37 protein-coding genes are annotated in these 43604 nt (G+C 71.9%); 18 read left to right on the top strand and 19 right to left on the bottom strand.

Going from position 1 to position 43604, the window contains the following annotated elements; genetic code table 11:
- The first annotated feature begins 49 nt into the window (after window positions 1–49).
- Window positions 50–2032: a DNA methyltransferase gene (locus tag ACFY2A_RS26425; protein ID WP_387175467.1), complete on the top strand. Its 1983-nt coding sequence runs from the start codon at window positions 50–52 to the stop codon at window positions 2030–2032.
- Here the strand turns inward: ACFY2A_RS26425 and ACFY2A_RS26420 are convergent.
- Window positions 2020–3174 carry a caspase domain-containing protein gene (locus tag ACFY2A_RS26420; protein ID WP_387175452.1) on the bottom strand — a complete coding sequence of 385 codons (1155 nt, stop codon included), beginning with the start codon at window positions 3172–3174 and terminating at the stop codon, window positions 2020–2022. The two genes, ACFY2A_RS26425 and ACFY2A_RS26420, sit on opposite strands and share 13 nt — an antisense overlap.
- Window positions 3171–3533: a hypothetical protein gene (locus tag ACFY2A_RS26415; protein WP_387175450.1), complete on the bottom strand. Its 363-nt coding sequence runs from the start codon at window positions 3531–3533 to the stop codon at window positions 3171–3173. Before ACFY2A_RS26415 ends, ACFY2A_RS26420 begins: the two co-directional genes overlap by 4 nt.
- A gap of 234 nt (window positions 3534–3767) precedes the next feature.
- Here ACFY2A_RS26415 and ACFY2A_RS26410 point away from each other — a divergent pair, with 234 nt between their 5' ends.
- The 3 genes from ACFY2A_RS26410 (at window position 3768) to ACFY2A_RS26400 (ending at window position 6486) form a co-directional block, all read left to right on the top strand.
- The gene (locus ACFY2A_RS26410; protein ID WP_387175465.1) at window positions 3768–4937 is read left to right on the top strand and encodes a helix-turn-helix domain-containing protein; all 1170 of its coding nucleotides are present in this window, start codon (window positions 3768–3770) and stop codon (window positions 4935–4937) included.
- Between the two features lie 189 nt (window positions 4938–5126).
- Entirely contained in the window at window positions 5127–5288 is a 162-nt protein-coding gene (locus ACFY2A_RS26405; protein WP_387175448.1) for a hypothetical protein, read from the top strand.
- A gap of 52 nt (window positions 5289–5340) precedes the next feature.
- Window positions 5341–6486, top strand: coding sequence for a helix-turn-helix domain-containing protein (locus ACFY2A_RS26400; RefSeq protein ID WP_387175446.1), 1146 nt, complete (start codon window positions 5341–5343; stop codon window positions 6484–6486).
- 313 nt (window positions 6487–6799) lie between these two features.
- Here ACFY2A_RS26400 and ACFY2A_RS26395 read toward each other — a convergent pair whose 3' ends face one another.
- Together ACFY2A_RS26395 and ACFY2A_RS26390 are read right to left on the bottom strand one after the other, a co-directional pair.
- Window positions 6800–8425 carry an ABC transporter permease gene (locus ACFY2A_RS26395; RefSeq protein WP_387175444.1) on the bottom strand — a complete coding sequence of 542 codons (1626 nt, stop codon included), beginning with the start codon at window positions 8423–8425 and terminating at the stop codon, window positions 6800–6802.
- Complete coding sequence (locus ACFY2A_RS26390; protein ID WP_363922244.1) at window positions 8422–9342, bottom strand: ABC transporter ATP-binding protein; 921 nt, start codon at window positions 9340–9342, stop codon at window positions 8422–8424. The genes ACFY2A_RS26395 and ACFY2A_RS26390 overlap by 4 nt, the downstream gene beginning before the upstream one ends.
- Window positions 9343–9449: 107 nt before the next feature.
- Between ACFY2A_RS26390 and ACFY2A_RS26385 the strand changes: the two genes are divergently transcribed.
- On the top strand, window positions 9450–10349 hold the full coding sequence (locus ACFY2A_RS26385) for a TetR family transcriptional regulator (protein WP_387175442.1): 900 nt from the start codon (window positions 9450–9452) through the stop codon (window positions 10347–10349).
- A gap of 57 nt (window positions 10350–10406) precedes the next feature.
- Here ACFY2A_RS26385 and ACFY2A_RS26380 read toward each other — a convergent pair whose 3' ends face one another.
- Window positions 10407–11732, bottom strand: a complete 1326-nt coding sequence (locus tag ACFY2A_RS26380; protein WP_387175440.1) for a carbohydrate-binding domain-containing protein — start codon at window positions 11730–11732, stop codon at window positions 10407–10409.
- Window positions 11733–11873: 141 nt separating this feature from the next.
- Window positions 11874–13391, bottom strand: coding sequence for a glycerol kinase GlpK (gene glpK / locus ACFY2A_RS26375; protein ID WP_363922238.1), 1518 nt, complete (start codon window positions 13389–13391; stop codon window positions 11874–11876).
- 218 nt (window positions 13392–13609) lie between these two features.
- Here glpK and ACFY2A_RS26370 point away from each other — a divergent pair, with 218 nt between their 5' ends.
- Window positions 13610–14482: an SDR family oxidoreductase gene (locus tag ACFY2A_RS26370; protein ID WP_387175437.1), complete on the top strand. Its 873-nt coding sequence runs from the start codon at window positions 13610–13612 to the stop codon at window positions 14480–14482.
- A 62-nt stretch (window positions 14483–14544) separates the two neighbouring features.
- The gene (locus tag ACFY2A_RS26365; protein ID WP_387175435.1) at window positions 14545–15039 is read left to right on the top strand and encodes an ATP-binding protein; all 495 of its coding nucleotides are present in this window, start codon (window positions 14545–14547) and stop codon (window positions 15037–15039) included.
- A 22-nt stretch (window positions 15040–15061) separates the two neighbouring features.
- Here the strand turns inward: ACFY2A_RS26365 and ACFY2A_RS26360 are convergent, their stop codons facing one another.
- Entirely contained in the window at window positions 15062–15382 is a 321-nt protein-coding gene (locus ACFY2A_RS26360; RefSeq protein WP_363922232.1) for a TraR/DksA family transcriptional regulator, read from the bottom strand.
- Between the two features lie 332 nt (window positions 15383–15714).
- Between ACFY2A_RS26360 and ACFY2A_RS26355 the strand changes: the two genes are divergently transcribed.
- From ACFY2A_RS26355 to smpB, 6 genes are all read left to right on the top strand, one after another.
- On the top strand, window positions 15715–17043 hold the full coding sequence (locus tag ACFY2A_RS26355) for a flavin monoamine oxidase family protein (protein ID WP_387175433.1): 1329 nt from the start codon (window positions 15715–15717) through the stop codon (window positions 17041–17043).
- Between the two features lie 154 nt (window positions 17044–17197).
- On the top strand, window positions 17198–17641 hold the full coding sequence (locus ACFY2A_RS26350) for an SCP2 sterol-binding domain-containing protein (RefSeq protein WP_387175431.1): 444 nt from the start codon (window positions 17198–17200) through the stop codon (window positions 17639–17641).
- Window positions 17638–19707 (top strand): glycogen debranching N-terminal domain-containing protein, encoded by a 2070-nt coding sequence (locus ACFY2A_RS26345; RefSeq protein ID WP_387175429.1) that lies wholly within the window; start codon window positions 17638–17640, stop codon window positions 19705–19707. The genes ACFY2A_RS26350 and ACFY2A_RS26345 overlap by 4 nt, the downstream gene beginning before the upstream one ends.
- Window positions 19708–19833: 126 nt before the next feature.
- Entirely contained in the window at window positions 19834–20346 is a 513-nt protein-coding gene (locus tag ACFY2A_RS26340; protein WP_387175427.1) for an NUDIX domain-containing protein, read from the top strand.
- A gap of 182 nt (window positions 20347–20528) precedes the next feature.
- Window positions 20529–22886: a hypothetical protein gene (locus tag ACFY2A_RS26335; RefSeq protein WP_387175425.1), complete on the top strand. Its 2358-nt coding sequence runs from the start codon at window positions 20529–20531 to the stop codon at window positions 22884–22886.
- 32 nt (window positions 22887–22918) lie between these two features.
- Window positions 22919–23410: an SsrA-binding protein SmpB gene (gene smpB, locus ACFY2A_RS26330; RefSeq protein ID WP_387175423.1), complete on the top strand. Its 492-nt coding sequence runs from the start codon at window positions 22919–22921 to the stop codon at window positions 23408–23410.
- A 105-nt stretch (window positions 23411–23515) separates the two neighbouring features.
- Here smpB and ACFY2A_RS26325 read toward each other — a convergent pair whose 3' ends face one another.
- The 3 genes from ACFY2A_RS26325 to ACFY2A_RS26315 all read right to left on the bottom strand — a co-directional run bounded on the left by ACFY2A_RS26325 (window position 23516) and on the right by ACFY2A_RS26315 (window position 27802).
- Entirely contained in the window at window positions 23516–23929 is a 414-nt protein-coding gene (locus tag ACFY2A_RS26325) for a type II toxin-antitoxin system Phd/YefM family antitoxin (protein WP_363922218.1), read from the bottom strand.
- 41 nt (window positions 23930–23970) lie between these two features.
- The gene (locus ACFY2A_RS26320; RefSeq protein ID WP_387175421.1) at window positions 23971–24861 is read right to left on the bottom strand and encodes an MHYT domain-containing protein; all 891 of its coding nucleotides are present in this window, start codon (window positions 24859–24861) and stop codon (window positions 23971–23973) included.
- 160 nt (window positions 24862–25021) lie between these two features.
- Complete coding sequence (locus ACFY2A_RS26315) at window positions 25022–27802, bottom strand: DEAD/DEAH box helicase (protein WP_363922214.1); 2781 nt, start codon at window positions 27800–27802, stop codon at window positions 25022–25024.
- 158 nt (window positions 27803–27960) lie between these two features.
- Between ACFY2A_RS26315 and ACFY2A_RS26310 the strand changes: the two genes are divergently transcribed.
- Window positions 27961–28647: an HAD family hydrolase gene (locus ACFY2A_RS26310; protein WP_387175463.1), complete on the top strand. Its 687-nt coding sequence runs from the start codon at window positions 27961–27963 to the stop codon at window positions 28645–28647.
- 92 nt (window positions 28648–28739) lie between these two features.
- Here the strand turns inward: ACFY2A_RS26310 and ACFY2A_RS26305 are convergent, their stop codons facing one another.
- Window positions 28740–29672, bottom strand: a complete 933-nt coding sequence (locus ACFY2A_RS26305; protein WP_387175419.1) for a diacylglycerol kinase — start codon at window positions 29670–29672, stop codon at window positions 28740–28742.
- A gap of 217 nt (window positions 29673–29889) precedes the next feature.
- On the opposite strand from ACFY2A_RS26305, the gene lanKC reads away from it, so the two are divergent.
- The 4 genes from lanKC to ACFY2A_RS26285 all read left to right on the top strand — a co-directional run bounded on the left by lanKC (window position 29890) and on the right by ACFY2A_RS26285 (window position 36209).
- Entirely contained in the window at window positions 29890–32499 is a 2610-nt protein-coding gene (lanKC, locus tag ACFY2A_RS26300) for a class III lanthionine synthetase LanKC (protein WP_387175417.1), read from the top strand.
- Window positions 32500–32504: 5 nt separating this feature from the next.
- A complete protein-coding gene (locus ACFY2A_RS26295) occupies window positions 32505–32624 on the top strand; it encodes a SapB/AmfS family lanthipeptide (RefSeq protein ID WP_093405935.1) in 120 nt (39 codons plus the stop codon).
- Window positions 32625–32697: 73 nt separating this feature from the next.
- Window positions 32698–34425, top strand: a complete 1728-nt coding sequence (locus ACFY2A_RS26290; protein ID WP_387175415.1) for an ABC transporter transmembrane domain-containing protein — start codon at window positions 32698–32700, stop codon at window positions 34423–34425.
- The gene (locus ACFY2A_RS26285) at window positions 34422–36209 is read left to right on the top strand and encodes an ABC transporter ATP-binding protein (RefSeq protein ID WP_387175413.1); all 1788 of its coding nucleotides are present in this window, start codon (window positions 34422–34424) and stop codon (window positions 36207–36209) included. Before ACFY2A_RS26290 ends, ACFY2A_RS26285 begins: the two co-directional genes overlap by 4 nt.
- Before the next feature lie 28 nt (window positions 36210–36237).
- Here ACFY2A_RS26285 and ACFY2A_RS26280 read toward each other — a convergent pair whose 3' ends face one another.
- From ACFY2A_RS26280 to ACFY2A_RS26245, 8 genes are all read right to left on the bottom strand, one after another.
- A complete protein-coding gene (locus ACFY2A_RS26280; protein WP_363922202.1) occupies window positions 36238–36816 on the bottom strand; it encodes a response regulator transcription factor in 579 nt (192 codons plus the stop codon).
- Between the two features lie 239 nt (window positions 36817–37055).
- Window positions 37056–37661, bottom strand: coding sequence for a LuxR C-terminal-related transcriptional regulator (locus ACFY2A_RS26275; protein WP_387175411.1), 606 nt, complete (start codon window positions 37659–37661; stop codon window positions 37056–37058).
- 193 nt (window positions 37662–37854) lie between these two features.
- On the bottom strand, window positions 37855–38448 hold the full coding sequence (locus ACFY2A_RS26270) for a hypothetical protein (protein WP_387175409.1): 594 nt from the start codon (window positions 38446–38448) through the stop codon (window positions 37855–37857).
- A gap of 1223 nt (window positions 38449–39671) precedes the next feature.
- Window positions 39672–40622: a twin-arginine translocase subunit TatC gene (tatC, locus tag ACFY2A_RS26265; RefSeq protein WP_387175407.1), complete on the bottom strand. Its 951-nt coding sequence runs from the start codon at window positions 40620–40622 to the stop codon at window positions 39672–39674.
- An 18-nt stretch (window positions 40623–40640) separates the two neighbouring features.
- Complete coding sequence (tatA, locus tag ACFY2A_RS26260) at window positions 40641–40931, bottom strand: Sec-independent protein translocase subunit TatA (protein WP_363922194.1); 291 nt, start codon at window positions 40929–40931, stop codon at window positions 40641–40643.
- 250 nt (window positions 40932–41181) lie between these two features.
- Window positions 41182–41430 (bottom strand): hypothetical protein, encoded by a 249-nt coding sequence (locus ACFY2A_RS26255; protein WP_363922192.1) that lies wholly within the window; start codon window positions 41428–41430, stop codon window positions 41182–41184.
- A gap of 10 nt (window positions 41431–41440) precedes the next feature.
- Entirely contained in the window at window positions 41441–42463 is a 1023-nt protein-coding gene (locus ACFY2A_RS26250) for a helix-turn-helix transcriptional regulator (RefSeq protein WP_387175404.1), read from the bottom strand.
- Window positions 42460–43449: a helix-turn-helix transcriptional regulator gene (locus ACFY2A_RS26245; RefSeq protein WP_387175402.1), complete on the bottom strand. Its 990-nt coding sequence runs from the start codon at window positions 43447–43449 to the stop codon at window positions 42460–42462. Before ACFY2A_RS26245 ends, ACFY2A_RS26250 begins: the two co-directional genes overlap by 4 nt.
- Between the last annotated feature and the right edge of the window lie 155 nt (window positions 43450–43604).

The following is a 43604-nucleotide window of genomic DNA, read 5'->3' as shown; positions in this document are numbered from 1 at the left end:
TCCGGCATCGCCCACCTCCACAACATCATCCTCACCGGATGACACCAACATCGTTACCCGGCAACGCCTCCACCGAGTTACGAGACGTCCTTTAGTCCGCTGCCTTCTCGACGAAGTTTTCGGTCCCGAGAATTTCGTTTCCCAGATTTGCGTAACCAAGACGGCCGGGGCAAGCAGCGAGTTGCTTGCGGGGGTTGCCGATTACATCATTTGGTTCGGTAAAGACATAAAGAACACCTACTATCAACCCCTCTACAACTTGAAGACCCCAGGCGAAAGCGGGGCACTCTCCTACAACTACGTTGAGGAGGCGGACGGGACGCGACGGCGCCGAATGCCAAGAGACGCAGACCAACACGACCTCCGCGCCCTTACCTTCGACAACTTTACGAGTCAACGCCCTCCAGGTGACTTCCCCATCGAGTTCGAGGGTCGAATTTATCGACCCACGCCGGGATTTTGGAAAACGGGACAAGGGGAGCACGTCGAACGTCTTAAACGAGCACGACGGTTGGCGGTAACAGGCAAAACTCTCCGCTACGTCAGGTACCTTGACGATTTTCCGGTAACCACTCGATCTAACGTTTGGACGGATACTGGGACTGGCAGCTTCACTGAGGCGAAGACCTACGTCGTGCAGACGGGTACTAAAATCGTCGAGCGTTGCGTGCTAATGTGCACTCGTCCTGGCGACCTCGTTCTTGATCCGACCTGTGGGTCAGGTACCACCGCATATGTGGCTGAGCAGTGGGGGCGGCGGTGGATCACCATCGACACCTCGCGGGTGGCGATCACCCTCGCTCGGCAGCGGCTGGTCGGTGCCAAGTACCCTGCCTACCTGCTCGCCGACTCCCTTGAGGGTCGACTTAAGGAGCGGGAGGTTTCCGGCGCTGAGCCGCCACCCACCGCACCCGGAAACGACATCCGCAAGGGTTTTGTCTACGAGCGTGTCCCGCACGTGACGCTCAAGTCCATCGCCAACAACCCGGACATCAAGGAGGGCATGAGCCGCAAGGAGATCGACGCGGCGATCGCTCGTCATGCCGAGACCGAGTTGCTCTACGACCGTCCCTACGAGGACAAGAAGCGCATCCGCGTGGCCGGCAGGTTCACCGTGGAGAGCCTGTCGCCGCACCGACCGGCGAACTTCTCGGTCGGCGAGGAGCAGGCCAGCGGGACCGATGTCAACGCCTACGTCAAGACGATCCTGGACAACCTCGCCAAGGCAGGAGTGCAGAACGGCTGGCGAAACGAACGGCTGGAGTTCGCCTCACTGAATCCGTACCCCGGAAAGTTCGTCCATGCGGAGGCCGCGCGACGCAACGACGAGGAGGGTACGTCGGCGCGGATCGCGGTCAGCGTCGGCCCGCAGTACGGCACAGTGGACGCCGACTGGGTCAAGGACGCGGCTCGGGAAGCACTCAAGGGCGTCGGTTTCGACATGCTGCTGGTGTGCGCGTTCGGCTTCGACGGGCGAGCTAGCGAGGCGGCCGGCGAGTTCTCGCCGGAAGGCAACGACTTCGCCACCGTCGCGGAGCAGCGGCAGCTCGGTCGCCTTCCGATCCTGTTGGTCCGGATGAACGCGGACCTGGCGATGGGCGACACGCTGCTCAAGAAGACCGGGACGGCCAACCTGTTCACGGTCTTCGGCGAGCCGGACATTGCCATCGATCCGGCGCCGGATGGGCTCGTGGTCGAGATCCGCGGTGTCGACGTCTACAACCCCACGACCGGGGAACTGCGGCCGGACCACGGCGTCGCAGACATCGCCCTGTGGATGATCGACACCGACTACAACGAGGAAGAGTTCTTCGTCCGCCACCTCTACTTCGCTGGCAAGGATGGCAAGCCGGACGGGCTGGATCCTTACTCCCGACTGCGCAAGGCACTCCGCGCGCAGATCGATGAGTCGGCTTGGGAGAGCCTCTACGGCCACCGCTCTCGCCCGTTCCCCCGACCTGAGTCAGGGAAGATCGCTGTGAAGGTGGTCAACCACTACGGCGACGAGGTGGTCAAGGTCTACGAGGTCTGAGCCGGCGAGTACCCGTACTCGGCCAACCGGTTTCGGGCAATGTCCAGTTCCTCGTCGGTGAACAGCCCGGCGAACCGGTCTTGCAGCACGACGGCCTCCACGGAGAGGTCGAGCCGACCCTTCTCCCAAAGGGCAGTGAAGCCGCTGGAAACCGACCCCGCCCGGATCAACCTTCGGGCTGCCTCCAGACCGCCTACTTCCTGCACCATCTGTAGGAAGTAGGCGGCGTTGTAGCCCGCCTCCTTCTTGGCCTTGCGGTACACATCCAGCATCGCGCTGTGAAAGTCCGCAGCGGACTTCGGGCCGGGCTCAGCAGAGGACTGTCGTTGTGGCGCAGGGCGGCTTCGCCGCTGTTTCGAGACGGTATGTGATTCAGGGGGCGTCATTGCCGGTGGGCGATGAGCGGGGTTCTTGCTCAGGGCGATGTGGTCGGCCAGACCCGTGCCGAGATGCTGCGGGCGGGGCAGGCCGCTGGCCAGCAGCGCCCGGGTTAGCGCGGGATAGATGTCGCCGAGTGTCAGCAGCGGCCCACCGCCAGGAATGCCCTGCCGCAACGCCGTCAGCAACTCGCCGCTGAATGCGGTGAAGCGTGCGCCGAGCGGCGCGACAGCGGTTTCATGGGCAGGCGCGGACGTCAGCGTGTAGGTGCCCCGGATGTCGAGTGTGCCGCGGACCATGGAGGCGGTGTCCGACATTGCTTCCGCAGCCCGGCCCGAGAAGCAGCAATCGAGGATCAGTACCCGGTTCTGGGCGGGACTCTCGGCCAGCGCGGATCGGAACCAGTCCAGCGGCACCCCTGAGTAGCGGACGCGTCGTGGGTCCGGGTTGGTGTCGCCAACAGCCAGGAACAGGTCACCGCGTTGGCCCAATACTCCGTGGCCGCTGTAGTATAACACGAGGGTGTCTAACGCCTCGTCGGCGACGGCATGGATGGCGTCGCCCACCTGTTGCGCCGTCGGATCGGTCAATACTCGACAGCCCGTCTCATCGAACCCACCGAACTCCGGATCGGTGAGCACGTCGGCCAGCGCTTGCACATTGTTGACCACGGCAGGAAGGGCATGCAGACCCGGGTAGCTGAACTGTGATGCCCCGATGAGCAATGCCCGCGATGCCTGTCGCTCCGGTAGCCGGGCGTTCATGGCACCACCCGGCCGGGGGTCAGCAGGGCATACAAATCTTTAACGGACTCCGCGTTGTTGGCCTCGATCTCCACCCTCCGGACGGTCTCGCCCGTGTCGCTCTCGACGAACTCCACGCTGATGCGTGCCCTTCGCGTCTGTAACCAGGTGGAGAGCGCGCCGGCCAGTACGGCGCCGGCACCACCACTGCCGAGCGCTACGGAAAGGATCTCCATAGCACTGCCCATGTCCTCCGGACCCGGTTGGCGGGGCACCGTCCTGACCCTCCCCCGGAAGTCATCGGTGCGTTGAAGCCAGTCGGCCAGGGAATACAAATCGCTGGGATTCCCATCAAGGAGCGACATGTTGATCAGCGCCATGAGGCCATTATCCATTAGGGAGAAACGAGCAGTTGTTCAAGGTGCTGGCGCGTCGTCCCCCACAGAGCACCCAACCGAATGCGTAAGGAGTTCATGTGAAGATCCGTTGAGGGTACCCGTCGGCGGCGTCGAACCCTCGACTGTCCGCCAGATGGTCGTCCGTTGTACTGTCCGTGACATTAAATCCGTCGACCAGGTTCGGGTTCCGTTCCCGGCTGACGAACTGGGAGCACCATCGTGTCGCACGTCGATCCGCGCTTCGGTGTCCTACTCCGCACCCTGCGCACGCGCCAAGGTCTCTCGCTACGTGCGCTCGGTCAGCTCGCGCATCGAGGCAAGAGCCACCTGCACGACCTGGAAACCGGCACGAAGGCTCCCACGCCTGAGACGGCCCGTCACCTCGATGAGGTACTGCACGCAGGCGGGTCACTCGCCTGTCTGGTTCACCAGCCCGTCGACCACGACGCTGAGGCCGGTGAACTGCTGGCCCGGGTCCGGGCAAGCGATGTGAGCGCCGAGACGCTCGCCCGGATCGAGGCGGGTGTGGACGATCTGGCAAGCGCGTATGCGACCACTCGGCCGGTGGATCTGCTGCCAAGGGTGCGGAGACAGCTGGCCTATGTAGGGCGGCTGCTGGACGGTCGCGGGACGTTGGCGCAACGGCGACGGCTCGTGGTCGCCGGTGGTTGGTTGTCAGTTCTGCGGGCAACAGTGCATATCGATCTTCTGCAGCGGTCTGCGGCCGGCGCGCACCTGAGGACCGCCATGGCGTTCGCGGAGGATGGTGAGGATCCAGAGGTCCAGGCATGGTGCCTGGAGACACAGGCGTGGGATCGGCTGACTCGGGGCGACTACCGGCCGGCCATCGGTCTCGCGCAGCAGGCTCAGCGAGCGGCTCCCAGGGGTAGCTCGGCGCACATTCAGGCGACCGCTCAGGAGGCACGGGTGTGGGCGCGGCTGTCCGATGTACGACGGACGCGTGATGCGCTGGATCGGCTGGATCGCTTGACGGCGAACCTGTCCGTGCCGGAGCGAGCCGAGCACCACTACCGGTACGACCCGACGAAGGCGTTGGCATATACGGCGACGACGCTGTCGTGGGCGGGCGATCCGGCGGCTGAGCAGATCGCTCGGACCGCTCTGGCGGAGTTGGATCCGCACGGCGACGGTGGAGAGCGGCCACGGCGCTCTGCGTCGGCGCGTCTGGATCTCGCCATGGCGCTGCTGGCCGCCGACCAGCCGGACGAGGCAAGCGTGATCGCCGCCGACGCGGTCCGGTCGGGGCGGGTGGTGTCGTCGAACTGGTGGCGGGCGCGAGAGGTGCTTCGGCGGGTCGAATTGACCGGCACAGTGGAGGCGGCGGCATTCCGTGAGGTATACGAGGCATACCGGCCCAGCCGTTAGCGGACAGCATGCGCCACCAGCGGACAGCTGCTAGCTTTCCGTCACTATCCGCTCACCCCATGCTGTGATCAGTGGCGGGAGCACTGCAAACAGTCGTCAGGGTAGATCGCGAACCCCGCCCGTAGCTGGTGCGGTGGTAACGATCCTTGGTTTGATCAAGCCGTCGCACCCCTACCCGCGGAGGTGGGGATGAGCGGTATGGACAACGCTGGTACGCCAAGCAGGGGCGAGCGGATCGAGGCGGCCGAGCGGGAAGCGGCGCGGTTTCGGTTGCTCGCGCAGGCCGAGGCGGAGCGGATACCTGTCGAGGAGACGACGCGGGCGGTGCCGGATCGGCGGCGGCGTGGGTGACGAGTTGTTGCCGATCGGTCGGCGGGTGGCGTACTGGAGGGGGCGGCGACGAATGTCGCAGCAGGTGTTCGCCGACCGGTTGGGCAAGTCGAAGAGTTGGGTCGACAAGGTCGAGCGGGGTGCCCGGTCGCTGGACAAGGTGTCCACGATCGCGGAGATCGCCGCTGTGCTGCGGGTCGATCAGTCGGTGCTGCTGGGCCGCAACGTCCGCGCCGTCGCCGACAGCGAGCGGGCCGGCTCGGTGGAGCGGATCCGGGCGGCACTGTCAGCGTACGACATCGCGGTGGGCCGGCGGGTGCCGGACCGTGACGTTTCGGCGGCAGCTCAGGTGACGCGCGGCGTGGCTTACGCCTGGACCACCTACCAGCACGCACGGTACCCCCAGTTGACCGACCTGCTGCCCGAGCTGATCAGCGGGGCGCAGCGCGGTTTCGCCCGCGAGCCGGTGTCGGGGCGCGTGCCACTGGTGGAGGCGTACCGGATCGGCGCGGCACTGCTGACGAAGCTCGCTGAGACCGAGTTGGCCTGGTTGGCCGCCGACCGGGCGATGACGCTGGCCACCGGCGATGCCGTGCTGGTCGCCACGGCAGCGGTGCAGCTCGGGGAGGTGCTGCGCGCCACCGGGCGGGCGCGATCAGCGGTGTCGACCGTGCGGACCGCCGCGTACCGGATCGCCCCGCCGGACCTCGACGGCGGCTCGCCGGCGCAGTTGTCCCTGTGCGGCACGTTGCTGGTGCAGGGTGCGTTGGCGGCGGCCGGCGAGGGCGACGAGCGCACCGCCGCCGACCTGCTCGACGAGGCCGCCGACCTGGCAGACCGGGTGGGCGACGGTCATGACCACCATCGCACCGCCTTCGGGCCCACTGCCGTCGCTGCTGCTCGGACCGCAGTGGCGCTGGAGTTGGGCGACGCGGGTGAGGCGGTGGCCTGGCATCGGAGGACGGTCAGACGCGACGGTTGGCGGTGGTTACCCGTCGAGCATCGCGCCGCCCACCTGATCGACGTCGCCCGGGCGCACCTGCACGCCCACGATCCCACCAGCGCGGCTCGGACCCTGCTGCAAGCCCAGAACACCGCACCCGCTGAGGTACGGCACCGGCCCGCCGCCCGCGATCTGCTCGCTGACGTGCTCCGGAGCCGACACGCCCCGACGACGATCGTCCAGCTCGCCGCAGCCCTCGGGGTGACGGCAACATGACCGCGCCGCTGCTGTCCCTGGCCCAAATTCTCAATCGACTCGCCCTCACCGCCCGCCGAACCCTTCGTGATCATCAACCGTTGGACGGCACCTGCCCGATCTGCCACACGGCGGACTGTGCCACGGCAGCCGCTGCGCGTGACGTGCTTGACGCCATCACGCAACTACGCTGGCACCGCCTGGCGGCCCCGCCGCACATCGTGTCCTCCGTGGAACCCGGCGTGGGCTCCGCGCTGACCGACACCCCGAGCATTGACCGTCGCCGTGGCGTGTCGAGTCGCTCGACTGCAAGTGATCAATTCGGGACGGCTCCTCAGGTGGGGGTGTCGCGGCGGCCGAAGGTGGTGAGGCCGATCGTCAGGAGGGCTGCGGCTACGGCGGTGAGGAGCACCAGGGGCAGGACGGTGACGTCGACGGCGGGCACCGACGGCACATGGGTGTACGGGGAGAGGTTCAGCGCCGCCTGCGGTAGGTCCAGCGCGGCACCCAACTGGCCGAGCAGCAGGAACACGATAAGCACCGCCCAGCTCAACGCGACCGACAAGCGGGGCAGCGCCCCGAACAGGACGGTCACCACCCCGGCTACCACCAGCAGGGCCGGCAGCCACAGCAGCGCCGCGCCGGTCAGCTCGACGGTCCAGCTGACCGGGTCACCGACCGCCAGCCCGTAACCGAGGCCGGTGGTGGCGCCGGCCAGCAGCATCAGCGCCAACGCACCGAGCACCGCGCCGGCCACCTGGGTGCCCAACCACCGGTAGCGGCTCACGGCGGTGGCGAGCAGCGGTTCCAGGATGCCGTCGGACTCGTCGCCCCGTACCCGCAGCAGGGCCTGTACGACGTACGCGCCGAGGGTCAGGGCGAACAGTGCGAGCATCGCCGCCAGGAAGGCGTCGACCAGTTCGGAGCCGCCACCGAGTTGGGCGATCGCCTCGGCGGCGGCCGGGTTGTCGGCGATCATGTCGTCGACCTCGTTGCCGGCCAGGCCCATGGCGAGGCCGAGCACCGCCACCGCGACCGCCCAGCCGGTCAACGCGCCCCGGTGCAGACGCCAGGTCAGTCCGGCCGGGCTGAGCAGGCCGGCGGCGGCGGTGGCCGGCCCGCGGCGGGCGGCGAGCAGGCCGGCGCCGAGGTCGCGCCGTTCGGCAAGCGCGTACGCCCCGGCGACCCCGACGACCAGCAGGGCGACCGGCAGCGCGAGGACCCACCACCGTTCGTCGCCGAAGGCACGGATCTGGGTTCCCCAGCCCAGCGGCGACAACCAGGTCGGCCAGGCGCTGTCCAGGCGTACCCCGTCGGCGGCGCGTTGACCGAGCACGTCACCGGTGGCCCGCAGCAGGAACGCCACTCCGACCGTGGCGGCGGCGAGCGCGTTGCCGCCTCGGGAGGTCACCGAGAGCTGGGCGGTGACGGCGGCCACGCCGGTGAAGGCGAGGCCGACACCGGCGATCGCGGCGGCGGCGGCCACCGATCCGGCGGCCGGCAGCCCGGCACCGATGAAGGCGAGCGCGAGCAGCGCACCGGCCAACACGTTGGCGCCGACCACGACGACCAGGGCCGCGGTGAGCAGCGCGTACCGGCCGACGGCGGCGGCACCGAGCAGTTCGGCGCGGCCGGTCTCCTCGTTCTGCCGGGTGTGCCGGACCACGGCGAACGTGCTGAGCAGCGCGGCGAGCACGGCCAGGGTGAGGTACGTCTCGGTGACCACCACGGCACCGAGGTCGGTGCTGGCGACCGGGCCGTTGAACGCGCGGGCGACGACACTGGTGTTGGCCACCTCGGCGTACCCGATGCGGTTCTGCTCGTCGGGGTAGAGGCTGGCCACGCTCTCGGCGAGGGCGTAGCCGATCAAAGGGCTGCCGAGCGTCCAGATGGCCAGGCGGACCCGGTCGCGACGCAGGGCCAGCCGGGTGAGCCGGCCGGTGCCGGTGAAGGCGCTCATCGGGTGCCTCCGGTCGTCGCCTGCCGGTCACCGTTGACGGCCTCGCCGTAGTGCCGCAGGAACAGTTCCTCCAGAGTGGGCGGTGTGCTGGTAAGCGCTCGGACCTCGAAGCGGACCAGGTGGGCCAGGAGCGCGTCGAGGTGTTCGGGCTCGACCTCCAGCCGGACGCGACCGTCGACGGGGCGGACCTCGTGCACGCCGGGCAGCTCCGGCAGACCGGTCACCGGCCGTCCGGTCTCGACGGTGACGGTGGTACGCGCCAGGTGCCGCAGCTCGGACAGGGTGCCGGACTCGACGATCCGGCCCTCCCGGATGATGCTGACCCGGTCGCAGAGCGCCTCGACCTCGGCCAGCACGTGGCTGGAGAGCAGGACGCTGGCGCCGGCCTGGGTGAGCTGGCGGACCTCCTCCTGGAACACCGCCTCCATCAGCGGGTCCAGCCCGGAGGTGGGCTCGTCCAGCACGTACAGCTCGACGTCGCTGGCGAAGGCGGCGACGATGGCGACCTTCTGCCGGTTGCCCTTCGAGTAGGTGCGGCACTTCTTCGTCGGGTCCAGATCGAAGCGCTGCAGCAGCTCGTCGCGGCGACGGCGGTCCAGCCCGCCGCGCAGCGCGCCGAACAGGTCGATCGCTTCCCCGCCGGAGAGGTTGGGCCAGAGGTTGACGTCGCCCGGCACGTACGCCAGGCGCCGGTGCAGCGCGACCGCGTCACGCCACGGGTCGCCGTCGAGGATGCGGACCTGACCGGAGTCGCGGCGCAGCAGGCCGAGCAGGATCCGGATGGTGGTGGACTTGCCGGAGCCGTTGGGTCCGAGGAATCCGTGCACCTCCCCCGGTTCCACCGTCAGGTCGAGCCCGTCGAGCGCGCGTACGCCGCCGAAGGTCTTGACGAGGTTCTCGATGGAGATCACGGACATGGTGCCTCCCGCCGTACCGGTCTCTGCCGAACCCACTGTACTTACCGATGGTAAGGGGTCGACGCGAGGCGTCCCACCCGGCGGTCAGGAGGCACTACGCTTGGCGCATGACCTGGGAGGAGACCGACGGCACCCGCAGCCGGATCCTGCGCACCGCATCGGACCTCTTCGCCGAGCAGGGCTATCAACGCACCTCCCTGCGGCAGATCGCCGAACGGTTGCGACTGACCAAGGCCGCCATCCTCTACCACTTCCCCAGCAAGGCGCATCTGCTCACCGCACTCGCCGAACCACTGATCCGCGACCTGGAGGCGCTGCTGGACGAGGCCGGGGCGCTACCCGGCCGGCAGGCGAGATGGGCGCTGCTGGAGGGCTGGGTGGACACCATGCTCGCGCACCGCGGCCCCCTCGGCATGCTCTTCCACGACCTCGCGCTCGTCGACCGGGGCAGCACCTACCACCGACTGATGCAGATCGCGATGCGGGCCAACGAGATCGTCGCCGGACCGGACGCCGGACGCCGGGACCGGGTCCGGGCGGTCCAGGCCATCGCCATGTGCAGCGACCCGGTGGTGTTCATGATCGACGTTCCCCCGTCGGTACTGCGGGGCGACATGCTCGACGGCGCCCACCGCCTGCTGGACGAGACGCCAGCCGCCGCCCACACCGGAACGACCGGCGAACCCGGGACGGACCACGAACCCGAGCCGACCAACCAGGCCGCGACGGTCAGGACCGACACCGGGGCGGCGCTGGATTACCCTGGGACAGCCAGCGGAGCCGGAGCCACCGACGCGGCCTCCGCTACCGCAGCAGCGGGCCGGGTGGGCCGGCGGCGGCCGGGACGCCCGCGGTCGATGAGCCCGGAACAGGTGCGGGCGGCCCGCCGGATGCATCTGGCGGGCACCCACTCGGCCGACGAGATCGCCGCCGAGTTCGGCGTGTCGCGCGCCACCGTCTACCGCCACCTCGAACCGGACGACGATAACGAGACGGTTCTAAGATAGTTTCGAGACACCACTGAGACGTTCGTCGGGGGCGGCCGGGCCGCCCCCGACGGCAGGTCACCGCACCAGGCCGAGCCCGGTGTACGTGCGCTCGTGTGCCGGAAACTCCTCGTCGGTGTGCGGCGCGTAGATCCAGGTACGCAGCGAGTCGGCCGCCGTGTCGATCTCCACCAGCCGCACCGGGTTGGTCCGGCGGGAGTGGAACGTCTGTAGGAAGGAGTGGACCCGGTTGCCGTGGACGCCGGTGTCCACCCGGGAGGCCGCCGTGCCGGTGTGGCCGGAGAAGACGAACCGGATGTTGGGGTACCGCGCCACGAGATTGTCGAAAAGGTACCGCGGACTGGTCGAGCCGTAGCCGGCCGACTGACCGATCGAGGCGTCGCTCTCCAGGTAGTGGTGCGTGACGATCACGACGTTGTGCCGGGGATGGGCGGCCACGACCGCCTTCGCCCAGGCGACGGCCGCCCGGCGTGGCCACAGTTCCAGGCTCAGCACCAGCCACCGCACCCCACCGGCGGTGTAGGTGGCGTAGGCGTTGTCCACCTTGCCGGCCTCGAACCGGCCGCGCACCGCCCCGAACCGCCCCGCCGTGAAGTAGCGGTTGAACACCGTCGTGTCGCGCAGCAGTCGCCCGGCGGGGCTGCGTAGTTCCCCGTCCGGGCCGGCGGCCTGGGTGTCGTGGTTGCCGACGGCGAGGGTGTACGGCATGCCCGCCGTCTCCAGCGGACGCAACGCGGCCCGGGCCCGTTCGTACTGCACGTGGCCGGGTGAGTCGTAGTTGACCACGTCGCCGGAGTGCGTCACGAAACGCAGGTCGAGGGGGACGCGCTGGGCGACCAGCCAGTCGACGCGCTGGCGCAGTCGGGTGTCGTCGGCGGACAGCACCTCCTCCTGGGTGTCCGGAACCACGGCGAAAGTGAAGGTGCTGTCGACCGCCGGAGGCGGCTGCATGCGCACGTACGCCAGGTGTGCGTTGCGATCGCACGCGCCGGTGTACCGGTCGTTGACCAGCTCGACCCGGACGTCGTGCCGGCCCGCCGGCAGCTGCCCACCGACCGGATAGCTGCCGTAGTCGGTGGCGCTGGTCACGGTGACCTCGCCGATCAGCTCGCCGCCCACCCGGACCCGCAGGGTCGGCCAGCCGTCGCAGTGGTCGCCGATCGCACCGACGACCAGCCGCCCGGCGCCCGGCACCGGAATGCTGGCGTAGCTGGCGTTGTGCCACAGCGTGGCGTGGGTGCCCGACGGCGGCCGGGGCGTGCCCGTCGCCGGTTGGATCGAGCCGTTGACCACGGTGAACGGCGACGCCGCGTGCGCCACGCCGGCCAGTACGCCGGCCGACAGCACGACCACGACCGCCATGATCGCGCGCGTGATCCGCATGGATGCCCTCCCTGTGCACACCTCCGGCAGCTGCCGGACATCGGGATGCTAAGGCAGACCGACCGGACATTCCGGCACCGCGACATTGACACGCAGTGACGTTAACCTCGGCGAAACGTGACCGGCGGCGCGGTGGAGCTGTCAGCCGACATCGACCCAGTCCAGCGTGCGCTGCACCGCCTTCCGCCAGCCGGCGTAGCCGCCCGCACGCTGCTCGGGCGACCAGGACGGCTGCCAACGCCGGCTCTCGTTCCAGTTCTCCCGCAGCTCGTCGGTGTCCCGCCAGAATCCGACGGCCAGTCCGGCCGCGTAGGCCGCGCCGAGGGCGGTGGTCTCGGCGACCACCGGCCGGCTGACCGGCACGCCGAGGATGTCCGCCTGCAACTGCATGCACAGGTCGTTGACGGTGACGCCGCCGTCGACCTTCAGGCACTCCAGCGCTACGCCCGAGTCCCGCGCCATGGCCTCGGCCACGTCGCGGCTCTGGTAGCAGATGGCTTCCAGCGTCGCCCGGGCGATGTGCGCGTCGGTGTTGTAGCGGGAGAGGCCGACGATCGCGCCCCGGGCGTCGGATCGCCAGTACGGGGCGAACAGGCCGGAGAAGGCCGGTACGAAGTAGACGCCGCCGTTGTCGTCGACCTGGCGGGCGAGGTCCTCGCTCTGCGCCGCACTACTGATGATCTTCAACTGGTCGCGGAGCCACTGCACGGCCGAACCGGTGACGGCGATCGAACCTTCGAGGGCGTAGACCGGTGGCTGGCCGGCGAACTGGTAGCACACGGTGGTGAGCAGCCCGGCCTCGGAGCGGACGATCTCCGGTCCGGTGTTCAACAGCATGAAGTTGCCCGTACCGTAGGTGTTCTTCGCCTCGCCCGGCGCGAAGCAGACCTGACCGACGGTGGCCGCCTGTTGGTCGCCCAGGTCCCCGGTGATCGGGACCGGGCCGGCGAACGGCCCGTTGGGCAGGGTGACGCCGTAGGCGTCCGGATCGGACGACGGGACGATCCGGGGCAGCATGGCGCGCGGAATGCCGAAGATGGACAGCAGTTCGTCGTCCCAGTCCAGGGTTTCCAGGTTCATCAGCATGGTCCGGCTGGCGTTTGTGGGGTCGGTGACGTGGGCACCGCCGTCCGTACCACCGGTGAGGTGCCACAGCAGCCAGGTGTCGGTGTTGCCGAAGATCGCCTCTCCGCGTTCGGCGTCCGCCCGCACCCCGTCGACGTTCTCCAGAATCCACTGGATCTTGCCGCCGGAGAAGTAGGTCGCCGGTGGGAGGCCGGCCTTGCGGCGGATGACCTCGCCACGCCCGTCGCGCTCCAGCGCCGAGGCGATCCGGTCGGTCCGGGTGTCCTGCCAGACGATGGCGTTGTAGTACGGCCGGCCGGTGCGCCGGTTCCACACCACCGTCGTCTCCCGCTGGTTGGTGACGCCGAGGGCCGCCAGGTCGCCCGCGGCCAGGCTGTGCGTGTTCAGCGCCGTCCGCACGACGGTCTGGGTCCGCTCCCAGATCTCCAGCGGGTTGTGCTCGACCCAGCCGGCGCGCGGCAGGATCTGCTGGTGTTCGAGCTGGTGGCGGCCGACCTCGTTGCCACCGTGGTCGAAGATCATGAACCGGGTGCTGGTGGTGCCCTGGTCCACGGCGCCGACGAAGTCAGCCATGCGGTTCTCCTTGTCCTGGTCCTCGCTGCGGTACGGCCTCGGGGTAGATCCTTCCCGATGTCCGCGCCGCCCACCACGAACGCACGGTCCGGACGCCGGGAAGGGCGGGCGCGCGCCGGACCGACCGGCACCGGGTGGGTCGGTCGGCGGATGCCCGGTACCGTTCGGCAGACCACCACTGGGTCGCCGCTGGCGGCGACCGGGACCAGGAGCGCAGCATGCGGTTAGACCTACGCGACCGGACCATCCTGATCACCGGCGCGGCCCGGGGTATCGGCGCCCAACTGGCCCGGGCCGCCGCGGCCCGGGGCGCCCGGGTCGCCCTGGCCGGCCTGGAACCGGTGCTGTTGCGGCAGGTCGCCGCCGAGGTGGGCGGGCACTGGTACGAGTGCGACGTCACCGACCAGGCGGGTCTCGACGACGCCGTCGCCTCGACCGTGCAGCGTTACGGCGGCATCGACGTGGTGGTGGCCAACGCCGGCATCGCCAACATCGGCACCGTGTCCACCGGCCCGGTCGACGCCCTGGCACGCACCATCGAGGTGAACCTGACCGGCGTGGTCCGCACGGTCAGCGCGGCGCTGCCGCACGTGCGCGCCGCCCGCGGCCACGTCCTGATCGTCTCGTCGGCGGCGGCCTTCGCCGCGATGCCCGGGATGGCCGCGTACTGCGCGTCGAAGGCCGGGGTCGAGCAGTTCGGCAACGTGCTGCGGCTGGAGAACCGCCGCCGGGGACTCACCGTGGGCACCGCGCACCCGATCTGGATCGACACCGACCTGGTGCGCGACATCCGCGACGACCTCGCCTCCTTCCACACCGCGCAGCGCAGACTGCCCTGGCCGCTGAACACCGTGGTCAGTGTCGAGCGGTGCGCCGAGGCACTGCTGCGCGGCATCGAAGGTCGCCGCCGCAAGGTCTACGTGCCACGGTCCATCGCCCTGGTCCAGGCGCTGCGCCCGGTGGTGCTCAGCGGGTTCGCCGACCGGCTGATCGACCGTTTCGGCGGGGCCGAACTGGCCGAGCGGATGGAGGCGGAGGTACACCGCCTCGGCCGATCCTTCGGCCGGACGTCGGTGGAGGGCGGTCAGTAGCGTCCGGATGGTTGCCCCTCGGCAATGGTCGCGGATGTTCGTGGACGACGTACTCTGCCTGCATGAACTACCTCGGCCCGCCGGACGCCCGGGATTCCCGCGACCCGTCCTCCGGCGGCGGCGAGGAGACCCCACTGCTGTCCGAGTCGTTCACCGCCCAGACCGTGACGGCGCTGCGGCACCTGCTCACCGCCCGGGTGGCCGCCGCCGGTCTCACCGGCGATCCGGCCGAGGATCTGGTCCTGGCCGTGCACGAACTGGTCACCAACGCCGTGCTGCACGGCGGCGGCCGGGGGCGACTCGACCTGTTCCGGCGGGCCGACCTGCTCGTCTGTGAGGTCACCGATTACGGCCACGAGCGCGGCGGGGACCTGCCGGTGAACCTGCCGGCGACGAACACCCCGGGCGGCCGGGGTCTCTGGCTCGCCCATCACCTGACCGGGGCGTTGACGCTGACCCGCCGGCCCGACGGTCTGACCGCGACCGTCACCGCCAGCCTGCGCAGCGATCCGTCCGGGTCGCCCGAGGTGGCCACGGACCGGCCGCCGCACCCGTGAGGCGGGCGGCCGGTCCACCCGGTCAGCCGTTCTGCTTCTGCTGGCACGGCACGCAGAACCGCGCGTGCGGCAGGATCTCCAGGCGTTCCCGGGGGATCTCCGTTCCGCACCGCTCGCAGCTGCCGTAGCCGCCGGCGGTCAGGCGCCGCAGCGCCCCGGAGATCTGGTCGAGGCTCTGCCGGGTGGCGGCGATCAGCGCGGCGTTGGTGTGCGCCTCCGCCGGGTCCCCGGTGTCGGCCGTCAACTCGGTCAGCCGAGCCGTCTGGGCCTCGAACTCGTGGTTCAGCGTCGCCTCGAGTTCGGTGCGCCACTGCTTGTCGTAAGTGCCGGTCCGTTCGCTCATGTCGGTTCCCTCTCCGGAAAAAGAAAAAGGGCCGAAGCTGTGCGCTTCGCCCTTGCCGTCACGTGTATGTGCACGGTTTCCGGAGGGCTGCGACCTGCGGGACGCGGCTGGCCGTGACCGGCCCGCGCCCGGACCCGGGGCGCTGGGGTGGCCGCGCCCGGCACGCGCAGCCCAGCCGGCGCCGCCGCCGTGACGGCGGCGGCGCGGTTGAGCAGCGCGGCGGTTAGCATCGGACCACCATAGGCGGCGGCCGGCCGGAAACCAATGCCGATCTCCACCGCACGGGACGGACCAGCACGGTGCGCTCCGGCCCTCAGCGGGTAGACCGGGGCGTGACCGACGTCCTCGTGGTCGGTGCCGGGTGCTCCGGTCTGGCCGCCGCGCTCCGCCTCGCCCGCGCCGGCGTACGGGTGCGGGTGCTGGAGGCCCGCGACCGGGTCGGTGGCCGGACGTTGACCCGATGGCTCGACGACGGTACGCAACTCGACCTGGGCGCGCAGTGGATCGGTCCCGGCCAGGACCGGGTCCAGGCCCTGGTGCGCAGGTACGCGCTGGACACGTTCCCGTCCGCCGCGGTCGGCGCACCGGTGGTGATGTGGGACGGCGTACGGCGAGATGCGGCGCCGGAGGTCGCGGCCGGCGTCGTCGACCTGCTCGACGGGTACGCCGGGCGGCTCGACCCGGCCGCGCCGTGGACGGTGCCCGAGGCGGCCCGGTGGGACGAGACCACCCTGGGCGACTGGTTGGCGGGCATCGCCCCGGATCCGGTGACGGCCCGCTACGTCGACCGGTTGCTCGCCGGTGGACTGCTGGCCACCTCCGCGAGCAAGGTGTCCGTGCTCCAGATGGCCTGCTACCTGCGCAGCGGTGGTGGGGCCGCGGCGCTGCTGGCAATGGCCGGCGGCGCGCAGCAGGATCGGATCGTCGGCGGACCGGCGGCGCTGGCCGAGGCGATGGCCGCCGGGCTCGGCCCCGGTGTGGTGCGCTTGTCCACCCCGGTGGTCGCGATCGAACAGCACGACGCCGGTGTGCTGGTTCGTGCCGAGACCGAACGCTTCGAGGCCGCCGCCGTGGTGGTCGCTGTACCGCCGACCCTGGCCGGCCGCCTCCGGTACGACCCCGCGCTGCCGGCGCTACGGGACGGGCTGACCCAGCGGATGCCGATGGGGTCGGCACTCAAGGTGCACGCCATCTACCCGCAACCGTTCTGGCGGGCCGATGGCTGGTCCGGGGTCGCCACCTGCTCCGACGGTCCGATCACCGAGACCGTCGACAGCGGCACGCCGACCTCGCCACGCGGGGTGCTGACCATGTTCAGCTACGGGACGGCGGCCAACGCGCTGCGGGCGATGGCGCCATCGGCACGCGTGACGGCCCTGCTCGACGCGCTGGCGGAGATCGCCGGACCGGCCGCGCGGCAGGTCGAGGAGGTCATCGACCACGACTGGTCGGCCGACCCGTGGACCCGTGGTTGCTTCAGCGGCGCGCTGACCCCCGGCTCCTGGTCGGAGTACGGGCCGTGGCTGCGTGCGCCGGTGGGCCGGATCCACTGGGCGGGCACCGAGACCGCGGTCCGCTGGACCGGCTACCTGGACGGGGCGATCGAGGCCGGCGAGCGTGCCGCCGACGAGGTGCTGACCGGGATACCTGCCCGGACCTAGGTGAAGGTGAGCCAGCCAGCACATACCATCACCAGAGCGGACCAAAGCCGTTAAGGTGACGGTGGCGGAGGAGTTGACCGGCGCTTCGCCGCCGGCTCGGGCCACCCTGGCACCAGCCCTCGTCGGCCGGGCACGGCCCGCGGGAGGTGCCGGGATGTCGGAGGCTGTGCGCGACTTCTTCGACGGTCTCGCCGAGGGTGGGGGGCGGATGCTTCGGCAGGTCTCCGGCACCGTGCGATTCGACCTGAGCTATCCCGACCGGGTCGAGCACTGGCTGGTCAGCATCGACCAGGGCCGGATCACGGTGTCGCGCGACGACGTGGCGGATGCGGACACGGTGATCTGCACCGACGCGCAGTTCTTCCTCCGGATGGCCCGCGGCGAGGTCAAGCCCTTGCCGGCGTGGCTGCGCAACGACTTCACCGCCGACGGCGAGTTCCGTTTCGTCGTCATGCTGGAGCGGCTGTTCGCACCGCCGCCGAACGCCCACCACCCCCGCGAGGTCGCCGCCCGCCAGCATCCCCACGCCCTGGCCGAATGCCGACAGCCGCCGCCGGGCGAGGCGGCCTTCCCGGCCGGCGACGGGGACCCGCAATGAGGAAACTGGTCCGCATCCTCGACGGCAACATCTTCGCGCTGAGCGATGACAACGGCGACATGGATTTCAGCCCCACCAATCCGAGTGGGTTCTTCGCCTTCGACACCCGCTTCCTGTCCACCTGGCGGCTGCGTCTCGACGGGGAACGGCTGCACCCGCTGGCCGTGCACGATCCGAGCTACTACAAGATCCGGTTCTTCCTGGTCCCTGGTCACCCGACCCACTACGTCGACGCGAAGGTTTCGGTGATCCGCGACCGGTGGATCTCCGACAGCGCCTTCGTCGAGCGGCTCACCGTGCTCAACCACACCAATGACCCCGTCGACTACGTGCTGCGCATCGACGCGGACAGCGACTTCGCCCCGGTCTACAACGTGGTCTGGCCGCACGGGTCGGCGCTGCGCGGCTACCGCGAGGTGTCGGGGGGTGGTCTGCGGCTCGGTTTCCGGCGGGAGAAGTTCCACCGGGTCACCGACGTGGCGACCAGCGAACCGGCAGAGTTCGACGAACACGGGCTGACCTTCCGGATCCGGGTGGACCCGCAGGGCCGGTGGAGCACGACCCTGCGGGTGCAAGGGCAGGTGCTGCGCCCGGACGGGGCGGACATCCGGGAGCGGCTGCGGCATCCACACGGCAAGGTTGGCATCGAGTTGCACCAGGACCTCAGCCAATGGGTCGCCGAAGCCCCCCGGCTGCAATGCGACTGGGGTTCGGTGTGTACCACCTACGAGCGCGGGCTGGTGGACCTGGCCGGCCTGCGTTTCTCTCCGCTGGCGCTGCCGCACGAGACCATGCTCGCCGCCGGGTTGCCCTGGTCGGCCACCATCATCGGCCGGGACAACCTCCTCACCTGCTACCAGACGCTGCCGTTCGTACCCCGGATGGCGGCGACCACGTTGCGCCTGCTCGCCATCGACCAGGGCACGGTGCTCGACGACTTCCGGGACGAGGAACCCGGCAAGATCCTCAACGAGTTCCGGTACGGGGAGATGGCCGCCTTCGAACATCGCCCCCAGTCGCCGTACTACGGTGGGGCGGACGTGACCCCCCTGTTCATCGTGCTGCTCGACGAGTACGAACGCTGGACCGGCGACGCCGCGCTGGTGCGGGACCTGGAGGACGCCGCCCGCGCGGCGTTGCACTGGATCGACGAGTACGGCGACCTGCGCGGCGACGGCTACCTCTGGTACCAGCCACGCAACGACGAGAGCGGGGCGCAGAACCACTGCTGGAAGGACTCGCCGGAGGCGATCTGCTACCGGGACGGCCGGCTGCCGGGGCTGCCCCGCGCCACCTGCGAGTTGCAGGGGTACGCGTACGACGCCAAGCGGCGCGGGGCCCGGCTGGCCCGTGAGTTCTGGGGCGACCCGGCGTACGCCGAGCGCCTGGAACGGCAGGCCGAGGAGCTCAAGCGACGGTTCAACCGGGACTTCTGGATCGACGGGGGCGAGTACTTCGCGCTGGCGCTCGGCCCCGACGGCGACCAGGTGGACGCGCTGGCGTCGAACATGGGCCACCTGTTGTGGAGTGGCATCGTGGACCCCTCCCGGGCCGCCGCGGTCGCCGGTCACCTGCTCGGGCCACGACTCTTCTCCGGCTGGGGGGTGCGGACGCTGGCCACCGGGCAGGCCAGCTACAACCCGCTCGGTTACCACGTGGGTACGGTGTGGCCGTTCGACAATTCGCTGATCGCCTGCGGGCTGCGCCAGTACGGCTTCGTCGAGGAGGCGGGAGTCATCGCCGAATCCATCATCGAGGCGTCGCAGCACTTCGCCGGGCGGATGCCGGAGGCCTTCGCCGGCTACGACCGCGAACTGACCCGCTATCCGGTGCCGTACCCGGCCGCGAACAGCCCCCAGGCCTCCGCCACCGGTGCCACCTTCCTGCTGCTGAGCACCCTGCTCGGCCTGAAACCGTACGGCGAGCACCTGGTGGTGCACCCGGAAATCCCGCCGCGCTTCGGCCGGATCGAGCTGCTGAACATCCCGGGACGCTGGGGCCGTAAGGACGCGATCGGCAACGCCCGCGCCAACGGCCTGCCAGCAGTGCGTGCCGACACGCGGTGAGCCGGTCCGCCCGCACCAGCCGGGCAGGTCCGCGCCACCGCCGACCACGTCGGGTGCTCTCCCAAGCTGATCGGGCGGTCCTCCGGGCGGCGGCGCCCGGCCGCATGCCCGGTAACGTGCTGCGGCATGAGTGGCGTGGCGTACTCGCATTGTTCGTACTGCGGCGCGGCCTACCCGCCGCCGGTCGACTGGCCCCGGCTCTGCGCGAGCTGTGGTCAGCAGGTCTGGCGTAACCCCTTGCCGGTGGCGGTGGCCGTACAGCCGGTGCTGACCGCCACCGGCCTCGGCGTGGTCGTCGTCCGGCGGGACATCGAACCCGCCCGCGGGCTGCTCGCGCTGCCCGGTGGGTTCATCGAGTACGGCGAACGGTGGCAGGACGCCCTGGTCCGCGAACTGCGCGAGGAGACCGGGCTGCATGCCGAGGCGGCCGGCGCCACACTGGTCGCGGTGCACAGCGCGCCGGCGGGCGGCACCATGCTGATCTTCGGAGAGCTGCCGGTACGCCCAGCCGAGGAGCTTCCGCCCTCGGCGCCGACCGCGGAGGCCACCGAGTGGTTGGTGCTGACCGAACCGACCGATCTGGCCTTCTCCACCCACACCGAGGTGCTGGCCGACGTCCTCGGCCGCCAGCCGACCTGACCGGCTGGCCGACCTGACCGGGCCGACCTGACCGGGCTGGCCTGACCGGGCTGGCCTGACCGGCCGACCGCCGGAGGCAGGCGTGTTCGGCGACGCGGCGGGTAGACGGGCGAGACCGCACCGGAGCGCCGGGGCGACGGGCCCGCGCCGGGTCGGGCCTGTGGACACGTTCCGGGGGGTCGATGAGCAGCGAACCGGGGACGTCGGACGACGTCGTGGAGCTCCGGGTGCACGGCGTGTCCAGCGCCAGCGCCGAACAGATCCTCGACCGCCCGCACAGTCACCAGGTCACCGGGGACCGCAGCGGCGGGTTCTACCGGCCTCGTCCGGGCTATCCGGACACCAGAGGCCCGGCGGGCGTGACGTTGGAGGCGTACCGCTGGAGCGACCTGCCCTCCGGCACCATCGTCCGGACCCTGTCGCTGATGTTCCTGCTGCCCTTCATGCTGTGCAACGTCGCGATCTGGATGCGGCCGGCCCCCCGGGGCAGATCCGGTTCCGGGGTGAAGGCTTTGTGCCGGCTGCTCGCCCTCACCCTCACCATGCTGTACGTGCTCGCGGCGATGGGCGTGGCGTTGGACCTGATCGCCCGGCGGTGCGTGCCGAACCCGTCCTGTCTGGCCGGGCGGCCGTGGCTGTCCTGGATCAGCGACCGACCTCCCGGGCTGACCCTGGCCGTCTTCGCGCTCCTGCCCTTCGGTGCGCTCATGTTGGTCTGGCTGCTCGGCGTCCGCCCCGGCCGTAACTTCGACGCCTTCCACACCCCCATCAGCACCTCAGGGGGTTACCAGCTCAGCGCGGTGGGCCAGTGGGACACCGCGCCGACCGTCGACCGGCTCTGCTCCCTGCATGGAGCCGCCGGCCTGATGACCCTCGGTCTCGGTCTGGTCGCCGCCCGGATCGGTTCGGGCCCGTCGCCGCTCAGCCTCGCCCTGGCCGGCGTCAGCGGGGCGGTGCTGTTGGCCTGCATCGTGCTGGTCTGCGCGCACCCGTTCGTCGACCTGCTGCCGACCGGCTCGTACGCGGACCGGATCGCGCGCGGGCTGCGCAACCTGGCCTTCGTACTGATCGCTGTGGTGCTGGTCGCGGTGTCGGTCGACCCCACTCCGTGGCGGATCCGGGACGGGCTGCCCGGCTACGCCACCGCCGTCGGGCTGGTCATCTTCTCCCAGGCGCTGCTGCTGTTCCTGCTCGGCACGAGCGCGCTGATTGCCCGGAGCCGGGCACGCCGAAGCGCTGCGGACAACCCCCGCAGCGCCGAACCGCCCGACCGCCGACCCGCCGGCCGCGACCCGGCACCCAGTGTCGAGCCCGATGAGGCGCGTCGCGGTTTCGGCCGTAACGGACTCGGCGCCGGGCCGCTGCAAGGGCTGGGTGCGCCCGTGATCGCGGCGACCGCGACCGGTCTGGCGGTGGCGATCTCCGCCGACCTTGTCTATCGGGTCGCCGATTTCCTCAACCGCCGCGCCGACGCCGACGGTGAACGGGAGATCAGCCCGCCGCTGGGCTACAAGTGGGCCATCTTCGTCTTCCTGGTGGCCACGGCGGCCACCCTGCTGGCGGCCCTGATCGTCGTCCTGGCCAGTCGTATCGGCCGAACGCGTACCGCCCGGGCCACCGTCGCGCACGACTATCCCGACGCACCAGCGGCCGCCGGATACCGGCTGCGCCAGGTCGAGCGGATGATCGCCCGGGCGCGATTCACCGAACGGGTGGAGACATTCGCGGTGGTGTACGCCTGTGTCGTCGGGGTGGGCATGCCCAGCAGCCTGCTCGGCATGCTCGGGCTGGCACCGGACACCACGGTGCAGCGGTTGACCGGGATTCCGGCCGCGGCGACCAACTTCGGTATCCAGCTGGGCAGTTTCCTCATTGCCGCGGTCGTGCTCGGGCTGCTCGTCGGCGGCGTCCTCGCCTACCGTACGGCCCAGTTCCGCAGGTATGTCGGCGTGCTGTGGGATCTCGGCACCTTCTGGCCACGGGTGGCGCACCCCTTCGCGCCACCCTGCTACGCCGAGCGCGCGGTTCCGGAGCTGAGCCGACGGATCGTGCACCTCACCGAACAGGGACATGGGGTACTGCTCACCGGGCACAGTCACGGCTCGGTGCTGCTCGCCGCCACCATCCTGCAACTGCCACCCCAGGTGTGCGGCCGGTTGGCACTGCTGACCTACGGCTCACCACTGCGCCGGCTCTACACGCGGCTGTTCCCGGCCTACGTCAGCGAGGACGTGCTCCGTGAGGTGGGCGACCTGGTCAACTGGCGGTGGATCAACCTGTGGCGGGACACCGACCCGATCGGCGGCTGGGTCTTCTCACCGCACCGACCGGACCGTCCGCCGACCGTGGCCGGCACCGCCGGCACGGTGGACCGACGGCTACGCGACCCGGTCGACGTCGTCCCGCCGCCCGGCGACAGCGTCCCGCCCTCGATCATCGGGCACTGGCCCGGCGAATCCGACCCGCGTTTCGAGACCGCGGTGACGGAGCTGGCCAGCCGGTTGCGGGTCCAGCTGCGGGAGCATGACAAACCGGCGTGAGTCGACCGGTGGCTGCGGCTATTCTTCCCCGGATGGGCACCTCCCCCAACGCCGAGCGGACGCTGATCGCGTCGAACCGCCGAGCCCGCCACGACTACGCCGTGCTCAAGACGTACGAGGCCGGCATCGTGCTCGCCGGCACCGAGGTCAAGTCGCTGCGGGCGGGACGCGTCTCGCTGGTGGACGCCTTCGCACAGGAACACGACGGGGAAATCATGCTGCACGGCCTGCACATCGCCGAGTACGGCTACGGCAGCTGGACCAACCACGCGCCCCGGCGCACCCGCAAGCTGCTGCTGCGCCGGGTGGAGATCGCCCGGATCCTCGACCGGACCCGTGAGGGCGGAATCACCCTGGTGCCGCTGTCGATGTACTTCTCCGGCGGCTGGGCGAAGGTCGAGCTGGCGCTGGCCAGGGGGCGCCGATCGTACGACAAGCGGCAGGTGCTGGCCGAACGTGACGCCAACCGGGAGATCGCCCGCGAGCTGGGCCGCCGACTCAAGGGCCGCACCGCCCGAGGCTGAGCCGGAGAACGAAGCTCAGTCCGGATCGGCGTGCCACGGCGCCGCCGCGCCTGATCGGCACGACTCAGACCGTCGGGAAGCCTCGCCTGGCCTCCCGACGGTCTCTCAGCCGGCGAGCAGCTGGGCGTGGGCCGCGCGTAACCGGGTCAGCGCGGGATCGCTGCCCGGCGGGAAGCGCCGATCCAGCTCGGCCCAGACCTCGGCGAGCGCCGTGGTCACCGCCCGCAGCTCGGCGGCGTGCCGGCGCCCGCTCTGCTGCCGCTGGGCGTCGAGGCGTCGGGACCAGCCTGCGGTGACCTCGGCCAGGCGCCCGGCGTCGGCGCGGGCCTCGGCGACGGTGCGGGCGGCCGCCGCCGGCACGATCGCGGCGACCGGCCGGGGATCACCGTCGCGGGTGACCACGGTGACCGAGTCGGTCAGCTCGGCCATGGCGACGAGTTGGCTGAGACGGGTGCGCGCCTCGCGAAGGGGCAGCGAGCGCGCCGGGGCGTTTCGCGGAGTGAGGGCGGGGACAGCCATGAATACATGGTCGGTGCCGGGTACGACACTTTCCGCAACCGTCAGCGCGGCGGATGGTCCCGGCGGGACGGAAACTGGGCGCCGGGGCGGGCCAGCGTCGACCGGGCACGCAGCCCCACCGGATCGGGTTCGTTGGCGTTCGGCGCCGCGGTGGCCGTGGGCGGCTGCGGTTGCCGGGCGTCCAGGTAGGCGAGCGCGGCGCGGTCCTCGTCGGTGGGCGCGGCGAGCAACGCGTACACCAGACCGACCACGCCGAAGATGACCAGCAGCACGATCGGGATCAGCAACGTACCGACACCCGCCCCGGTGATCTCACCCCGCTCCTCGTGCAGGTGCACCGACAGGGCGCTCATCCCGGTGAAGTGCATGCCGTTGACCGCCACCCCCATCACCAGCGCCGAGGCGAAGATCGCTGTCCCCTTGCGGACGGTCACCGCGAGCCAGAGCGCGACGGAGGCCGCGACCACGGCGATCAACACCGACAACCCCACCCGGAGGTTGTCGTAGAGCAGCCGACCGTCCAGCCGCATCGCCGCCATTCCCGTGTAGTGCATCGCCGCCACCCCGGTGCCGGTGAACAGGCCACCGCCGAGGATCCGCGCGGCCGAGATCCGGCCGGTGCCCACGATCGCCAGCCCGATGCCGACCGCACCCACCGCGATCAGCGCGCTGCCAACGGTGATCGGCACGTCGTAGCGGATCCGCGACCCGGTCACGGCGAAGCCCAGCATCGCCATGAAGTGCATCGTCCAGATCGCCGTGCCGCCGAGCGCCCACGCGGCCAGGGTCCCCCACCAGAGTTTCTGGCCCGTGCTGGCGGCGCTCCGGATGCGTCCGGCACAGACCAGGCCGAGGATGGAACCGAGCACCGACAGCGCGTAGCTCAACGCCGGTGTGATCCAACCGTACTCAAAGTGATTGATGTCCACCACGTGGGCTCCCCCCAGAGCTGCTACCGGCGCGTAGCGCACGCGCCGATGACATGATCCGGGACGCTCTCACCAGGCACAACACGGCCCCCCGGGCAATTCGGGGGGTGCTACCGCGGTGACGCAGCGATGCGTCGGTTCCGCCGGTCGCCGTGGGGCCGGCTCAGGCCGGTGAGTGGTACGCCAGCACCCCCCGGTTGACGGCGTTGATCGCCTGCCGTGCGGTGGCCCGCAGCTCGGTCGAGGCACCACCGGAGTCGGCGAGTTGGCCGAGCAGGTCCACCACCTGGCGGGCCCACCGGACGAAGTCCCCGGCGGGCATCTCACCGTCGAGTTCGTGCCCGCTGGCCAGCACCTTCGCCAGCGCCTCGCCTCGGGCCCAGCGGTAGACCGGCCAGGCGAAACCGAGATCCGGCTCGCGGGTGACGGCCAGCCCGCGCGACGCCTCGTCCGCCTCGATCTCACTCCACAGCTTCAGGGTCGCGTCGACCGCCTCGGCCACCCCGCCACGGGGCAGCGAGGCCCGTTCGTCGACGTCGCGGCGGGCCTCGAAGACCACCACCGAAACCGCGGCGGCCAGCTCGGCCGGCGACAGCCCGTCCCAGACGCCGCGCCGGAGGCACTCCGCCACGAGCAGGTCCGCCTCCGTCCAGATCCGCCCCAGCATCCGGCCCGCGTCGGTGACGGCACCGTCGGCGGCAAGATATCCGCGCCCGGTGAGCAGCGCGACGATCCGGTCGAAGGTACGGGCCAACGACCCCGTCCGCCCGGCGACCCGGTCCCGCAACTCCTCGGTGTCCCGTTCCAGCCGCCGGCGGCGCTCGGCCCAACGGGCGTGTTCCTCCCGCTCCGGGCAGGCGTGGCAGGGATGCCGGCGCAGTTCGGTCCGCAGCTGGCTGAGCTGGTGGTCCTCCCCCGACTGCCGGCCCCGGGCCCCCCGGCGGGAATGCCGGTCCAGCCCGGTGCCGCTGACCTGCGCCGCCAGGTCACGCCGGGCCGACGGATTGCGATGGTTGAAGTGCTTCGGCACCCGGATGCGGGCAAGCACCTCGGCCGGGGTGGTGAAGTCGCCGGGGCTGATCCGCCCGGCCCAGCGGTCCTGGGTGAGCACCAGCGGGCGCGGCTCGCTGAAGCCTCCGGCCGCCGGGTCGAGGACCACGGCCAGGCCGGCCCGCCGCCCGGACGGCACCCGGATCACGTCACCCACCCGCAGCCGCTCCAGGGCCGCCACCGCCGCCGCCCGACGCTGGCTCTGCCCCTGCCGGGCGATGGCCCGCTCCCGGTCGGCGATGGCGACGCGCAGCGCGAAGTACTCGTCGAAGTCACCGTGGTGGCACTCCGCCTCGACGCCGTACGCCTCGATGGTCTCGGTGTTGCGCTGCACCTGCCGGGCCAGGCCGACCACCGAACGGTCCGCCTGGAACTGCGCGAACGACGACTCCAGCAGCGCCCGCGCCGACTCCGCGCCGACGCTGCCGACCAGGTTCACCGCCATGTTGTACGAGGGCCGGAAGCTGGACCGCAGCGGGTACGTCCGGGTGGAGGCCAGACCGGCCACGTGCCGGGGGTCAGTCTCCGGGGACCACACCACCACGGCGTGCCCCTCCACGTCGATGCCCCGGCGCCCGGCCCGACCGGTGAGCTGGGTGTACTCCCCCGGAGTCAGGTCGACGTGCGCCTCGCCGTTGTACTTGACCAGGCGTTCCAGCACCACGCAACGGGCCGGCATGTTGATGCCCAGGGCGAGGGTCTCGGTGGCGAAGACCGCCTTGACCAGCCCACGGACGAACAGCTCCTCCACCACCTCCTTGAACGCCGGCAGCATCCCGGCGTGGTGGGCGGCCAGCCCGCGCTCCAGCCCGTCGAGCCACTCCCAGTAGCCGAGCACCGACAGGTCCTCGCCGGGGATCGCGGTCACCCGGGACTCCACCACGCGGCGGATCTCCGCCCGTTCCTCGGGTGAGGTGAGCCGCAGCCCGGCGCCGAGGCACTGCTGCACCGCGGCGTCGCAGCCGGCCCGGCTGAAGATGAACAGGATCGCCGGCAGCAGGCCCTCGCGGTCCAGCCGGTCGACGATGTCCGGGCGCATCGGCCCACGCCAGCGTGGGCCGCGTCGGCCGGCACCGAAGCCGGCGGAGCGCCCCTCGCCGAGGTCGAGCCGGCGCACCGTGTCCCGCGTGTAGCGCAGCAGCTCCGGGTGCACGTCGTGCTTGCGTGCCGCGGCGGCGTCGTGGAACAGGTCGAACATCCGCTTGCCGACCAGCATGTGCTGCCACAGCGGCACCGGCCGGTGCTCGCTGACCACGACGGTGGTCTCGCCCCGAACGGTGATCAACCAGTCGGCGAACTCCTCGGCGTTGGAGACCGTCGCCGACAGCGACACCAGGGTCACCGAGGCGGGCAGGTGGATGATGACCTCCTCCCACACCCCGCCACGGAACCGGTCGGCCAGGTAGTGGACCTCGTCCATCACCACGTACGCCAGGCCCTCGAGGGTGGCCGAGCCGGCGTACAGCATGTTGCGCAGCACCTCGGTGGTCATCACCACCACCGGCGCGTCGCCGTTGATGGCGTTGTCGCCGGTGAGCAGCCCCACCTGCTCGGCACCGTACCGGTCGACCAGGTCGTGGTACTTCTGGTTCGACAACGCCTTGATCGGCGTGGTGTAGAAGCACTTGCGCCGGACGCCGTCGGCCGGCTCCGGCCGCCCCGGCGCACCGCGCAACGCCAGGTGTACGGCGAACTCGCCGACCACCGTCTTACCGGCCCCGGTCGGGGCGCAGACCAGCACGCCGCTGCCCCGCTCCAGGGCCTGACACGATTCCCGCTGAAAGTCGTCGAGGTCGAACCCCAGGTCAGCGGTGAACTCTTCAAGCGCCGGGAACTGTGAGGCCTGGGCGGCCCGGCGGCGCGCCGCGGCGTACCGCTCGGCGGGGCTCGACATGTCACCAAGATTAGTGCGTGCCCACGACGAGCACCCGGCAAGGCCGAGCGCCGGGGCGGCCGGAGTGGGTCGGTAGGGTGCACGACGTGCCGGATCATGCCGAACCGACCAGCCCCGTGGTGCCCGACGTCGACGGTCGGGGCCTGTCCCGTCGGCAGGTGCGGGCGGTGCTGTTCGACTTCCACGGCACCCTCGCGCAGGTGGAGGAGCCCAGCCAGTGGGTGCTGGCCGCCGCGTCGGCGTGCGGCGTGGCCCTGGACCGCGCCCGTGCGACCGCCCTGGCCGACCGGCTGCTCACCGCCGGCCGCGCCGGTGGGCCGCTGCCCGCCCGGGTGCCACCCCACCTGGCCGAATTGTGGGCCGACCGGGATCTTTACGAGCACGCCCACCGGGGTGCCTACACCGGGCTGGCCGAGACCGTCGACGCGGGCATCGACGGCTTCGCCGAGGCGCTGTACGAACGGGTGCTGACGCCGCAGGGGTGGGTGCCCTACCCCGACACCGCCCCGACCCTCGCCGCGCTGCGGGCCGCCGACGTGCGGGTGGCCGTGGTCAGCAACATCGGCTTCGACATCCGGCCGCTCTTCGACGCCTGGGGACTGGCCGACCTGGTCGACGCCCAAGTGCTGTCGTACGAGGTGGGCCGCTGCAAGCCCGACCCGGCGATCTTCTGGCGGGCCTGCGGCATGCTCGGCGTCGACCCCGAGGAGTCCCTCATGGTCGGCGACACCCCCGCCGACGCCGGTGCCGTCGCCGCCGGCTGCGCCGCGCTGATCCTCCCCGCCGCCGACCCCGGCCGCCCCAACGCCCTCGGCTCCGTCCTCGACCTCCTCCCCACCCCCTGACTTCCGCGATCTTGCAGTAACGGTCGCCAATATGGCGGCTTTGGGCGGCTTTTCCCCGACCAAAAGTGCAAGATCGACGTGGTGGAGGGTGGTCAGCGGAGGAGGCGTACCGCGTGGGGGGTGGCGGTGATGGTGAGGGGGAGGGGTAGGGAGGGTTCGCCGTCGGCGTAGGTGGTGATGCCCTCCGCGGCGAGGGTGACGGTGCGGGCGCGGTAGGTGCGCACCAACGGATGGGCGACGTGGGTGCCGGCGTAGATGCGCGGCTTGACCCGGATCAAGGTACGCCTGTCGAACCGGCCGCCGACCACCACGTCGAGCAGGCCGTCGGTCGGGTCCGCGTCGGGACAGATGCGCATTCCGCCGCCGTAACTGGCCCCGTTGCCGACGGCCACCAGCACCGCGTCGACCTCCACCCGCTCGCCGTCGAGGGTGAGGGTGTACCGGCGTGGACGTAGCCGGGCCAGCTCCACCAGGATGGCCAGGTCGTAACGGCGTGGACCGCGCGGCCAGCGCATCCGGTTGGCCCGCTCGTTGACGATCGCGTCGAAGCCGGCCGCCAGCACCGCGCCGTACCAGCGGACCGTGCCGTCGGCCCCGGTCATCCGGGCCAGGTCGACCGGCCGGCTGCGCCCTTCCCGCAGGGCCGTCGCGATGACGTCGACCGCCGCCCGGGGGTCGGCCGGAAAACCGGTCTCCACCGCGAAGTCGTTGCCGGTACCCGCCGGGACCGGCCCGAACGGCACCGAGGTGCCGGCGACGGCCTGCATCGCCCGGTGCACCGTGCCGTCGCCGCCCGCCGCGACCAGCGCACCGGCCCCGTCGGCCACGGCGGATCGGCAGACCGCCTCGGCCTCGGCCGCGCTGCCGGCCCGCAACAGCCGTACCGGCCGGTCGGCCGCCGCTAGCCCGTCCAGCAGGTCCGGCAGCAGCCCCCGGTGCCGGCCACGGCCGGCGGTCGGGTTGGCCAGTACGGCGACGGGCCCATCGGGCACCGACAGGTGATCGTCTGAGGTCACGGCGAGCACCGTACCTGCCCGGACCGGTGCGGGCGGGCCGGTGCCGACCCGGTACCGGCCCGTGCCGGGGAGGGGAACCGGACAGTCCCACCGTCTGCGCCACAACTGTCATTTGTCATGACCGGTCGTGCGGCACGCATTCATCTCCATGACTGAAAACACTATGGACGCCATAGGCCGAACGGACAGACTCGTATCCATCAACAGGACCGCAGCCGGCAGGCGGATGGGAGGCGACACAGTGGACGAGCGCTACGACAGCTACTGCGCAGCCGACCCGCTGTTCTACGACTCCCTCGGCAGTGCCGTCGCGCAGCCCACCTTCGCAGCGGCCGGCCGGCCGCTGCCGACAGGCTGGCGCCGGGAGCCGCTCGACGACTGGCTCATCCACGCCCCGGACGGCGAACGCCTGCCGCAGCAGGGCTGGAAGGTGCACGTGTCGGCCACGGTCGCCAACGCCGACCGGGTGCTGGACACCGTCTGGGACTACTGCGTCCCCCGGGGCCTGTCCTTCAAGTTCCTGCGCGGCCCCCGCACCCTGCTGCTGCGCAACTCCAAGTACGCGGCCCGCGCGGCCAGCGGCAAGTTCGTGACCGTCTACCCTCGCGACGACGCCGAACTCGAACTGGTCTGCAAGGAGCTCGACGAGCTGCTCACCGGCGAGGCCGGCCCGTACATCCTCAGCGACCTGCGGTACGCCGCCGGGCCGGTGTACGTCCGCTACGGCGGCTTCGCCGCCCGGTACTGCCACTCCCCCGACGGCCAGGTGGTCCCGGCCGTCGAGGACGACACCGGCACCCTCGTGCCGGACCGCCGCGACCCGGTCTTCCACGTGCCGTCCTGGGTGACGCTGCCCGACTTCCTCGCGCCGCACCTGGCCGCCCGCAACGCGACAAGCACCGACGAGGTCCCCTACCGGATCGAGAAGGTCATCCACTTCTCCAACGGCGGCGGCCTGTACGTCGGACGCGACAGGCGCACCGACACGCAGCTCGTGTTCAAGGAGGCCCGGCCGCACGCCGGCCTGGACGCCGACGGCACCGACGCCGTCACCCGGCTCACCCGGGAGGCCGCCGTCCTGCGCCAGCTCGCCCACCTGCCGCAGGTGCCGCGGGTGCACGACGAGTTCGCCCTGGGCGACCACCGGTTCCTCGCTCTGGAGTTCATCGAGGGCCGCCCGCTGAACAAGGTCCTGGTCGACCGCTACCCGCTGATCGACGCCGACGCCACCGACGAGGACCGCGCCGCGTACGCGAGCTGGGCGCTGGACGTCCACCGCCAGGTCGACGAGGTGGTCCGGGCGATCCACGAGCGCGGTCTGGTCTACGGCGACCTGCACCTGTTCAACATCATGATCCGCCCGGACGACCGGGTCGCGCTCGTCGACTTCGAGGTGGCCGCCCCCATCGACGGGCACCGCCGGCCGGGCCTGCGCAACCAGGGCTTCGCCGCACCCCGGGGACGCACCGGCATGGCCGTCGACCACTACGCCCTGGCCTGCCTGCGACTGGCCCTCTTCCTGCCGCTGACCCAACTGGTCCGCCTCGTTCCGGCGAAGGCGGCGCACCTCGCCGACATCATCGCCGACACCTTCCCGGTGCCGAGGGACTTCCTCGACGCGGCGGTTGCGGAGATCACCGCTGCGGACACACCGCCCGGGGAGCGCATCCCACCCACCGCCGACGTCGCCCCCGTCGACCGGGACCGGCTCGCCCGCGCCATCCTCACCAGCGCCACGCCCGCACGCACCGACCGGTTGTTCCCCGGCGACATCGAACAGTTCCGCAGCGGCGGGCTCAACCTCGCCCACGGGGCCGCCGGCGTGCTGTACGCGTTGCACCGCAGCGGCGCCGGCCGGTGGCCGGAACACGAGCAGTGGCTGGTCCGCCAGGCCACCGCACCCCCGTCGGGCACCCGGTGCGGCTTCTACGACGGCCTGCACGGCGTCGCGTACGCCCTGGAAGTGCTCGGTCGCCGGCAGGACGCGCTCGACGTGCTCGACATCTGCCTACGCGAGTCGACGACCGGACTGGACCACAGCCTGGCCGGTGGACTGGCCGGAATCGCCCTCAACCTGGCCGAGCTGGGCGGGCGTACCGGAGAACCGGCGCTGCTGGACGCGGCCTGGCAGGTCACCGGACAGTTGGTGGAACGGCTCGCCGACGACCCCGGCGGCGAGGTCAGCGGCGGGCGACACCCGTACGCCGGGCTGCTGCGCGGCCGGACCGGAGCAGCGCTGCTGCTGGTGCGACTCTACGAGCTGACCGGCGACCCGGACCTGCTCGACCACGCCGCCACCGCGCTGCGCCAGGACCTGCACCGCTGCGTGGTACGCCCCGACGGCGCGCTGGAGATCAACGAGGGCTGGCGGACCATGCCCTACCTGGGGCAGGGCAGCGTCGGCATCGGGCTCGTCCTCGACCAGTACCTGCGCCACCGCGACGACGAGCAGTTTGCCGAGGCGAGCGCCGGCGTGCGTCGCGCCGCCCGGTCACCGTTCTACGCGCAGTCCGGCCTCTTCGCGGGGCGGGCCGGCATCATCGCCTACCTCGCCGCCCAACCCGGCGATCCGGAGCTACGCGACGAGTTGGACAGGCAGATCCGGCGGCTGGGCTGGCACGCCCTGCCGTACCGGGACGGCACCGCCTTCCCCGGCGAGCAGTTGCTGCGGCTGTCCATGGACCTCGCCACCGGCACCGCGGGCGTACTGCTGGCCCTGGCCACCGCCCGGCCCGGCGTCCCGACGACCCTGCCCTTCCTCGCGCCCCTCACCGGCGCACCAGACTCCCCCGCAACGGCGGGGGCGACCCTGACCCCGACGCCCGATAGGAGGTGACAGACATGGCGCTCCTCGACCTTCAGGGACTGGAGGCGGCTCCGGCCGACCGGACCGGCGGTGGTAGCCGGGCGAGCCTGCTGCTCTGCGGCGACAGCTCGCTGTCCGTGACGACCTGCAACTGATCGGACCGCACCACGCGAGGCCCTGGACGGTGACCTGACCGTCCAGGGCCACGCCGTACGACCGGGAGGACCGATGCGAACGCTGGCCGGCGAGGACCGCCTGCTGTTCCGGGTGGTCCGCGACGGTGGCGGCTGGACCGCCATGCTGGTGGTGGTGGCGCTGGCCGGCGCCGCCGCCGAACTGGCGCTGCCCGCGGTACTGGGACTGGCCGTGGATGCCGCCGTCGGTGGTGACGCCTCCCCCCGATGGCCCGTGGTCGCCTGCGCCCTGGTCGTCATCCTGCTGGTCACCGACGTCCTCGGTGACCTGGCCGGCGGGTACGGAGCCGCCCGGGCCACCGCCCGGCTCCGCCGGCGGCTGCTGCGGCACCTGTTCGCGCTGGACGTTCGGGCCGTGCGCCGCTTTCCGGTCGGTGACCTGGTCGGCCGGCTGGCCGGGCAGGCCGCCGACACCGGGCAGGCCGGCACCGCCGTGGCGCTGGGCGGGATCGCGGTCCTGCCGCCGCTGGGCAGCGTCGTGGCCCTGTTCCTGCTGGAGCCCGTCCTCGGGCTCACCCTCCTCGCCGGGCTTGCCGTGCTGACCGTCCTCATGGCCACGTTCGTCACCGACGCCTCGGCGGCCATCGCCGCGTACCAGCGGGTGCTCGGGACGATCGCCGGCCGGCTACAGGAGGCGCTCGGCGGTTCCCGCACCATCGCTGCGGCCGGCACCACCGACACCGAGTGCGACCGGGTGCTGGCCGCGCTGCCGCAGCTACGCGGCCACGGCCGGCTCGGCTGGCGGTTGCTGGCCCGGGCCAACGCCCGTGTCGCGGCCGTGGCGCCGCTGCTCCAGGTCGCTGTCGTCGCCGTCGGCGGGTACGCGCTGAGCGCCGGCTGGCTGACCCCCGGGCAACTGGTGGCCGCCGTGCAGTACGCCGCGCTCGGTGCCGGACTGGGCGCGGTGCTGGCCACCCTCAACCGGCTGGTCCGCAGCCGGGCCGCGGCCCGGCGGATCGCCGAGCCGCTGTCCTGTCCGGTGCGCTCCGGTGGCGACGAGCCGTTGCCGCCCGGCGGCGGCCACCTGCGGCTGCGCGGGGTCGGTGTCCGCGCCGACGACCGGCCGGTGCTGGACGCGGTCGACCTGGACGTGCCCGCCGGCTGCACGGTGGCCGTCGTCGGGCGTTCCGGCGCCGGCAAGTCCGCCCTCGCCGCCGTGGCCGGGCGGCTGTACGACCCGGACAGCGGTGAGGTGCTGCTGGACGGGGTGCCACTGACCCGTCTCGACCGGGCCGCGCTGCGTCGGGCGGTGGGCCACGCCTTCGACCGTCCGGTGCTTGTCGGTGAGACGGTGCACGAAGCGATCGGCCTCGGCCTGCCCGAACGGTCGGCCCGGCCGCCGTCGACCGGTGCGCCGGCCACCGCCGCCGTGCTGGCGGCGGCCCGGGCCGCGCAGATCGACGGGGTCGTCGCCCGGCTGCCCGACGGATTCCGCACCCGGACCGTGGACGCACCGCTGTCCGGGGGTGAGACCCAGCGGCTCGGGCTGGCTCGCGCGTTCCACGCCGAACGGCTGCTCATCCTCGACGACGCGACGTCCAGCCTGGACACCGCCACCGAACATCGGATCACCCGCACGTTGACCGGCCGGGACGCGGGACGTACCCGCCTGGTGGTCACCCACCGGGTGGCGACGGCCGCCGCGGCCGACCTGGTCGCCTGGCTCGATGCCGGTCGGCTGCGCGCCCTGGCACCGCACCGGCGGCTCTGGTCGGACCCGGACTACCGGGCGGTGTTCGCGGGCGACGGTGTCCCACGATGAGCGGCCCCGACGTCGGTCGGACCACGTGGCGGGCGCTGCGCGCACGTCGCCGGGACGTCGGCCGGCTCGCCGCCTGGTCGGCGGTCGAGTCCCTGCCAGCGCTGCTCGCCGGGCTGCTCGTCGCCCGCGCCGTCGACCAGGGTTTCCTGGCCGGCCGGTTCGCCACCGGCCTGGCCTGGCTGGGCGGACTCGCCGTGGCCATCCTGCTCGGCGCGGTGGCGACCGGGCGGGTCTACCGGGCCCTGGGCGCCGTGGTGGAACCGTTCCGCGACGATCTGGCCCGCCTGGTGGTCCACGGCGCGTTGCACGACGCCACCCGGGCCGGCGGTCGCCCGGACAGCGCCCCGGTGGCCCGCCTGACCCATCATGTGGAGATCGTCCGGGACACCTTCGGTGGCCTGGTCATGGTGGTACGCGGCTTCCTGTTCACCGCCGGAGCGGCCCTGCTCGGCCTGCTGGCACTGGATCCGACGGTCGCGGTGCTGGTGGCGGCTCCGCTGCTCGCGGGGCTGGTCGTCTTCGCCGCCGCGCTCCCGGCCATGCTGTCGCACCAGCGCACCCAGGTGCGGGCCGGCGAGGCGCTCGGCCGGTCGGCGGCGAACGCGCTCACCGGGCACCGCGACGTGCTCGCCTGCGGTGCCGAGGAACGCACGGTGGCCGAGGTCGACCGGAAGGTCGGCGACCATGCCCACGCCGAGCGGACACTGGCCCGGATGTCCGCGCTGCGCAGCCTCAGTCTCGGACTGGGCGGCTGGCTGCCGGTGGTGGTCCTGCTTCTCGCCGCACCGTGGCTGGTGCGGCGCGGGCTGAGCACCGGCGCGGTGCTCGGCGCACTCGTCTACGTCACCACCAGCCTGCAACCCGCACTGCACGCACTGGTGCAGGGGCTGGGCGGCGGAGGGCTGCGCTACGCCGTCACCCTGGAACGGATCCTGCGCACCTGCCGCCCTCCTGCGCACGGCGGTGCTGCGGCCACCTCCGCCCCGGTGCCGGACGGTGGCTCCCCGGCGGTCCGGTTGTCCGGCCTGGCCTTCCGGTACGGCCTCCGCGCCCGACCGATCCTGGACGACTTCTCGATGACGCTGCCCGAGGGGGAGCATCTCGCGGTGGTGGGGCCGAGCGGGGCCGGCAAGTCCACCCTGGCCGCGCTGGTCGCCGGCCTGGTCGAGCCGGAACGCGGCACGGTGCACCTCGCCGGTCGGCCGGTGGCCGCCGTCGCCCCCGCCGACCGGGCCGCGCTGCGGGTGCTCGTGCCGCAGGAGGCGTACGTGTTCACCGGCTCCCTGGCCGACAACCTCCGCTACCTCTGTCCGGACGCGGACGACCCGACAGTCGAAACCGCCCTGGCCGTGCTCGGTGCCGAACCCCTCGCCCGACGACTGGGTGGCCTGGCCGCCACTGTCGACCCTGCCACGCTCTCCGCCGGTGAGCGGCAACTGATCGCCGCCGTGCGCGCCTATCTGGCCCCCGCCCCCCTGGTCATCCTGGACGAGGCCACCTGTCACCTGGATCCGACGCTGGAGGCCACAGTCGAGTGGGCCTTCGCCCGGCGACCGGGCACCCTCGTCGTCATCGCCCACCGGATCAGCTCCGCCGTCCGCGCCCGCCGGGTGCTGGTGTTCGACGAGGACGGCCCGATGGTGGGCGGCCACCAGGAACTGCTCGCCCGCTCGCCCGCCTACCGCGATCTGGTCGGGCACTGGGACGATGTCGCGGCGGCAGCGACCGGCGGCACCGCCACCGCTGACCGTACCGTCGCCGGGGTGGCCGCACCCCACGGCTGACCCCACCGCGGGCTACGTGCCAGGCTGGTCAGATCCAGCCCGCGTCGCGGGCCACCTGGACCGCCTCCACTCTGGTGCGCCCGCCCGTCTTCCGGATGATCCGGCCGAGATGATTGCGGACGGTGCCGGGGGCGAGACCGAGCGATCCGGCCACCTCCGCGACCGGCGCGCCGCCCGCCGTCAGGTCGAGGATCTGCGCCTCACGCGGGGTGAGTGGGCTGTCCCGGTGCAGCGCCGCCATCACCAGTTCCGCGTCGACCACCGGCTCGCCACGGGACAGCCGGCGGATTCCGTCGACCACCCGCTGCGGCGGGACGTCGCTGCCGAGGATGCCGACGGTCCGCGACGGGGTGAGCATCCGGTGCAGACTCCCGGCCCGACGCGGCTCGGCGAGCACCAGCAGCGGACAGGAGCCGGTCGCCGGCAGCCCTTCGACGAGGTCGAGGTCGACCACTGCCACGTCCGGACGCCGCGTGCGGATCGTCCACGTGACCACGTCGCCGCGATCGACCTCCGCCACCACACTGATGTCGTCCTCCGCGGCGAGCACGAGGGACAGGGCGCCACGGACCAGGGCACCATCGATAGCGAGCAGGGTACGGATCACCGTAGGGCTCCCCGAGCATCGTCGACTGCATCACAGAACGTCAGCATTCAAACACGCCCCCGCCGGTTCCGCCCGTCGACGGCCACCCGCCGGGAAGTCGCCGACCCGCACGGTGGTGGATGTTCCGTGCCGCACGGCGCGGCCGGCATCCGCGTCGGAGGCCGGCAGGAGCATCCCTCGCTGGCAGGTCGAGGTACCGCACCGCTGGGTGGGCCGCCGTGCGGAGGCCCCACCCAGCGTCACATCCAGCCGTCACGGCGGGCGAGCAGGACCGCCTCCATCCGGTTGCGGGCACCGGTCTTGCGCATGATCGCCGACAGGTGGTTACGCACCGTGCCGTGCGCCAGGAACAGCCGACAGGCGATCTCCTTCAGCGGCAGCCCTTCGGCGGCCATCCGCAGCACCTCGGCCTCCCGCGGCGTCAGCGGGCCCGTGGCGGGCCGCAGCGCCGTCGCGGCGGCGGTCACGTCGATGACCCGCTCCCCCGCCGCGAGCGAACGTACGGCCCGGACCAGCTCGTGCAGCGGCTCGTCCTTGCCGACCAACCCCTTCGCTCCGGCCGTCAGTGCCTCCTCCACCAGGACCCGGCCCCACCGGTCACTCAAGGCCAGAACCGCTGTCGCGGGTGCCGCCTCGGTGATCTCGGTGATCACTGCCACCGGCTCGGGGGCGCCCGACGTCAGGTCCACCAGCACCACGTCCGGCAGGTGGCGACGCACCATCCCGGGCAACTCACCGATGCCCGTCGCCTCGGCGACGACCTCGATGTCCTCCTCACCGGCCAGTGCCGCGCACAACGCACTGCGCAGCAGACCCATACTTTCGCCAACCACAACGCGGATCACCACGTAGCTCCGATCTGAGGTACGCGCCGCGGCCGTCTTCCGGTCCCCTGGACGGGACTACGCAGGTCGGCCACGCGCGAACGGACTGGGCCCGGCCCGTGGGACGTCGGCTACGACGACCCCGGGCACCCGTACGACCACGCCGAGCGACCAGCCGGTGGAGTCCCGGCGGCGCGGGCGGGTCAGGGCGGACTCAGCCGGGTCGGGCGGCCACGCCGGGGAAACGGCCCGCGTGCCTGCGGGGCGGGGAGACATCGGACCGGGCGCTGGCCGTCGCCGGCACCTGGCACGCGTCGAGGGTCATCCCCCGCAACGGCCCGGGACCGCCATCAGCACCGGTGACACCGTCTCCACCGGGCGTGTGAGGGCGCTGTGGGAAGCCGGTCGGTGCCGACGTCGACCCGGATCCGGCACCCGGCCTGCCGGTGGCGGGCCGGTGCCACCCGAGCATCGCCCCCGCTGCGGACGCGGCAGGCGTCACCTCCGCCGGCGGTGCGGCGCGTGGTGCTGCGGCGGGCGGCGGTGCGGCGGGCGGCGGATCCGGCGGCAGCGACCGGGCCGGCGACGTCACCTCCACGACACCCGACGTGGGGCCGGTGGGCGGCACCCGCGACGTCGGTTGCCCCACGGTGGACGAGCCGGTGGCGGAACATCCCGACACGATGGGAAGCGTGGGGGTGACCAGATCCGTGAGCCGGGTGACCGGCGTCATCACCGCTGTGACGCCGGACGACACCGCCGCGACGACCGTGACCAGCACCGGCCGCACGATGACGGCTTCCGTCACGGGCAGGACCGCCAGGCCGGTCGCAAGCACAGGGGCTGAGCCCATCGTGGCCAGGGCCGGCAGGCCCGTCGCGGACAAAGCCGGCAGGCCCGGCAGGCCCGTCGCGGGCAGGGCCGTCACGGGCAGGCCCGGCAGGCCCGTCACGGGCAAGGCCAGCAAGGCCGTCGTGGGCGGGGACGCCAGAGCCGTCGCGGGCAAGGCCGCCAGGGCCGTCGTGGGCTGGGACGCCAGGCCGGTCGCGGCTCGGGTCACCCCCGGCAGGGGCGGCAGGTCCGTCCCCTCGTCTGGGACCGGCGTCCGGTCACCGACGATCGGTACGGTCGACCGGATGGATGGTGCCCCCGGCGCGCGCCCGACCGACCCGGAGCCCTCCGACCCGGAGCCCTCCGGCGAACCGTCGCCCGATGACCGGGCAGTCACCGGGCCGTCGACCGGTGACCGGCTGCCGGACGACCGGTCGGTGAGTGACCGGTCAGCCGGTGAACGGTCAGTCAGCAACCGGCCAACCGGTGAACGGCTGCCCGGTGGCGGGCCGGTTGACGGACGGTCGGCCGCCGGCACTCGACCGGCACGCGTGGCCGCTGGTGGCTCCGCCGGGCGTTCCCGAGCCGGTCGGCCGCTCCGCGACGTGCCTCTCCCCGCACTGCTCTCGTCAGCCGGCCGACCGGTGACCGGGGAGCCGCGTGTCGGGCTCCGGCTCGCACCGGGATGCCGGGCCGCCGGGCGTTCGACGAGCCCGGTGACCAGATCGTCGAGGGGCGAGGGGGGCCGGGCGCGTTCGGGCTCCCGCTGATCCGCGGCGACCGACGGCACATCTGTGGTGTCCGCGCTGGCCGGGTCGCTGGACAGGGCACCGAAGAGGAACCCGACGCCCACGGCGGCGACACCGGTGAAGGCGAAACGGGCGACCGTGGCTCCCCACCGCGCTGCCGACGCGTCGGGCCCCCGCCGGGCGGCGGGTGGACGGCGGAACGTCGGACGACGCACGGAGCCTCTCTCTCGCCAAGAACGTCGACTCATCGTATTCAGTCCCTTACCCCGTCGCTGACCGTGAAGCACCCGTTGACGGATTGCCGACTGTCAGGCTGACGGAGGCGCAGTCGTCCGGTAGTCGGTGCGTTCGCACCGAGCGCCGCACAGAGCCGATCGCCCACCCAAAGCGAAGCGACAAGCCTTCCAATCCTGGAAGGCTTGTCGCTCTGGTCCGGCGAAGCGTCGCGGGGTCAGGTCACGTCGTCGTAGCGTCGCTCGATCGACAGGGGCCGGGTCACCGGCTCGGGGGCGTCGATCGGGCTGGCCGCGCCGACCGGCTGTCCCGCTTCCACCGGCTCCCGGTCGAACTCCAGCGGGGAAGCCTCGTCGTCGTCGGTGTCCGCGTACAGCTCCTTGCCGCGTCCTCGACGCTTGTCGTTGAGGAACGCCACACCGACCGCGATGAAGTAGAGCAACGACAGGCACAGCGCCAGCAACGTCATGCCGAACGGCCCCGGGTCGGGCGTGGCCACCGCAGCGAACGCGAAGCAGACGAACACCACGATCCGCCACCAGCTGAGCAGTCGCCGGGCGCTCACCACGCCGGTGAAGTTGAGCATCAGCAGGGTGAGCGGAAACTCGAACGCCACCCCGAAGAGCAGGATCATGGTGGTGACGAAGCTGATGTAGCGGGTGACTTCCAGCTGCGAGTCGGTGCCGGTGACGCCGGCCTCGAGTAGGAACGCCAGGCCCTTGTCGACGACCAGGAAGGCGAGCACCGCGCCGGCGGCGAACAGCGGCGCCGCGATCGTCACGAAGACGTACGCCCACTTGCGCTCGTGCCGGTGCAGCCCCGGCGCGATGAATGCCCACAGCTGGTAGAGCCAGACCGGGGCACCGAGGATCAGACCGATCCAGAGCGCCAGCTTGAGCTTGAGGATGAAACCGTCCGCCGGGGCGAGCATGAGGAACTGCTGGCACTCGCCATCGACCATCATCCCCGGCAGTCGGCAGTACGGCTGCTTCAACAGGTTGAACGCCGGCTGCGCGAGCAGGTAGCCGCCGATCAGCCCGACGACGATCGCCAGCGAGGCACGGAACAGCCGATCGCGTAGCTCGCGGATGTGCTCGACGAGGGTCATCGAGCCGTCGGCGGCCCGCTCGAAGTTGGTCGGTCCGCGCTTGCGGAGTCCGAAGGCCACGGTTACCGGACCCGGGGATCAGTTCTCGCGGACGCGCTGCACCGGGTCGACGACCGGCTGCTGCACGGTGCCCTCGTAGGGCTGCTGCTGCGGTGCCGGCTGCTGCGGCGGGTACGGCTGGTAGCCGGCCTGCGCGTCGGCCTTGCCGGCGAGGTCGCGGTCGTCGTCGGCCAGGCTCTTCGTCTCGGCCTTGATGATCCGCAGCGAGCGACCGAGGGACCGGGCGGCGTCGGGGAGCCGCTTCGCGCCGAAGAGCAGGATCAGCACGACCACGAGTACGGCGATGTGCCACGGCTTGAGGGCACCCATGTGAAGCTCCAGTCGCTTGTACCAACGGGGGTGTTCCGCAGCCCATCGTACGTGCGACGAAGGGCGTTGCCACCCGCCGGGGCGGTGGTGGTTCGTCCCGGCGGGTGAAGTCTCGGCCAACCGCGAGTGTCCCGTCAACCAGGCGGCTGGCTCATTCTGCGCGAAGCCGGACCGCCACGAGCAGCAGAACGCACCGTGCGGGCAGGAATGCGGCACCGCGCCGGACAGCCCCACCGGTGGACGGTGCGCCTCAGTCGCCGCGGCGGGCTCGGATCAAGGTGAGTCGCTGCTGGGTCGTCTCCAGCCGGCTCTGCAACCCTTCCGCCCGCTGCTGGAGGCTCTCCGCCGCCTCGCGCAGCGCCGCCGCCTCGTCGGCTCGCCGCTGCAACGCCAGCGCCGCCCGACGCAGCCGGGGCAGTCGCGCCAACACGGGTCGTACCGCCAGGGCGAGCAGGACCAAGGGCACCAGCACCAGCGCGAGCACGATCCACTTCAGCACGCCGGCCAGCCTACTGCCTGTCGCCGGCCGCCGCCGGGTCCGCGCCGGCCGGCACCGGGCGGGCGTACGCCTCCAGGGCCGCCACCGCCGACTCGTGGATCTGCCCGGCCAGCTCGGCCGGCGCGACGACCTCGACGTCCGGGCCGAGACCCAGCACGAACCGGCGGGCCCAGCCGAGGTCGGTGACCCGCAGCGAGACCAGCCACCGTTCACCGTCGGACTCGACCCGCTCGCACGGGTAGTACTCGGTGATCCACCGTTCACCCCGGCCGATCCGCAACGTGATCAGCGGCAGGTCGGGCGAGGGCCGGAACGCCCCGTCGCGCAGATCCTGCGGTCGGGCCTGCGGCGGCACCACGGCTGGCTCGGCCAGCTCGGTGACGGCGTCGATCCGGTCGGCCCGGAACAGCCGCACCGCCTCGGCGCGACGGCACCACGCCTCCACGTACGTCCGGCCACCCACCATCAGCACCCGCAGCGGGTCGATGACCCGCTCGGTGGTCTCGTCCCGGGCCACCGTGTAGTACGTGATGCGCAGCGCGCGACCACCCTCCACCGCGGCACGCAACTGCTCCACCCGCCCGGTGTCGCCGGGCAGCCGCACCTCCACCGGCGCGGCGACCAGGTCACCGCCCGCGTCCTCGATCTTCGCCAGGGCCCGCTCGACCGCGTCCCGGTTGGCCACCCCGGGTGTCTCGGCCAGCATCCGCAACGCCACCACAAGCGCCAACGCCTCGTCCGGGGTGAGCCGCAGCGGCCGGTCGATGCCCGCGTCGTAGGTGATGGTCACCCGGTCGCCATCGAAGGCCATGTCGATCAGGTCACCCGGGCCGTACCCGGGCAGCCCGCAGACCCAGAGCAGCTCCAGATCCTCCCGCAGCTGCCGTTCGGTGACGCCCAGGTCACCGGCCGCCTCGGCGATCTCGATCCCCGGCCGGGCGAGCAGGTACGGCACCAGGTTCAGCAGCCGGGCCAGCCGATCCGCCGAGGCCCGGGAGCCGGCGCGGGCCGCCGGACGGGTCGTGCCGCTCATGGGACCACCGCCAGGGCGTCGTGTCGGGCGGCGATCTCCTTCAGCCGCTGGATGACCGCCTCCCGGACCTCGGGCGGGTCGACCACCCGCACGTCCGGCCCGTAGCCGACGAGGTGACCGGCCAGCGAGCAGGCGTCGCCGTACGGCAGGACCAGCCGGTCCGCGTCCGGCCCGGCGGTGACCTCCACCGCCCAGCGGCGCAACCCGGCGGCGCGCCCCGGGGTGACCAGCACGGTCGCCCGGCCGGGTCGCTCGACCGGACCGGACCAGCGGGCCACGTGACTGATCAGGTCGACTCCGGTCGGGGGCTGGTAGGCACCCGGCTCACCGGTGGCCCGCACCGCGCCCACCACCCGCGACAACCGGAAACAGCGGGTGGCGTCGCGGTCCAGGTCGTGGCCGACCACGTACCACCGGCCCCGCCAGCAGACCACACCCCACGGTTGCAGTCGGCGCCGCGCGGGTGCGTCGCGGTCCGGGACCCGGTAGTCGAAGCGGACCTCCCGCCGGTCGCGGGCGGCCGCGGTCAGTGGCGCGAAGGCCGGGTCGACCGTGACCATCGGCTCCAGCCCGAGGGTTGCCTGCGGGTCCACGTCCACGCCGGCGGCGCGCAGCTTCGCCAGCCCCGACGAGGCGGCGGCGGCCAGGCCGGCGTGCTGCCACAGGCGCGCGGCGATGCCGACCGCGGCTGCCTCGTCCGGCTGCAGGGGAATGTCGGGCAGCGCGTACTCCCGGCGGGCGATCCGGTACCCGGGCTCCGCGTCGAAGGCGCTCGCCGTCCCGGTCTCCAGCGGTACGCCCAGCTCCCGCAACTCGGCCTTGTCCCGCTCGAACTTGCGCTGGAAGGCCTCGTGCTCGCGGGCGTCGTCCGGATCGTGCTCATAACCGGGCACGGTCGCGGCGATCTGCGCGGCGGTCAGGAACCGCCGCGTGGAGAGCAGGCAGATCACCAGGTTGACCAGGCGTTCGGTGCGGCTGCGCGACACCCCGTAGACGCTAGCAGCCCACACCCCTCACGCAGGCACCCCACGCCACCCACCCCAACCCCCCGTCCCACTCCTTCGTCGATCTTGCACTTTCGGTCGCCGATATACGGCTTTTCATGTTCTTTGCGGCGACAGGATGTGCAAGATCGACGGGG

The sequence above is a fragment of the Micromonospora sp. NPDC000442 genome (genome assembly GCF_042898635.1).
GTDB lineage: Bacteria > Actinomycetota > Actinomycetes > Mycobacteriales > Micromonosporaceae > Micromonospora.
Note: the sequence above shows the minus strand (reverse complement) of the source record. Positions and strands in the feature narration are given on the sequence as shown.

What these genes read in the sequence shown, in the direction of transcription:
- ACFY2A_RS26420 (WP_387175452.1), bottom strand. Translation starts at nt 3,174, where the DNA reads ATGAACGCCCGGCTACCGGAGCGACAGGCATCGCGGGCATTGCTCATC.
- ACFY2A_RS26415 (WP_387175450.1), bottom strand. Translation starts at nt 3,533, where the DNA reads ATGGCGCTGATCAACATGTCGCTCCTTGATGGGAATCCCAGCGATTTG.
- ACFY2A_RS26405 (WP_387175448.1), top strand. Translation starts at nt 5,127, where the DNA reads ATGAGCGGTATGGACAACGCTGGTACGCCAAGCAGGGGCGAGCGGATC.
- ACFY2A_RS26400 (WP_387175446.1), top strand. Translation starts at nt 5,341, where the DNA reads ATGTCGCAGCAGGTGTTCGCCGACCGGTTGGGCAAGTCGAAGAGTTGG.
- ACFY2A_RS26395 (WP_387175444.1), bottom strand. Translation starts at nt 8,425, where the DNA reads ATGAGCGCCTTCACCGGCACCGGCCGGCTCACCCGGCTGGCCCTGCGT.
- ACFY2A_RS26390 (WP_363922244.1), bottom strand. Translation starts at nt 9,342, where the DNA reads ATGTCCGTGATCTCCATCGAGAACCTCGTCAAGACCTTCGGCGGCGTA.
- ACFY2A_RS26385 (WP_387175442.1), top strand. Translation starts at nt 9,450, where the DNA reads ATGACCTGGGAGGAGACCGACGGCACCCGCAGCCGGATCCTGCGCACC.
- ACFY2A_RS26380 (WP_387175440.1), bottom strand. Translation starts at nt 11,732, where the DNA reads ATGCGGATCACGCGCGCGATCATGGCGGTCGTGGTCGTGCTGTCGGCC.
- glpK (WP_363922238.1), bottom strand. Translation starts at nt 13,391, where the DNA reads ATGGCTGACTTCGTCGGCGCCGTGGACCAGGGCACCACCAGCACCCGG.
- ACFY2A_RS26370 (WP_387175437.1), top strand. Translation starts at nt 13,610, where the DNA reads ATGCGGTTAGACCTACGCGACCGGACCATCCTGATCACCGGCGCGGCC.
- ACFY2A_RS26365 (WP_387175435.1), top strand. Translation starts at nt 14,545, where the DNA reads ATGAACTACCTCGGCCCGCCGGACGCCCGGGATTCCCGCGACCCGTCC.
- ACFY2A_RS26360 (WP_363922232.1), bottom strand. Translation starts at nt 15,382, where the DNA reads ATGAGCGAACGGACCGGCACTTACGACAAGCAGTGGCGCACCGAACTC.
- ACFY2A_RS26350 (WP_387175431.1), top strand. Translation starts at nt 17,198, where the DNA reads ATGTCGGAGGCTGTGCGCGACTTCTTCGACGGTCTCGCCGAGGGTGGG.
- ACFY2A_RS26345 (WP_387175429.1), top strand. Translation starts at nt 17,638, where the DNA reads ATGAGGAAACTGGTCCGCATCCTCGACGGCAACATCTTCGCGCTGAGC.
- ACFY2A_RS26340 (WP_387175427.1), top strand. Translation starts at nt 19,834, where the DNA reads ATGAGTGGCGTGGCGTACTCGCATTGTTCGTACTGCGGCGCGGCCTAC.
- ACFY2A_RS26335 (WP_387175425.1), top strand. Translation starts at nt 20,529, where the DNA reads ATGAGCAGCGAACCGGGGACGTCGGACGACGTCGTGGAGCTCCGGGTG.
- smpB (WP_387175423.1), top strand. Translation starts at nt 22,919, where the DNA reads ATGGGCACCTCCCCCAACGCCGAGCGGACGCTGATCGCGTCGAACCGC.
- ACFY2A_RS26325 (WP_363922218.1), bottom strand. Translation starts at nt 23,929, where the DNA reads ATGGCTGTCCCCGCCCTCACTCCGCGAAACGCCCCGGCGCGCTCGCTG.
- ACFY2A_RS26315 (WP_363922214.1), bottom strand. Translation starts at nt 27,802, where the DNA reads ATGTCGAGCCCCGCCGAGCGGTACGCCGCGGCGCGCCGCCGGGCCGCC.
- lanKC (WP_387175417.1), top strand. Translation starts at nt 29,890, where the DNA reads ATGGGAGGCGACACAGTGGACGAGCGCTACGACAGCTACTGCGCAGCC.
- ACFY2A_RS26295 (WP_093405935.1), top strand. Translation starts at nt 32,505, where the DNA reads ATGGCGCTCCTCGACCTTCAGGGACTGGAGGCGGCTCCGGCCGACCGG.
- ACFY2A_RS26290 (WP_387175415.1), top strand. Translation starts at nt 32,698, where the DNA reads ATGCGAACGCTGGCCGGCGAGGACCGCCTGCTGTTCCGGGTGGTCCGC.
- ACFY2A_RS26285 (WP_387175413.1), top strand. Translation starts at nt 34,422, where the DNA reads ATGAGCGGCCCCGACGTCGGTCGGACCACGTGGCGGGCGCTGCGCGCA.
- tatA (WP_363922194.1), bottom strand. Translation starts at nt 40,931, where the DNA reads ATGGGTGCCCTCAAGCCGTGGCACATCGCCGTACTCGTGGTCGTGCTG.
- ACFY2A_RS26250 (WP_387175404.1), bottom strand. Translation starts at nt 42,463, where the DNA reads ATGAGCGGCACGACCCGTCCGGCGGCCCGCGCCGGCTCCCGGGCCTCG.